General features: G+C 73.5%; 54 protein-coding genes (2 of these 54 running past the window's edge). 26 read left to right on the top strand and 28 right to left on the bottom strand.

What is annotated here, in order from left to right; all coding sequences use genetic code 11:
* Together BLR33_RS18180 and BLR33_RS18175 are read left to right on the top strand one after the other, a co-directional pair.
* Positions 1 to 505, top strand: the 3' portion of a protein-coding gene (locus BLR33_RS18180; protein WP_093785529.1) for a TIGR03086 family metal-binding protein. Its footprint begins 98 nt before the window's first position; 505 of the gene's 603 nt are visible here — the last part of the coding sequence; the start codon falls outside the window, past its left edge; the stop codon is at positions 503 to 505.
* A 126-nt stretch (positions 506 to 631) separates the two neighbouring features.
* Positions 632 to 1,387 (top strand): ScbR family autoregulator-binding transcription factor, encoded by a 756-nt coding sequence (locus BLR33_RS18175; RefSeq protein WP_176930303.1) that lies wholly within the window; start codon positions 632 to 634, stop codon positions 1,385 to 1,387.
* Here the strand turns inward: BLR33_RS18175 and BLR33_RS18170 are convergent.
* A complete protein-coding gene (locus tag BLR33_RS18170; protein WP_176930302.1) occupies positions 1,333 to 2,028 on the bottom strand; it encodes a response regulator transcription factor in 696 nt (231 codons plus the stop codon). The two genes, BLR33_RS18175 and BLR33_RS18170, sit on opposite strands and share 55 nt — an antisense overlap.
* 67 nt (positions 2,029 to 2,095) lie before the next feature.
* The gene (locus BLR33_RS18165) at positions 2,096 to 2,791 is read right to left on the bottom strand and encodes an antibiotic biosynthesis monooxygenase family protein (RefSeq protein WP_093785526.1); all 696 of its coding nucleotides are present in this window, start codon (positions 2,789 to 2,791) and stop codon (positions 2,096 to 2,098) included.
* 206 nt (positions 2,792 to 2,997) lie between these two features.
* Here BLR33_RS18165 and BLR33_RS18160 point away from each other — a divergent pair, with 206 nt between their 5' ends.
* The 7 genes from BLR33_RS18160 to BLR33_RS18130 all read left to right on the top strand — a co-directional run bounded on the left by BLR33_RS18160 (position 2,998) and on the right by BLR33_RS18130 (position 11,335).
* Positions 2,998 to 3,435, top strand: a complete 438-nt coding sequence (locus BLR33_RS18160; RefSeq protein WP_093785525.1) for a nuclear transport factor 2 family protein — start codon at positions 2,998 to 3,000, stop codon at positions 3,433 to 3,435.
* 35 nt (positions 3,436 to 3,470) lie between these two features.
* A complete protein-coding gene (locus tag BLR33_RS18155; RefSeq protein WP_245771477.1) occupies positions 3,471 to 4,763 on the top strand; it encodes a cation:proton antiporter domain-containing protein in 1,293 nt (430 codons plus the stop codon).
* A gap of 42 nt (positions 4,764 to 4,805) precedes the next feature.
* Positions 4,806 to 5,408, top strand: coding sequence for a flavin reductase family protein (locus BLR33_RS18150; protein WP_322987169.1), 603 nt, complete (start codon positions 4,806 to 4,808; stop codon positions 5,406 to 5,408).
* An 88-nt stretch (positions 5,409 to 5,496) separates the two neighbouring features.
* Positions 5,497 to 6,969 carry an FAD-dependent monooxygenase gene (locus tag BLR33_RS18145; protein ID WP_093785581.1) on the top strand — a complete coding sequence of 491 codons (1,473 nt, stop codon included), beginning with the start codon at positions 5,497 to 5,499 and terminating at the stop codon, positions 6,967 to 6,969.
* 82 nt (positions 6,970 to 7,051) lie between these two features.
* A complete protein-coding gene (locus tag BLR33_RS18140) occupies positions 7,052 to 8,701 on the top strand; it encodes an NAD(P)/FAD-dependent oxidoreductase (RefSeq protein WP_093785580.1) in 1,650 nt (549 codons plus the stop codon).
* Between the two features lie 147 nt (positions 8,702 to 8,848).
* A complete protein-coding gene (locus BLR33_RS18135) occupies positions 8,849 to 10,342 on the top strand; it encodes an FAD-binding oxidoreductase (RefSeq protein ID WP_093785524.1) in 1,494 nt (497 codons plus the stop codon).
* A 135-nt stretch (positions 10,343 to 10,477) separates the two neighbouring features.
* On the top strand, positions 10,478 to 11,335 hold the full coding sequence (locus BLR33_RS18130; RefSeq protein ID WP_093785523.1) for an SDR family oxidoreductase: 858 nt from the start codon (positions 10,478 to 10,480) through the stop codon (positions 11,333 to 11,335).
* 10 nt (positions 11,336 to 11,345) lie between these two features.
* On the opposite strand, the gene BLR33_RS18125 is transcribed toward BLR33_RS18130, so the two are convergent.
* Positions 11,346 to 11,696, bottom strand: coding sequence for a transposase (locus tag BLR33_RS18125; RefSeq protein WP_176930301.1), 351 nt, complete (start codon positions 11,694 to 11,696; stop codon positions 11,346 to 11,348).
* A 231-nt stretch (positions 11,697 to 11,927) separates the two neighbouring features.
* On the opposite strand from BLR33_RS18125, the gene BLR33_RS18120 reads away from it, so the two are divergent.
* Entirely contained in the window at positions 11,928 to 12,797 is an 870-nt protein-coding gene (locus tag BLR33_RS18120; RefSeq protein WP_093785521.1) for an LLM class F420-dependent oxidoreductase, read from the top strand.
* Positions 12,798 to 12,960: 163 nt separating this feature from the next.
* Here BLR33_RS18120 and BLR33_RS18115 read toward each other — a convergent pair whose 3' ends face one another.
* Complete coding sequence (locus BLR33_RS18115; protein WP_093785520.1) at positions 12,961 to 13,359, bottom strand: VOC family protein; 399 nt, start codon at positions 13,357 to 13,359, stop codon at positions 12,961 to 12,963.
* 94 nt (positions 13,360 to 13,453) lie between these two features.
* Here BLR33_RS18115 and BLR33_RS18110 point away from each other — a divergent pair, with 94 nt between their 5' ends.
* Positions 13,454 to 14,443: a helix-turn-helix transcriptional regulator gene (locus BLR33_RS18110; protein ID WP_093785519.1), complete on the top strand. Its 990-nt coding sequence runs from the start codon at positions 13,454 to 13,456 to the stop codon at positions 14,441 to 14,443.
* A 104-nt stretch (positions 14,444 to 14,547) separates the two neighbouring features.
* On the opposite strand, the gene BLR33_RS18105 is transcribed toward BLR33_RS18110, so the two are convergent.
* A complete protein-coding gene (locus tag BLR33_RS18105) occupies positions 14,548 to 15,339 on the bottom strand; it encodes a SanA/YdcF family protein (protein WP_093785518.1) in 792 nt (263 codons plus the stop codon).
* 88 nt (positions 15,340 to 15,427) lie between these two features.
* Positions 15,428 to 15,631, bottom strand: a complete 204-nt coding sequence (locus tag BLR33_RS18100) for a hypothetical protein (RefSeq protein ID WP_093785517.1) — start codon at positions 15,629 to 15,631, stop codon at positions 15,428 to 15,430.
* A 222-nt stretch (positions 15,632 to 15,853) separates the two neighbouring features.
* Here BLR33_RS18100 and BLR33_RS18095 point away from each other — a divergent pair, with 222 nt between their 5' ends.
* Positions 15,854 to 16,915 carry a LacI family DNA-binding transcriptional regulator gene (locus BLR33_RS18095; RefSeq protein WP_093785516.1) on the top strand — a complete coding sequence of 354 codons (1,062 nt, stop codon included), beginning with the start codon at positions 15,854 to 15,856 and terminating at the stop codon, positions 16,913 to 16,915.
* 284 nt (positions 16,916 to 17,199) lie between these two features.
* Positions 17,200 to 18,294: a DUF6807 family protein gene (locus BLR33_RS18090; RefSeq protein ID WP_176930300.1), complete on the top strand. Its 1,095-nt coding sequence runs from the start codon at positions 17,200 to 17,202 to the stop codon at positions 18,292 to 18,294.
* 38 nt (positions 18,295 to 18,332) lie between these two features.
* Here BLR33_RS18090 and nirD read toward each other — a convergent pair whose 3' ends face one another.
* The gene (nirD, locus tag BLR33_RS18085) at positions 18,333 to 18,680 is read right to left on the bottom strand and encodes a nitrite reductase small subunit NirD (protein WP_093785514.1); all 348 of its coding nucleotides are present in this window, start codon (positions 18,678 to 18,680) and stop codon (positions 18,333 to 18,335) included.
* Positions 18,677 to 21,265, bottom strand: a complete 2,589-nt coding sequence (gene nirB / locus BLR33_RS18080; RefSeq protein ID WP_176930305.1) for a nitrite reductase large subunit NirB — start codon at positions 21,263 to 21,265, stop codon at positions 18,677 to 18,679. The genes nirD and nirB overlap by 4 nt, the downstream gene beginning before the upstream one ends.
* 201 nt (positions 21,266 to 21,466) lie before the next feature.
* Here nirB and BLR33_RS18075 point away from each other — a divergent pair, with 201 nt between their 5' ends.
* Positions 21,467 to 22,138, top strand: a complete 672-nt coding sequence (locus tag BLR33_RS18075; protein WP_093785512.1) for an isochorismatase family protein — start codon at positions 21,467 to 21,469, stop codon at positions 22,136 to 22,138.
* Complete coding sequence (locus BLR33_RS18070) at positions 22,135 to 23,055, top strand: GlxA family transcriptional regulator (protein WP_093785511.1); 921 nt, start codon at positions 22,135 to 22,137, stop codon at positions 23,053 to 23,055. Before BLR33_RS18075 ends, BLR33_RS18070 begins: the two co-directional genes overlap by 4 nt.
* Positions 23,056 to 23,092: 37 nt before the next feature.
* On the opposite strand, the gene BLR33_RS18065 is transcribed toward BLR33_RS18070, so the two are convergent.
* Complete coding sequence (locus BLR33_RS18065; RefSeq protein WP_093785510.1) at positions 23,093 to 23,587, bottom strand: OsmC family protein; 495 nt, start codon at positions 23,585 to 23,587, stop codon at positions 23,093 to 23,095.
* Between the two features lie 172 nt (positions 23,588 to 23,759).
* Positions 23,760 to 24,188 (bottom strand): MarR family winged helix-turn-helix transcriptional regulator, encoded by a 429-nt coding sequence (locus BLR33_RS18060; RefSeq protein ID WP_093785509.1) that lies wholly within the window; start codon positions 24,186 to 24,188, stop codon positions 23,760 to 23,762.
* Positions 24,189 to 24,265: 77 nt separating this feature from the next.
* On the opposite strand from BLR33_RS18060, the gene BLR33_RS18055 reads away from it, so the two are divergent.
* Positions 24,266 to 24,919, top strand: a complete 654-nt coding sequence (locus BLR33_RS18055) for an MBL fold metallo-hydrolase (RefSeq protein ID WP_093785508.1) — start codon at positions 24,266 to 24,268, stop codon at positions 24,917 to 24,919.
* Between the two features lie 164 nt (positions 24,920 to 25,083).
* Here the strand turns inward: BLR33_RS18055 and BLR33_RS18050 are convergent, their stop codons facing one another.
* Entirely contained in the window at positions 25,084 to 25,533 is a 450-nt protein-coding gene (locus BLR33_RS18050; protein ID WP_093785507.1) for a MarR family winged helix-turn-helix transcriptional regulator, read from the bottom strand.
* Positions 25,530 to 26,951: an MFS transporter gene (locus BLR33_RS18045; RefSeq protein ID WP_093785506.1), complete on the bottom strand. Its 1,422-nt coding sequence runs from the start codon at positions 26,949 to 26,951 to the stop codon at positions 25,530 to 25,532. The genes BLR33_RS18050 and BLR33_RS18045 overlap by 4 nt, the downstream gene beginning before the upstream one ends.
* Before the next feature lie 99 nt (positions 26,952 to 27,050).
* Here BLR33_RS18045 and dusB point away from each other — a divergent pair, with 99 nt between their 5' ends.
* A complete protein-coding gene (dusB, locus tag BLR33_RS18040; protein ID WP_093785579.1) occupies positions 27,051 to 28,208 on the top strand; it encodes a tRNA dihydrouridine synthase DusB in 1,158 nt (385 codons plus the stop codon).
* A gap of 513 nt (positions 28,209 to 28,721) precedes the next feature.
* Positions 28,722 to 31,484, top strand: a complete 2,763-nt coding sequence (gene ppdK, locus BLR33_RS18035; RefSeq protein ID WP_093785505.1) for a pyruvate, phosphate dikinase — start codon at positions 28,722 to 28,724, stop codon at positions 31,482 to 31,484.
* Between the two features lie 202 nt (positions 31,485 to 31,686).
* Here the strand turns inward: ppdK and BLR33_RS18030 are convergent, their stop codons facing one another.
* The 4 genes from BLR33_RS18030 to BLR33_RS18015 all read right to left on the bottom strand — a co-directional run bounded on the left by BLR33_RS18030 (position 31,687) and on the right by BLR33_RS18015 (position 35,280).
* The gene (locus tag BLR33_RS18030) at positions 31,687 to 32,070 is read right to left on the bottom strand and encodes a Fur family transcriptional regulator (RefSeq protein ID WP_245771493.1); all 384 of its coding nucleotides are present in this window, start codon (positions 32,068 to 32,070) and stop codon (positions 31,687 to 31,689) included.
* Between the two features lie 107 nt (positions 32,071 to 32,177).
* A complete protein-coding gene (locus tag BLR33_RS18025) occupies positions 32,178 to 33,125 on the bottom strand; it encodes a metal ABC transporter permease (RefSeq protein WP_176930299.1) in 948 nt (315 codons plus the stop codon).
* Positions 33,122 to 33,922: a metal ABC transporter ATP-binding protein gene (locus BLR33_RS18020; protein WP_245771492.1), complete on the bottom strand. Its 801-nt coding sequence runs from the start codon at positions 33,920 to 33,922 to the stop codon at positions 33,122 to 33,124. The genes BLR33_RS18025 and BLR33_RS18020 overlap by 4 nt, the downstream gene beginning before the upstream one ends.
* Positions 33,923 to 34,302: 380 nt before the next feature.
* Positions 34,303 to 35,280 (bottom strand): metal ABC transporter substrate-binding protein, encoded by a 978-nt coding sequence (locus tag BLR33_RS18015; RefSeq protein ID WP_093785502.1) that lies wholly within the window; start codon positions 35,278 to 35,280, stop codon positions 34,303 to 34,305.
* Between the two features lie 140 nt (positions 35,281 to 35,420).
* Here BLR33_RS18015 and BLR33_RS18010 point away from each other — a divergent pair, with 140 nt between their 5' ends.
* Entirely contained in the window at positions 35,421 to 36,803 is a 1,383-nt protein-coding gene (locus BLR33_RS18010; protein ID WP_093785501.1) for a glycine--tRNA ligase, read from the top strand.
* A 105-nt stretch (positions 36,804 to 36,908) separates the two neighbouring features.
* Here the strand turns inward: BLR33_RS18010 and BLR33_RS18005 are convergent, their stop codons facing one another.
* The 4 genes from BLR33_RS18005 to leuA form a co-directional block, all read right to left on the bottom strand.
* Positions 36,909 to 37,706, bottom strand: coding sequence for an isoprenyl transferase (locus BLR33_RS18005; RefSeq protein ID WP_093785500.1), 798 nt, complete (start codon positions 37,704 to 37,706; stop codon positions 36,909 to 36,911).
* A 138-nt stretch (positions 37,707 to 37,844) separates the two neighbouring features.
* A complete protein-coding gene (gene recO, locus BLR33_RS18000) occupies positions 37,845 to 38,591 on the bottom strand; it encodes a DNA repair protein RecO (protein WP_093785577.1) in 747 nt (248 codons plus the stop codon).
* Between the two features lie 72 nt (positions 38,592 to 38,663).
* Entirely contained in the window at positions 38,664 to 39,365 is a 702-nt protein-coding gene (locus BLR33_RS17995; RefSeq protein ID WP_093785499.1) for a TerB family tellurite resistance protein, read from the bottom strand.
* 366 nt (positions 39,366 to 39,731) lie between these two features.
* Entirely contained in the window at positions 39,732 to 41,495 is a 1,764-nt protein-coding gene (leuA, locus tag BLR33_RS17990) for a 2-isopropylmalate synthase (RefSeq protein WP_093785498.1), read from the bottom strand.
* Positions 41,496 to 41,805: 310 nt separating this feature from the next.
* Between leuA and BLR33_RS17985 the strand changes: the two genes are divergently transcribed.
* Together BLR33_RS17985 and BLR33_RS17980 are read left to right on the top strand one after the other, a co-directional pair.
* Positions 41,806 to 42,912: a M4 family metallopeptidase gene (locus BLR33_RS17985; RefSeq protein WP_093785497.1), complete on the top strand. Its 1,107-nt coding sequence runs from the start codon at positions 41,806 to 41,808 to the stop codon at positions 42,910 to 42,912.
* Between the two features lie 6 nt (positions 42,913 to 42,918).
* Positions 42,919 to 43,185, top strand: a complete 267-nt coding sequence (locus tag BLR33_RS17980) for a protealysin inhibitor emfourin (protein WP_093785496.1) — start codon at positions 42,919 to 42,921, stop codon at positions 43,183 to 43,185.
* A 440-nt stretch (positions 43,186 to 43,625) separates the two neighbouring features.
* Here the strand turns inward: BLR33_RS17980 and BLR33_RS17975 are convergent, their stop codons facing one another.
* Positions 43,626 to 45,056, bottom strand: coding sequence for an MFS transporter (locus tag BLR33_RS17975; protein ID WP_093785495.1), 1,431 nt, complete (start codon positions 45,054 to 45,056; stop codon positions 43,626 to 43,628).
* A gap of 232 nt (positions 45,057 to 45,288) precedes the next feature.
* On the opposite strand from BLR33_RS17975, the gene BLR33_RS17970 reads away from it, so the two are divergent.
* A complete protein-coding gene (locus BLR33_RS17970; protein WP_093785494.1) occupies positions 45,289 to 46,362 on the top strand; it encodes an Lrp/AsnC family transcriptional regulator in 1,074 nt (357 codons plus the stop codon).
* A 58-nt stretch (positions 46,363 to 46,420) separates the two neighbouring features.
* Here the strand turns inward: BLR33_RS17970 and era are convergent, their stop codons facing one another.
* Positions 46,421 to 47,350 (bottom strand): GTPase Era, encoded by a 930-nt coding sequence (gene era / locus BLR33_RS17965; protein WP_093785493.1) that lies wholly within the window; start codon positions 47,348 to 47,350, stop codon positions 46,421 to 46,423.
* Positions 47,351 to 47,655: 305 nt separating this feature from the next.
* Here era and BLR33_RS17960 point away from each other — a divergent pair, with 305 nt between their 5' ends.
* Both BLR33_RS17960 and BLR33_RS17955 read left to right on the top strand, forming a co-directional pair.
* Positions 47,656 to 48,990, top strand: coding sequence for an ammonium transporter (locus BLR33_RS17960; protein ID WP_407639694.1), 1,335 nt, complete (start codon positions 47,656 to 47,658; stop codon positions 48,988 to 48,990).
* Positions 48,987 to 49,325: a P-II family nitrogen regulator gene (locus BLR33_RS17955; protein WP_093785491.1), complete on the top strand. Its 339-nt coding sequence runs from the start codon at positions 48,987 to 48,989 to the stop codon at positions 49,323 to 49,325. The genes BLR33_RS17960 and BLR33_RS17955 overlap by 4 nt, the downstream gene beginning before the upstream one ends.
* Positions 49,326 to 49,591: 266 nt before the next feature.
* Here the strand turns inward: BLR33_RS17955 and BLR33_RS17950 are convergent, their stop codons facing one another.
* Complete coding sequence (locus tag BLR33_RS17950; protein ID WP_176930298.1) at positions 49,592 to 49,972, bottom strand: cytidine/deoxycytidylate deaminase family protein; 381 nt, start codon at positions 49,970 to 49,972, stop codon at positions 49,592 to 49,594.
* A 114-nt stretch (positions 49,973 to 50,086) separates the two neighbouring features.
* Here BLR33_RS17950 and BLR33_RS17945 point away from each other — a divergent pair, with 114 nt between their 5' ends.
* A complete protein-coding gene (locus tag BLR33_RS17945; RefSeq protein WP_093785489.1) occupies positions 50,087 to 50,281 on the top strand; it encodes a hypothetical protein in 195 nt (64 codons plus the stop codon).
* Positions 50,282 to 50,318: 37 nt separating this feature from the next.
* Here BLR33_RS17945 and BLR33_RS17940 read toward each other — a convergent pair whose 3' ends face one another.
* A complete protein-coding gene (locus BLR33_RS17940; RefSeq protein WP_093785488.1) occupies positions 50,319 to 50,675 on the bottom strand; it encodes a YybH family protein in 357 nt (118 codons plus the stop codon).
* A 127-nt stretch (positions 50,676 to 50,802) separates the two neighbouring features.
* On the opposite strand from BLR33_RS17940, the gene BLR33_RS17935 reads away from it, so the two are divergent.
* On the top strand, positions 50,803 to 51,705 hold the full coding sequence (locus BLR33_RS17935) for a LysR family transcriptional regulator (protein ID WP_093785487.1): 903 nt from the start codon (positions 50,803 to 50,805) through the stop codon (positions 51,703 to 51,705).
* Between the two features lie 65 nt (positions 51,706 to 51,770).
* Here BLR33_RS17935 and BLR33_RS17930 read toward each other — a convergent pair whose 3' ends face one another.
* The 4 genes from BLR33_RS17930 to BLR33_RS17915 all read right to left on the bottom strand — a co-directional run.
* A complete protein-coding gene (locus tag BLR33_RS17930) occupies positions 51,771 to 53,069 on the bottom strand; it encodes a hemolysin family protein (protein ID WP_093785486.1) in 1,299 nt (432 codons plus the stop codon).
* Between the two features lie 15 nt (positions 53,070 to 53,084).
* Positions 53,085 to 53,579, bottom strand: coding sequence for an rRNA maturation RNase YbeY (gene ybeY, locus BLR33_RS17925; protein WP_093785485.1), 495 nt, complete (start codon positions 53,577 to 53,579; stop codon positions 53,085 to 53,087).
* Positions 53,580 to 53,592: 13 nt separating this feature from the next.
* Positions 53,593 to 54,663 carry a PhoH family protein gene (locus BLR33_RS17920; protein ID WP_093785484.1) on the bottom strand — a complete coding sequence of 357 codons (1,071 nt, stop codon included), beginning with the start codon at positions 54,661 to 54,663 and terminating at the stop codon, positions 53,593 to 53,595.
* 129 nt (positions 54,664 to 54,792) lie between these two features.
* Positions 54,793 to 55,066: the end of a PfkB family carbohydrate kinase gene (locus BLR33_RS17915; RefSeq protein ID WP_093785483.1), read on the bottom strand. It continues 836 nt past the right edge of the window; the window shows 274 of its 1,110 coding nt (coding positions 837-1,110); its start codon lies off the right edge, out of view — the gene reads right to left on this strand; it ends in the stop codon at positions 54,793 to 54,795.

Here is a 55,066-nt window from a genome sequence, read left to right as displayed (position 1 = left end):
GCGGCCGGACCAGTACGGCGCGGCCAGCCCCTGTCCCGAGTACGACGCCGAGAAACTGGTCCGGCACCTGATCGCCGTGGTGCGCCGGATGACGGTCGCCGCCAGCGGCGGCAACCCGTTCACGGTGGAGCTCTTCGCGGACGAGGTGCCGGCCGCCGACTGGGGCACGGCGTGGAAGGACGGCGTCCGCGACGCCGAGGCGGCCTGGTCGAAGCCGGGCATGCTGGGAACGATGTGCCAGCTCGGCTTCACGACCCTCCCGGGCGTGGCCGCCGCCGTCGCGTACACCACCGAAGTCACCATCCACACCTGGGACCTGGCCAAGGCCACCGGGCAGCAGCCGGCGTGGGACCCCGCGGTCCTGGCGCCGTCGCTCGGGGCGATGCGGTTCGCGGTGCCGGCCACGCCGCGGACCGCGCCGGTGCCCTTCGGCCCGGTCGTCGAGGTCCCCGCCGACGCGCCCCCGATCGACCAGCTCGTGGCCTGGTACGGCCGGCGCCCCTGACCGACCCGCACGACCAGCAGGGCGGACCGGCACCGTACCGCGGTGCCGGTCCGCCCTTCGCGTGGCCGAGGTGCCGTGCCGGCAGGTCCGGTCCGCCGACCGTCCCACGACACAGGAGGACCGCTCGTGGCAGAGGAACGACAGGCACGCGCCGTCCGCACCCGCCGCACACTGCTGTACGCGGCGGCACGGCTCTTCGACCGGTACGGCTACACGCGCACCAGAATCGGCGACATCAGCGCCGCCGCGGGCGTCAGCTCGGGAGCGCTGCACTTCCACTTCGAGAACAAGGCGGCGCTCGCCGCGGCCGTCGAGGAAGCCGGCGCGGACATCCTGTGGTCCGCCGGGTGGATCGCCTACCAGGCCAACGCGGACGCGCTCCAGGCACTGACCGACATGTCGCAGGCGTTCGCCCGCCTGCTGCAGTGGGACGTACTGGCCAGGGCGGGCTTCCGGCTGGGCGCCGACGGCGCGCTGCGCGGCAGCCGGGGCCTGGACCGGGAGTGGCAGGGCTGCGTGGAACGCCTGCTGCTGGAGGCCGCCCGCAACGACGAACTCTCCGCCCACGTGCAGCTCCACGAGATCACCTGCGCCGTGCTCACCGCGACCACCGGGGTGGGGCTGCTGATCAGGGGCGACTCGGAGCGGCAGATGCAGGCGGCGCTCACCGGCTTCTGGCAGGTCTTCCTGCCGGGCCTGGCCCGGCCCGAGGTGGCGCGGCGCCTGGAGCCGGCCGGACGGCTCTCCGTGGTCACCGACGCGGTGGCCGTGTCCGGGCGCGCACGGGCGCGGGCGGCAGCCGACCGCCCGGGGCGGGCCGCGCACCCTCAGTCCCCGCCGTCCTCCGGGGCCTCGGGGTGGGCGCCGGTGCCCAGCCGGTAGCCGATCCCGCGCACGGTGACGATCCAGTCGCCGGGGCCGAGTTTGCCGCGCAGCGAGCTGACGTGGGTGTCCACGGTACGGCTGGAGACAGACCATTCGTCCGCCCAGACCTTGGCCATCAGGTCCCGGCGGGAGACCACGGTCTGCGGGAGCGAGGCCAGCAGGTACAGGAGGTCGAACTCCTTGCGGGTGAGCGCGACCGAACGGTCGCCCACCCGCACCTGCCGGCCCCGCGGGTCGATCCGCAGCGCCCCGTGGCTGAGCACCGCGGTGGTCCTCGGCGCGGCCGTCCTGCGCAGGACGGCGCGCATCCGGGCCACCAGTTCCCGGTACCCGTAGGGCTTGATCAGGCAGTCGTCCGCGCCGGCCTGGAGGCTGAGCACCCGGTCCAGCTCGGTGTCCCCGGACGTCAGGGTGATCACCGGGGTGGCGCCGCGGCCGCGGATCTGCGCGCACACCTCCAGGCCGTCCACGTCGGGCAGGCCGAGGTCCAGGACCACCAGGTCGGCGTCCTCCCAGGAGGTCAGGGCGGCCCGGCCGGTGGCCGCCAGGCCGACCTCGTAGCCGCTGCGGGCCAGTCGGTCGGCCAGGTCGGCGGCGGCCCGCTCGTCCGGGTCGACCACGAGAACGCGCGTCTTCACCCTTCGCCCCCTGTCGGTCTGCCGCGAACGGCCCTGCGGACGGCCTGCGTGTGCTGTCGCCGAGGAGTTACTCGGCAGCCGAGCGGGTGTGCACGACGCGGTAGGTGTTCAGGTCCCGCTCGGTGGCCAGCGCGGCGACGCGCGCCTCGCTCTTGGTGCGGGCGGCCGTCCGCTCGGCCTCCGGCTGGGCGCGGAAGGCGTCGTAGGACTCCTTGTCGGCCCACTGGGAGTAGGAGACGACGAACGAGCCGTCCAGGCCGCGGGCGCGCAGGCCGCGCAGCACGGTGTGGCTGCGGAAGCCGGGCACCTCGGCCAGCCACTCCTGGGACGGGCCGAGCGCGTCGACCAGCTCCGCCTGGTCCTCCTCGGCGACCTTCAGCACCTCGATGACGGTGTAGTCGTCGCGGGTGGGCGAGATCTCGACGGTCCCGCCGAGCTCCGGCGCCTGCAGGGTGTGGACGACCTCGTTCTGCAGCAGCCGGATCGACGTGGTGATCTCGCCGAACAGCGGCAGGGTGCGGTGCTTGAACTCCTCCCCCTCGTAGCGCTTCTCCAGGTCCTCGCTGCTGCGCCACTGGATGAAGTTGGCGGTGCCGAACTTCTCCTGCCCGCTGTGCACGGTGCTGGAGATCCAGCCGGGGTACGCGGCCGCGTCGACGATCTCACGCATGGCCCCCAGCAGGCTCTCCTGCTTTTCCGCGGCGTCGGTCGAGAAGAGGTTGAGAACGGTCAGGTACTCACCGTCGGCTGCGATCTTCGGCATGGTGTCAGGTGCCTTCCATTCCGGGAACGGTGGATCGGGTCGCGACCAGCATCTGCGTGCCGGGGCCGGTGAGGAAAGCGGCTACGATTCAGGACTCCACGCAGGTTCGTCAATTCCGCACAACCACCGTCAGGTCTTGTACGGCTTCGTCAGATCGGTGACAAACGGCCTTGGCGCGCGGGCGCGGCGGCGCCCATTCTCGAACAATGCATACCGACCCACCGGCCGCCGGTGCGGCCCAATTGCTCGATCGCTACCTCATCAGCCTCGACGACGACAAGCTCGACGACGCCTGGGCGCGCGACCTGTTCACCGAGGACGCCGTGGTCGAATTCCCCATGAGCCGGCACGCCGGCCGCGCGGGTATGGCGGACTGGCACCGCGAGTCCCTGGCCGCCTTCGCCGGCACCCAGCACCTGGGCAGCCCCGCGGTGGTGGACCCCCTCGGCCCCGACCGGGTCGGGCTGCGGGCGAACCTGGTCTCCACCCACGTGCACCACCCGGGGGCGGCGCGCGAACCGCTCTTCGCCACCGGCACGTTCGTCACCGGCGAGGCCCGGCGCACCCCCGCCGGCTGGCGGCTGTCCGCGCTGGCCTTCCGGGTGGTGTGGATGACGGGCAGCCCGCCCGGTGGACCGGCGTGACGCGCCCTGTCCCCGGGCCGCCGCCGGGACCCTGGGTGCATCTGGCCGCGACCGCCCCCGACATGCTCACCGCGGTGATGCTGGTGGACATCGCGGTCGTCCTGATCGTGGGGGTGCTGCTGGGCCGGCTGGCCCGGCGGCTGCGGCAGCCGGCCGTGATCGGCGAGATCGCCGCCGGCATCCTGCTCGGTCCCAGCCTGCTGGGCCTGCTCCCCGGTGACCTGCCGCACAGGGTCTTCCCGAGCGACGTACGGCCGCTGCTCAACGCGGTCGCGCAGGTCGGCCTGGTGCTCTTCATGTTCCTGGTGGGCTGGGAGTTCGAGAAGCGCCTCGTACGCCCGCACGCCGGTCTCGCGGCCGGCGTCTCGCTCTCCTCCATCGCGCTCGCCTTCGGCCTCGGCGTCGCTCTGGCCACGCTGCTGTACCCGGACCACGCGACGGTGGCCGGCCACCACATCTCCTTCGCCGCCTTCGCGGTGTTCCTCGGCACGGCGATGTCGGTGACCGCGTTCCCGGTGCTGGCCCGTGTGCTGGCCGACAACGACCTTTCGGACACCAGAGTCGGCTCCCTCGCCCTGGCCAGCGCCGCCGTCGACGACGTCCTGGCCTGGTGCCTGCTGGCGTACGTCTCGGCGATGGTCAGCGCCGACGGCGACTACGCGCGGCTCGGCCGGATCGCCGGGTTCGCCCTGCTGTACGCGGCCGGCATGCTGCTGGTCGTGCGGCCGCTGCTGGCGGCGCTGGTGTGGCGGTGGGCCGCGGCCGAGCGCTGGTCCGCGCTGCTGGTGGTCCTCAGCGCCGGGGCCATGACCTCGGCGTGGCTGACCTCCTGGATCGGCGTGCACGCGATCTTCGGGGCGTTCCTGTTCGGCTTCGTCACCCCGCGCGAGCCCGCCCGGCTGCTCGCCCGCAACGTGCGCAAGCCGCTGGACGACATGAGCCTGGTGCTGCTTCCGGTGTTCTTCGTCGTCACCGGGCTGGACGTCGATCTGACGGCCCTGACCGCGGGCGACACGGTGGTGTTGCTGCTGATCGTCCTGGTGGCGTGCGCGGGCAAGCTGCTCGGGGCGATCCTCCCGGCGCGGCTGGCCGGGCTGCCGTGGCGGGAGTCCAAAGACCTCGGTCTGCTGATGAACACCCGGGGCCTGACCGAACTGATCATCCTCAACGCGGCGGTGACACTCGGCGTCCTCGACGTGCGGATGTTCACCATGATGGTCGTGATGGCCCTGGTCACCACGGCGATGGCGGCACCGCTGCTGTCCGGCCGGGACGCCCTGCGGGCGACCACCCCGGCGGAACCGTCCGCCGACCTCGTCGGCCACTGATCCACCTGCCTCGTCCCCGCATCCAAGGACGAAAGGTCTCCCGTGACTTCCGCACCCCTGTCCTCCTCCGCCCTGCCCTCGGCCCGGCGCGTGCCGCACCCGCGGCCGGCCGTCGACGGCAAGGCGCTGCGCGACGCGTGCAGCGCCTTCGCCACCGGGGTCACCGTCATCACCGCGGCGACCGGCGTGCCGGGCCATGCCGAGGGCACGACGGTGAACTCCTTCACCTCCGTCTCGCTCGACCCGCCGCTGGTGCTGTTCTGCCTGCACCGGCAGTCCCGGCTCGGCCCCGTGCTGCGCCGGTCCGGCGGCTTCGTCGTCAACTTCCTTGCGCACCACCAGCAGGAGCTGGCCTGGGCCTTCGCCGGCCGCGACTCGGCACGGGTCGAAGAGGTCCCGCACCGCCGCACCGCCGAGGGGCTGCCCCTGCTCGCCGGCGCCCTGGGCCACCTGGTCTGCCGGCTCGACGCCGAGTACGACGGCGGGGACCACCTCATCGTGGTCGGCGAGGTGGTCGAACTCGGCGTGCCCGAGCCGGAGTCGGCGCCCGGTGCGGCCCCGCTGGTCTTCTACCGCGGAGCGATGCACGCCCTTCCCGGCACCGGCTCCCCCGAGAATCCGGAGCAGAACCAAAGGGATTTCTGACGAACTTGTCGGAGTTCTGTACTCGGCGCCGTTCAGCTCCGCGCACTCCACCGGAATACTGGAGAAAACCCCGGCCGAAAGAGGGATGATGAACACGTTCGACACCGATGTGCTGATTGTGGGAGCCGGCCCCTCGGGACTCATGCTGGCCGGTGAACTCCGGCTCGCCGGAATACCGGTCGTCGTGCTGGACCGGCTGCCCGAACCGATGCGGCAGTCCCGCGCTCTCGGCTTTTCCGCCCGTACGCTCGAGGAGTTCGCCCAGCGCGGCCTGCTGACGAAATTCGGCGAACTCGAAACCATTCCGATCGGGCATTTCGGCGGCCTTCCGCTGGACTACCGGATCATCGAGGGCGGCAACTTCGGCGTCCGCGGCGTGCCGCAGTCCTTCACCGAGAAGGTGCTCGCCGAATGGGCCCTGGGTCTCGGCGCGGACCTTCGCCGCGCGCACGAGGTCGTCGGCCTGGAGCAGGACGAGGACGGCGTCACCGTCGAGGCGGCCACCGAGGCCGGCCCGGTCCGGCTGCGCGCCCGCTATGTGGTCGGCTGCGACGGCGCGCGCAGCGCGGTGCGCAAGCTGTCCGGCATCGACTTCGTCGGCACGGACGCCACGATGGAGATGAAGATGGCCGACTTCACCGGGGTGCGGGTGCCCATCCGCCCCACCGGCCAGGTCGGCGAGGCCGGCATGGTGGTCGTGCTGCCGCTGGGCCCGGAGGCGATCCGGGTGGTGGTCTTCGAGCGCGGCGCCGGTGTCCGCCCCACCCAGGAGCCGCCCACCTTCGAGGAGGTCGCCGACGCCTTCCAGCGGGTGACCGGCGAGGACATCCACGCCGCACGGCCGCTGTGGACCAGCTACTTCACCGACGCGAGCCGGCACGCCGCCGACTACCGCAAGGGCCGGGTCTTCCTGGCCGGCGACGCCGCCCACATCCACCTGCCGATCGGGGCCCAGGGCATCAGCGCCGGCGTCGGCGACGTGGTCAACCTCGGCTGGAAGCTCGCCGCCGCGCTGAAGGGGTACGCCCCGGCCGGCCTGCTGGACACCTACGGCTCCGAGCGGCAGCCGGTCGGCGCCGGCATCGTGGCCAACACCCTGGTGCAGCGCTCGCTCTACCTCGGTGGTCCCGAGATGCAGGCCCTGCGCGACGTCTTCGCCGACCTGATCACGCTGGAGCAGGTGCAGCGCCGGCTCGTCGGCGCCGTCACCGGCCTCGACATCGTCTACGACGCCGGCGAGGGCCACCCGCTGCTCGGCCGCCGGCTGCCCGAGCAGGACCTGGTGGTCGCCGACGCCAAGACCACCACCTTCGAACTGCTCACCCCAGGCCGCCCGATCCTGCTCGACCTGCACGACAACGCGCAGTTGCGGGCGACCGCCGCCGCCTGGTCGGACCGGGTGGACACCGTCACCGCGACCCGCCCGGACCCGGACGCCCCCGCCGCGAGCCTGCTGGTCCGCCCGGACGGCTACCTCGCCTGGGTCTCGCCCGACGGTTCGCCCGACGGGCTCTCCGAGGCGCTCACCCGCTGGTTCGGCGCCCCGCTCACCGCGGCCTGACGGCCACCAGAAGAAGAGGAGTGCGGACGTGACCACGAAGGCCGAGGCGGCGCAGCCGTCCCCCGGGACCGGCGAGCAGACGATGTGCGACGTGGTGATCCTCGGGTCCGGCCTGGCCGGCTCGATCACGGGTGCCATCCTGGCCCGCCAGGGCGCCGACGTCGTGCTCGTCGACGCCGGCCACCACCCGCGGTTCGCCGTCGGCGAGTCGCAGAACCCCCAGCTCGTCGAGTGGCTGCACATCCTCGCGGTGCGCTACGACGTGCCCGAGCTGAAGCACCTGCTGGACATCAAGGCGGTGACGGAGAACATCGGCCCGCACCATGGCAGGAAGCAGAGCTTCGGCTTCGTCACCCACCGGCCGAACCGCGAGCCGGACCCCCGCGAGGCGACGATGTTCGTCATCCCGAAGATGCTCACCGAAGCCACCCACATGTACCGGCAGGACACCGACTCCTACTACGTCAACGTCGCCGCCAAGTACGGCTGCACCATCCGGCAGGACTGGCGGGCCACCGGCCTCGACTTCGACGACGACGGGGTGACCGTCACCGGCCACACCGGCGAGGTGTTCCGGGCGAAGTACCTCATCGACGCCTCCGGTTTCCGCTCCCCGCTGGCACAGAAGTTCGACCTGCGCGAGCAGCCCAGCCGGCTCAAGCACCACGCCCGCTCGATGTTCACCCACTACGTGGGCATCAAGCCGTACGACGACGTGTGCAACTACCCCGAGGACCTCAAGGCCCCGGCGGAATCCCCCTTCCACGGCGGGACGCTGCACCACCTGATCGAGCGCGGCTGGTTCTGGATCATCCCGTTCGACAACATCGCCGAGTCCCGCAACCCGGTGTGCAGTGTCGGCCTCACCATGGACGAGCGGCTGTACCCCAAGCCCGACGACATCACCCCCGACGAGGAGTTCGCCCGGTTCCTCGACATGTACCCGGCCGTCAAGCGGCAGTTCGAGGGTGCCCGGCGGGTGCGCGAGTGGGTGTCCGCCGACCGCATCCAGTACAGCTCCAAGCAGACGGTGGGCCACCGCTGGTGCCTGATGTCGCACGCCGCCGGCTTCGTCGACCCGCTGTACTCGCGGGGCCTGTCCAACACCTTCGAGGTCGTGGACGCACTCGCCTGGCGGGTGCTGGAGTCCCTGCGGGACGACGACTTCTCGGTGGAGCGCTTCGAATACGTCGAGCGGCTGGAGCAGGGCCTGCTCGACTACAACGACAAGATCGTCAACAGCTCCTACATCTCCTTCTCGCACTTCCGCCTGTGGAACGCGGTGTTCCGGGTCTGGGCGTGCTTCACCACACCCGCCACCATCCGGCTGCTGCAGGCGCGGCAGGACTACCTGCTGAGCGGCAAGGACGACACGGTCTTCAAGGAGATGGAGAAGTCCGCCTACCCGGGCCTGTGGTGGCCCGACAGCCACTCCTTCAAGTACCTGCTCGACGTCACCGCCGAGACCTGCGAGAAGTACGAGGCCGGCGAGATCGACGGCGACAAGGCGGCCGACATCGTCTTCGACGCGATCCGCGCCTGCGACTCGGTGAACACCCCGTTCGGCTGGAAGGACGGCGAGGACCACCGCTTCTACCGCGCGACCACCCCCACCATGCTCCGGTTCATGTGGTGGGCCAACACCCAGGCGCCCACCGAGATCCGCGACCTGGGCCGGGCGATGGTCAGCGGCGTCGTCAAGTCCGCGCTGCGCGGCCGCAAGGTCACGTAGGGCCCCGGCTCCACCCTCCGGTCCGGCACCGCGGACCCGCCCGCGCCGCCCCGTCCGGCGCGGCCGGGCCGGCGGTACCGGACCGGAGCGCTGCCCGCTCCTTCCCCCCGCACCGGCCCGTACCGACCACAGCCCCGGGAGTACCCGTTGACCAGTCCCCGCACCCCGCTCGGCGCGCGGGCCGAGGCGCCCGCCGTGCCCGCCGGCGGCACCCGCGTGCCCTGGGCCCGGCTGGCCCGCCACCTCCAGGGCCGGCTCGTCCGGCCCGGCGACTCCTCCTACGCCCTGGCCGCCCAGCTCGAACTCGGCAACTTCGACCATGTGCGCCCGCAGGCCGTCGCCTACTGCACCAGTGCCCAGGACGTCTCCCTCGCCCTGCGGTTCGCCCAGGACCACGCGCTGGCGCCCGCCGTACGCAGCGGAGGCCACAGCTACGGGGGCTACTCCACCGGCGGCGGACTCCTCGTCGACGTCTCCGGGCTGGATTCCGTGACCGTGGGCGAGGGCGCCGTGGACCTCGGACCCGGCGCGATGAACGTCGACATCCTCACCGCTCTCGCCCCGCACGGGCTCGTGGTCAGCGAGGGCGGCTGCGCGACCGTGGCCGCCGGCGGCTTCCTGCAGGGCGGCGGCTTCGGCTTCCTCACCAGGCCCACCGGTATGGCCTGCGACGCGCTCACCTCGGCGGAGGTGGTGCTCGCCGACGGGCGGACCGTCACCGCCTCGCCCACCGCCCACAGCGACCTGTTCTGGGCGATCCGCGGCGGGGGCGGCGGCAACTTCGGGGTCGTCACCCGCTTCACGGTCACCCCGCAGCAGGGCGACGGGATGCTGATGGCCAACCTCGTCTTCGATTACGACGCGGCTCCACGGGTGCTCCACGGCGTCGCCGGCTGGCTGGTGGACGCCCCGCGCAGCATCGGCGGCGGCGCGTACGTGGTGCACGAGGACGCCGCGCCCGGCACCGTGCCCGCCGTCAACGTCATGCTCGCCTCCCGCGGCACCCCCGAGGAGTTCGCCGCGCAGACCGAGCGGCTGCTCGCCCTGACCGGCGCGCCCCTCGCGCGCCAGGGCGGCGCCATGACATACCGTCAGCTGATGATGCTGGTCTTCGCGGGCGGCACGCTGACCGCCGAGGAGTGCCGGCGCGCGGGCAAATCGCCGACGGGGCGGCTGCCCAGGCCCGCCTTCGCCCTGGAGCGGTCCCGGTTCGCGTCCGCGCCCTTCGGCGAGGCCGACTGGGCGGACGTGATGACCGCCTTCGACGCCGGCCGGCGCGCCGGCCAGGCCCGCTACCTCGACCTGCACTTCTTCGGCGGGGCGGCGAACGACCCGGCCCGTACCGACACCGCCTACGTGCACCGCGACGCGCTCTTCGCGGTCAACTACCGGGTCTTCGTCAACGACCCGGCCGAGGTCACCGCGGAGGGCACCGAGGCCGCGCGGCGCTGGGCCGACGGCGGCTTCGCCACGATCGACCCGCTCTCCAGCAAGGAGAGCTACCAGAACTGGATGGACCCGGACCTGGCGGACTGGCGGGAGTCCTACTACGCGGAGAACCTGCCGCGCCTGGCCGCCGTCAAGGCCGCGTACGACCCGCACGGCCTGTTCGCCTTCCGGCAGGGGATCACGGCGGCCTGACGGCACGGGCGGTCCGCGACGGCACGCGCCGCCGGGCGCGGACCGGGTGCTTTCCTCTAGGTGACCAGGGAGTACCCGGTGCTACGTTGGCGGAAAGTCCAGGAACCGCCCGCATTCCACCCCTGGGGAACTGCCATGATCGTGGTCACCGGCGCCACCGGTAACGTCGGACAGCCGCTCGTCGCGGCCCTCGCCGGGGCCGGCGCGCAGGTGCGCGCGGTCTCCCGCCGACCGCCGGCCGCCGGGTGGATCGAGGCTCTGCCGCAAGGGGTCCACCACCGGTCCGCCGACCTCGCCGACACCGACCGCCTGCCCGCCGTGCTCGACGGCGCAGAAGCCCTCTTCCTGCTGGTGGCCGGCGACCTGCTGGGCGGGGCGGGCGATCCGGCGCGGCTGATGGAGGTGGCCAAGGCCGCCGGGGTACGGCGGGTCGTCCTGCTCTCCTCGCAGATCTGCGGCACGCGTCCGGACGTCCTCTCGCACGCCGGCCTGCGCGCCTACGAGGACGCGGTCCGCGAGTCCGCGCCCGAGTGGACCCTGCTGCGCCCGAGCGGCTTCGCCAGCAACGCCTTCGCCTGGGCCGGCGAGGTCCGCGCACGCCGGACCGTCGAGGCCCCGTTCGCCGACGTGGCCCTCCCCGTGGTGGACCCGCTGGACCTCGCCGAGGTGGCGGCCGCCGCGCTGCTCTCGCCGGCGCACGCCGGCCGCACCTACGTCCTGACCGGGCCGGCCGCGGTCAGCCCGCGCGAGCAGGCCGACGCGATCGGGGCGGCGCTCGGCGAGCCGGTGCGGCTGGCCGAACTCACCCGCGAGCAGGCGCGCGAGCGCTTCTCGCAGTTCATGCCGGGGCCCGTGGTGGAGGGCACCTTGTCGATCCTGGGCGAGCCGCTGCTCGCCGAGCAGGCCGTCAGCGCGCATGTCGAGGAGGTGCTGGGCCGCCCGGCGCACGGCTTCGCGCACTGGGCCGAGCGCAATGCGGAGGCCTTCAGATGATGCAAGCGGCTCAGGAGACGACGGCGGCACGGGTGCGCAGGGCGCCGATGGCGCAGCGCGACCACATCACGTCGCCCTGCCGGTGCGGGTCCTCCAGCGTCAGGTGCTGCAGCTGACCCCACACCTCGGCCTGGCTCCACTCGGTGAAACGGCGGTGCGCCGTCGTCCCCGAAACCCCGAAGCTCGGCGGCAGGTCCCGCCAGACGCACTCGGTCATCACCACGTAGACGATCGCGGCCAGGACCTCCCGGTCCCCGTGGCGGCGCCGGCCTCCGCCCTGTGCCCGTACCGGGCGCTCCGGCACGACCTGGAGGAAGAGCTCCCAGAAGACGTCAGGAACCAGCCGTTCAACTACCGTCACACTCAGGAGACTACCAACGCCCCCTGGGCGACACTTGTTGCGCTTCCGCGCCGCCGAACTGGCACAGCGTCACATCAGTTGTGCAGGCGAGGACTTCGAGCCGCGGTGACCGGGTGCTGATCGGCCCCGCACCGTCGCCGCGGAGGGGGCCGTTCGGGTGGAACGTGCTGCCGATCGGGTGGATGCCGGGGGAAACGGAATAGGTACGCGGGCGGCGTCCGTTGGCGGGGTATGACACTTCAGACACCTGACGGTATCGGCCGGGTCGGCGTGTGGAGCGGGCTGCTCAGCCGCTCCGACACGCAGTTCCAGGACGAGCAGAAGGACGCCGCCGCCGAGCTGGACGAGCTGGGGTACGGGGCGATCTGGCTCGGCCGCTCCCCCGGCGTGGCGCGGGCCGTGCCGCTGCTCGCGGCCACCCGGCGGATCACGGTGGCCACCGGAATCCTCAGCGTGTGGGAGCACGAGGCGGCCGATGTCGCCGCGCAGGTCGCCGAGTTGGGCGAGGACGCCGCGCGCTTCGTCCTCGGCCTCGGGGTCAGCCACGGCCCGATGACGCCCGGGTACGCGCGGCCGCTGCAGAAGATGGCCGCGTTCCTCGACGAGTTGGACGCCGCGCCCGTGCCCGTGCCGCGCGAGCGGCGGGTGCTGGCCGCGCTCGGGCCGAAGATGCTGGCGCTGGCCGCCGAGCGCAGCGCGGGCTCGCATCCGTACCTGGTGACGCCCGAGCACGTCGCCCGGACGCGCGACGCACTGGGGCCCGGCAAGCTGCTCACCCCCGAACTGGGCGTCGTCCTCGACTCGGACCGCATGCGCGCCCGCGAGACCGCCCGCAAGTTCCTCGCGGTCTACCTCGGGCTGCCCAACTACACCAACAACTGGCTGCGGCTGGGCTTCACGGAGGACGACCTCGCGGACGGCGGCAGCAACCGCCTGCTCGACGGGCTCCTCGTGCTCGGCGACGCCGTCGACGTCCGTACCCGGGTCGCCGCCTTCCACGAGGCCGGGGCCGACCACGTGGCGATCCAGGTCATCCGCCCGGACGACACGCTGCCGCGGGAGGAGTGGCGGACGCTGGCGGCGGCGCTGCCGCTGGCCTGACGGGTCCCCCTGTCCCCGTATCCCCGTCGTAACCCCCGTACCCCTCGCGCCCAGGGCGCCCTTTGCACGAACGGCACGGTGTGCCCTCGTGCGAAGGGCGCCGCTTCGGGTCGCGGCCCGGGCGGCACGTGGCGCCGTGGGCGCGCTCGGCCGCACGGGGCGGTCAGCGGGCGAACTTCCCGGCGGCCTCCGGGGTGACCGGGGTGAAGAAGTTGACGAGGTTGCCGTCGGGGTCGCGGAAGAGCAGCGAGCGGTTGCCCCAGGGCATCGTGGTGGGGCCGTTGACGAACTCGGTGACGAAGCCGGTCAGGTTCTGATGGACGCGGTCCACGTCGTCGACGAGGAACTCGATGATCACGCTGTGGTTGTCCGCCGGGCGGGCCGAGCCCGGGGCGAACAGCGGAACCGTGCGGGTGCTGCCGATCGCGAGGGTGGCGCCCGGGGTCCTGAGTTCGGCGAAGTCCTCGGTGGCCCACGTCGCCCGTACCCCGGTGGCCTGCTCGTAGAACGCGACGAGGCGCGCCACGTCGCCGGTGATGATGCGGGTCGAGACGAACTCCATGGGGGATCTCCTTGGCCGTGCGAATGCGTACACCTCGCAGGCTAGGAGCAATAGTGGACAGAATCGGTCCTCTATCGCCGGTAATGTGGTGCGCATGCCTCGCCCCACCGGCCGCGTGCTGACCCTCCTGGAGTTGCTGCAGTCGGGCGGCACCCGCACGGTGGCCGAACTCGCCGACCGGCTCGGCGTCGAAGGCCGCACCGTGCGCCGGTACGTGGAGCAGCTGATCGACCTGGACGTGCCCGTGGAATCGGTGCGCGGCCGCTACGGCGGGTACCGCCTGTCCCCCGGGTACCGCCTGCCGCCGCTCATGCTCAGCGACGACGAGGCCCTTGCCGTGCTGCTCGGCCTGGTCGCCGGCCGCCGGGCGGGGCTGACGACCGCGCAGGGCACGGCGACCGAGACCGCGTCGGCCAAGATCCGGCGGGTGCTGCCCCGGCATGTCGCCCACCGGCTCGACACGCTCCTGGAATCCCTCGCCTTCACCCAGCAGCCCCGGGAGTCCGACCCTCCGGACGCCGGGGTCCTGCTCGCCCTCGCCGACGCGGTGCGCCACCGCCGGCCGGTCGCGATCCGCTACACCGACCGCGAGGGGCGGCGCAGCGACCGCATCCTGCACGCGTACGGCATCGTCAGCCATGCGGGCCGCTGGTACGTCACGGGCACGGACGTACAAAGCGGCGAGGACCGCACCTTCCGGCTCGACCGCATCGCGGACGCCCGGACCCTGCCCGGCTCGTTCGAAGCGCCGGAGGGTCCCGGTCCGGCGGAGCGGGTGCTGTCGGGGTTCGCCACGGCCGATTACCGGCACGAGGTGACCTTGCGGGTCCACGGCACCGTCGAGCAGGTCCGCGCCCGCCTTCCGGCAAGCGTCGCACGCCTGGAGGAGCACGAGCTCGCGGCCGGCGCCGAGGCGGGCGCCGCGCGCTGGCTGCGCGTCGAGGTCCGGGCGGAACGGCTCGACTGGCTGCCCCCGGTGCTCGCCGCACTCGACCGGCCGTTCGTCATCGAGCGCCCCGACGAACTGCGCGTCCTGGTCGCCGAGTTCGCCGACCGCCTCGCGTCCTGCGCCCGCCGGACCTGACAGCCGGGGCGGGTACGCGCCCTCACCGCCGGAGCCGAGAGCCGGTGACCGATTCGCGCGGGGCCGCCGGCGACCGGCTTCTTCGGCCCGGCGCCCCGATCCGGTCAGCCCTGGGCGCGCGGAGCACTCCCGCCCGGGCCGGCCAGGGCCTTGGCGAGGCCGTTCTCGTGGGGGCCGAGGAAGTGGGGGTCGGGGCGGAGCAGGACGTCCAGGGCGGCCTTGTCCGAGGCGAGCAGCTCGCGTGCGCCGCCGGCCAGCCAGGTCACGTCGTGCGGCTCGTCCACGGCCACGCCGTAGGCGTCGATCCCCGCGGCCGAGCACAGCGCGAGCGCCCGCCGGATGTGGAAGTCCTGGCTGACGAGGACGGCGCGGGTCACCCCGAAGACCCGGCGGGCCCGGTCGCAGGAGTCCCAGGTGTCGAAGCCGGCGTAGTCGGGCACGACCTTCGCCCGCGGCACGCCGTGGGCGACCAGGTACGTCCGCATGGCGTCCGGCTCGTCGTACGAGGCGCGGCTGTTGTCCCCCGTCACCAGCAGCGCGTCCACCGTGCCCGCCCGGTACAGCCGCGCGGCGGCGTCCAGCCGGTGCGCCAGGTACGGCGAGGGCTTCCCGTCCCACAGCCCGGCCCCGAAGACCACCGCGACAGGCTCGTGCGGCACGTCCGCCTCCGACCGCACCCGACCGCCCTCGGCCAGCCGCAACCAGGTCGCGGGCACCAGGGCCAGCACGCACACGGCGACGCTCCCGACCACGAGCCGCCGCCACCCCGCCCGCGTCCTGGGCAGCCGCACTCGGGGGACGGCGAGCCGGAACCGCCGCGTGGAACCGTCCGCCGCGCCCTCACCCCCGCCCGCAGCCGCCCGCCCGCGCCCCGCCCGTCCCTGCCACCCGCGCATGTGACCCCCACCTCGTCGCCCTACGGCAAAGACCGACGCTCCAGCACCCCGCCCGGTTGCACCGGCACCCGGCCCGGAAGCCGCCGCGTCACGACCAGGTGTCGGGGCCCGCGCCGCGCCAGTCGATCAGGTCGGGGCGCCGGAGGTCGGCGACGTCGAGGTCTTCGAGGCCCGCGCGGCGGAGGAACTCGACGACGTCGGCCGGGCCCGTCGCGATGCCGGCGTGCTCACCGCGGATGGTCACCCGGCGGCCGCCGGGGCCGGGTGCGTGCACGATCACCGGAGCATCCATGTCCCCAGGGTGCCCCGGCGACGGCCGAGGCGCACCCTGTCGGCCGATCCGGGAGGGTCCGGACAAGCCGCCCGCGCCGCTCACGGCAGAGCCCAGAGGCCACCGGGGCCCGCGCGCGAATATTTCGGCACAGTAAACGAATGTTGCGACCATCGAGCGGACAGCCACCCGCCGCCCTCCAGGCATCGAACCGAGCCCCGTCCCGGGGCTACGATCGCAGGCATGAGTGCCACCAGCGTTCACCATCCTCAGGATGACCAGCCCGGAGCCCCGACCGGCGGCACGGCCACCCTCGCCGAGATCGCCCGCGCCGCCGGCGTGTCGGCTCCGACTGTTTCGAAGGTCCTCAACGGCCGCGGCGACGTCGCCCCCGCCACCCGCAGCCGGGTGGAGGAGCTGCTGCGCCGGCACGGCTACCAGCGGCGGCGCGGCAGCGTGCAGCCCGCCCCGCTCATCGACCTGGTCTTCCACGAGCTGGAGAGCTCCTGGGCGATGGAGGTGATCCGCGGGGTGGAGAACGTCGCCCGCCAGGAGAGCCTGAACGTGGTCCTCTCGGAGTCCGCGGGCCGGCTCAGCCCCGGGCAGACCTGGGTGGACGGCGTGCTCGCCCGCCGGCCCACGGGCGTCATCCTCGTCCTGTCCGGGCTCGCCCCGGCCCAGCGCGCCCAGCTCACCAGCCGCGACATCCCGTTCGTGGTCATGGACCCGGCCGGCGACCCCGGCGACGACGTGCCCGCGATCGGCGCCACCAACTGGCAGGGCGGGCTGGCCGCCACCCGGCACCTGATCGAGCTGGGCCACCGCCGGATCGGCGTCATCGGCGGCCCCGGCGGCATGATGTGCAGCCGCGCCCGGATCGACGGCTACCGGGCCGCGCTGGAGACCGCGGGCATCGCCTTCGACCCCCGGCTGGTGCGCAACGGCAACTTCCACCACGTGGCCGGCTACACCGAGGCGCTGGAGATGCTGCGGCTGCCCGACCGCCCCACCGCCGTCTTCACCGGCAACGACCTGCAGGCGCTGGGGCTCTACGAGGCCGCGCGCGAACTCGGGCTGGCGATCCCCGGCGACGTGAGCGTCGTCGGCTTCGACGACCTGCCGCTGGCCCGCTGGATCAGCCCGCCGCTGACCACCGTGCGCCAGCCGCTCACGGAGATGGCCGAGGCCGCCGCCCGCCTGGTGATCGACCTCAGCCGCGGCAACGAGCCGAGCACCCTGCGGGTGGACCTGGCCACGCGCCTGATCGAGCGGGCGAGCAGCGCGCCCCCGCGCGAGGCGGCCTGATCCGGCACATCCGGCGGCCGGCCACCGCGTGACGGACGGGGCGTACGGGATGCGTGAGGCGCGACGCCGTCGCCGCCGGGGCGGGCTCGGGCGGCGGCATGGACGGACGTTCGGGTCGGCGGGAGCCGGAAAGCGCGCCGGGCCGGAGCGGGGAGCGAGCCGGATGGGAGCGCTCCCGCATGCCTGAACTGCGGCGATCGCGCGAGGTGTTGACCCCGGGAAAGGGCGGCCGTAAGGTCGCCGCACGTATCGGAATATTCGCCGAAACATTCGAGGCGCCCGTGATGCCGCTTCCCCCCACCGCCGCGGTCCACTCCGGCATCCCGCCCGCGGACCGGACGTCCCGTCCCCCGGTCCCCCTGATCGCCGCCCTCGTGCACGGGCGGGGCGACACGTTGAGCGTGCTCGCGGGGGGTGTCGAGCTGCTGCGGCACCACTACCGGGCCGAGCTGCACCCGCACGCCTGTCCGGGGCCCTTCGCACAGCCGCTGCGGACCCTGTCCGGAGTGGCGGTCACCGGACCCCGCCCGTACGACCGGCGGCTCGGCAGGGCCACCGGACCGGCGGCCGCGCAGCTCTCCGGCGCCGTCTCCTGGGGCCGCGGCACCCAACTGCCGCGCGACACGGGGCGGTTGGAGCGGACCGGCTTCACCGCCGTGGCCGCGGGCGGCCGCACCGCCATCACCGAGGACGTCGAGTGGACCACCGCGGACGGGCGGCGCTGGATCGCCGAGGAGCGCACCTGGGAGGTGCGCGACCTGGACCCCGAAGGCGGCAGCTGGACGCTGAAGTTCACAGCGGTGCTGCGCAACGTGCTGGGTGAGCCGGTACGGTTCGGCGGCCCGGGTCCCCTCGGGCGCCAACTCGCGGGTTACTGCGGTCTGTTCTGGCAGGGCCCGCGCGATGTCGAGGGCACGGTGACCGTTCCCGGCGGGGCCGGTCCGGGCGGTGCAGGTTGGGACGCCCACGGCACCCGGGCGCCCTGGCTCGCCTTCACCGCGGACTTCGCCGCGGCTTCAGGGCCGGACGCCGGCTCCGGCGCGGCTCCCACCGAACCCGCCGGGCCGGGCCCGGCCCGGGGAACGCCATGGGAAGGCGGCAGTCCCGGGAGTGCCGGCGGTACGAAGGGGGCCGCCCCGGCCGGCCGTGCCACCCTCGTCTTCGCCGCCCGGCCTGAGCCCTCCGGCGCCGGCTCCGCGTGGCCCGACTGGCTGGTCCGCCAGGGCACCCACCCCGCCGTGAACCCCGTGCTCGCCCTGTCCGGCCGGGCCCCCCTCGCGCCCGGCGAGGCCCTGCGCCCCTCCTTCCGGCTGGTCGTCGCCGAGGGCGTCTGGAGCAGCGAGCGCATCGCCGATCACCTCGCCGCCCACCCCTGGTGAGCCGGACACGGGCGAACGGCCCGCACGTGCCTGCGAGTTCAGCCCACCACCCGGGCCGGATACGCCGGCACCGAGGCGGCCTCGTCGTCCAGGCACCTGCCCGTCGCCAGGTCGAAGCGCTGCTTGAGCAGCGGCGAGGCGACGTAGGGGCGGCCCGCGGCGGAGCCGAGCAGGCCGTGGGAGAGCACGGCGGCCCCGGTGAAGGGGTCGATGTTGCCGATGGCGTGCACGGCGCCCGCACTGTCGAGGAAGAGCGCGGCCTGCGCGTCCTCGGGGAGCAGCACCGCGACCCCGCGCCCCGGTTCGAGGGCGCCGACCGGGCAGGCGGTGAACCAGCCGCCGGGGAGCAGCAGTTGCACGGAGCCGGGGGCGGCGGGAGCGGTCATGAGATCACCGTCAGGGGCAGCAGGGGCTTGATCTGGCCGCGTTCGGGGACGAAGCGGACCGTCGGGTCGGGCGTGTCGGGCGCGTTGACGAAGGAGACGAACCGGCGCAGCCGCTCGGGGTCGTCCAGGGTGTCGGCCCACTCGTCGCGGTAGCCGGCCACGTGGTCGGCCATCAGCTGCTCCAACTCGGCGCAGATGCCCAGCGAGTCGTGCACCACGACGTCCCGCACGTGGTCCAGGCCGATGCGCTCCAGCCAGACACTGGTGCGCTCCAGGCGCTCGGCGGTGCGGATGTAGAACATCAGGAACCGGTCGATCAGCCGCACCAGTTCGGCGTCGGAGAGGTCCTTGGCGAGCAGGTCGGCGTGGCGCGGGGTGGCGCCGCCGTTGCCGCCGACGTAGAGGTTCCAGCCGGCGGCGGTGGCGATCACCCCGAAGTCCTTGGACTGCGCCTCCGCGCACTCCCGGGCGCAGCCGGAGACGGCCGACTTCAGCTTGTGCGGCGAGCGCAGACCGCGGTAGCGCAGTTCCAGGTCGATCGCCATCCGCACGCTGTCCTGCACCCCGTAGCGGCACCAGGCGCTGCCCACACAGGACTTCACGGTCCGCAGCGCCTTGCCGTAGGCGTGGCCGGACTCGAATCCGGCGGCCACCAGCCGGGCCCAGATCCGCGGCAGTTGCTCGACGCGGGCGCCGAACAGGTCGATCCGCTGGCCGCCGGTGATCTTCGTGTAGAGGCCGAAGTCGCGGGCCACCTCGCCGATGACGATGAGCTTCTCCGGGGTGATCTCGCCGCCGGGGATGCGCGGCACCACCGAATAGGAGCCGTTCTTCTGCATGTTGGCCAGGAAGTGGTCGTTGGTGTCCTGCAGCGCGGCCTGTCCGGCGTCCAGGACGTGGCCGCTCAGGCCGATCGTCGGGGCGAGCGAGGCGAGGATCGAGGCGACCGTGGGTTTGCACACCTCGCAGCCCTCGCCGCCGCGCGCCTCGGGGCGGCCGTGGCGGTCGAGCAGTTCGCGGTAGGAGGTGATCCGCAGCGCGAGCACCGTCTCGTACAATTCGGCCCGCGTCTGCGCGAAGCAGCGGCACAGGCCCTTGTCGACGGCGATGCCCGCGGCTGCCAACTCGGTGTCCACCAGCTGCCCGAGGACCTTCGCGCACGAGCCGCAGCCGGTGCCGGCCCGGGTGCAGCGGCCCACCTCGGCGGCGGTGGTGCAGCCCTGCTCGGCGACGGCGGCCCGGATCGCGCCCTTGGCGACGTTGTGGCAGCTGCAGATCACCGCGGCGTCCGGCAGCGCGGCCGGGCCGAACGCCACCGGCGCGCCCGCGCCGGCCGGCAGCACCAGGTGCTCGGGGGCGACGGGCGGCACCGTGCCGGTCAGCGGCCGCAGCACCCCGTAGGACTCCACGTCGCCGACGAGCACACCGCCGAGCAGTGTGCCGTCCGGCGCGACGACCAGCTTGCGGTAGATCCCGGCCCGCGGGTCGGAGTAGAGCACGTCGAGGCAGCCCTCGGCGGCGCCGTGCGCGTCGCCGAAGCTCGCCACGTCCACGCCGAGCAGCTTCAGCTTCGTGGACAGGTCGGCGCCGGTGAAGGACGCCTCGGCGCCCGCGATGCCGGCGGCGGCCGCCTCGGCCATCTCGTAGCCGGGCGCGACCAGCCCGTAGACCCGCCCGTCGGCGGCGAGCGCGCACTCGCCGATGGCGTAGACGGCGGGGTCGGCGGTGCGGCAGGCGGCGTCCACGACGATGCCGCCGCGCTCGCCGACCGGCAGGCCGCAGGCGCGCGCCAGCTCGTCGCGCGGCCGCACCCCGGCGGAGAACACCACGAGGTCCGTGGGGAGTTCGGAGCCGTCGGACAGCGCCATGGCGGCGACCTTGCCGTCGGGCCCCGCGGTGATCTCCTGGGTGCCGACGCCGGTGTGGACCTGCACGCCCAGCGCTTCGACGGTCCGCCGCAGCGCCTTGCCGCCGCCCTCGTCCACCTGCACCGGCATCAGCCGCGGCGCGAACTCCACCACGTGCGTCCGCAGGCCGAGGCCCTTCAGGGCGCCCGCCGCCTCCAGGCCGAGCAACCCGCCGCCGACCACGGTGCCGGTGCGGGCGCCGGCCGCGTACGCCTCGATGGCCAGCAGGTCCTCGATCGTGCGGTACACGAAGCAGCCCTCGGCGTCTCGGCCCGGCACGGGCGGCACGAAGGGGTAGGAGCCGGTGGCCAGCACCAGGGTGTCGTAGCGGACGACCAGGCCCGAACGGGCCGTCACCGTACGGGCGGCGCGGTCCACCGCGACCGCCGGGTCGCCCAGGTGCAGCTCGATGCCGTACCGGGCCATGAAGCCCTCCGGCACCAGGGCGAGGTCGTCCGGGCGCGCCCCCGCGGAGAAGTACGAGGTCAGGTGGACGCGGTCGTAGGCCGGGCGGGGCTCCTCGCAGAGCACCACGACCCGGGCGCGCCCGGCGACCCCGCGGTCGGCGAGCGCCTCCAGGAAGCGCTGCCCGACCATCCCGTGGCCGACCAGCACGATCGTCGGCGCGGGGGCGGGCTGCGGGGCGGGCCGGGCCGCGCCGGGGGTGGGGTTGTCCATGCCGTCCATGCCCCACAGCGTGTGCGCGCGCTGTTACCCCGGCACATCCCCGCCGTTTCCCGAGGGCAACGGTGCGCTCATCGCCGGGCGGCGGGCAGTGTGAGCCGCGCTCACCGCCCCGGGGCCGCGTGACCGGATCGGTCCGCCGCCGAACCCGATCGTGCCTGGTCCCGCGGGGCGGCCACGGGTCACGATCAGGTCATGACCTCTTCCTCCCCGGCTTCCGCCCAGGTTCCTTCCGCGGCCCCTCTTGACGCCCCCGCTGCGGCCCCGGTTGAGACCCCTGCCACCGGCACCGCTCTCCTCGTCATCGACGTGCAGGAGTCCTTCCGGCAGCGCGAGAGCTGGCAGGCCGCCTCCGACCCCGACGTGGCCGCCAAGGTCGCCCGGCTCGTGGCCCACGCGCGCGGCCGCGGCGACCTCGTGGTGTGGGTGCTGCACGCCGAGCCGGGCACCGGCACCGTCTTCGACCCCGCGCTGGGCCATGTCCGGCTGATCGAGCCGCTGGCCGCGGCCGAGGGCGAGCCGGTGCTCACCAAGACCGCGCACAACGCGTTCACCACCACCAACCTCCAGCAGCTCCTCACGGAGCGCGGCGTGCGCAAGCTGCTGACCTGCGGCGTCCGCACCGAGCAGTGCGTGGAGACCACCACCCGGCTCGCCTCCGACCTCGGCTACGACGTCACCTTCGTCATCGACGCCACCGCCACCGAGCCGATCCCGCACCCCGGCGCCCCCGCCGAACGCCCCTTCGCACAGGTGCTCGCCGACCCCCGCACGCTCCAGCCGGCCGCCGTCCTGGAGCGCACGCGGTACGCTCTGGCCGGGCGCTTCGCCACCGTCGCCACCGTCGAGGAGCTGACCGGATCGTGACCCGGGTGGTCTTCCTGCTCGTCCCGCGGGTGCACCTGCTCGACCTCGCGGGACCGGCGCAGGTCTTCTCCACCGCCGCCGACCACGGCCTCGGCTACGCGCTGGACTACGTCGCCGAGCAGCCCGAGGTCCCCACCGCCCAGGGCCTGCGGCTGCACGCCTCCCCGCACTGGCCGCGCCTGGGCCCCGACGACATGGTCCTCGTGCCCGGCTGGCGCGCGCCGGTCCTGCACGGCAGCGCGCCCATCGCCGCCGCCACCCTGCGGGCCCTGCGGGCGCACCACGACGCGGGCGGCACCGTCGCCAGCGTGTGCGCGGGCGCCGACGCGCTCGGCCGGGCCGGGCTGCTCGACGGCCGCCGCTGCACCACCCACCACGACGTGCAGGACGAACTCGCCGCCCGCTACCCGCGCGCCACCGTCGTCCGCGACGTCCTCTACGTGGTCGACGGGCGGGTGATCACCTCGGCCGGTATCGCCAGCGGCATCGACCTCGCCCTGCACCTGGTCGCCGTGCGGCACGGCCCCGGCGCCGCCGCCCGCGTGGCCCGCGAGATGGTCGTCTACGCCCGCCGCAACGGCGACGAGCAGCAGACCAGCGCGATGCTGCGGCACCGCGCACACCTCAGCGACAGCGTGCACCGCGTGCAGGACCTCATCGACACCCGGTTCGGCGAGCGGCTCGCCCTCGCCGACCTCGCGGCCGCCGCGGGCCTGAGCGAACGCACCCTCACCCGGCGCTTCACCGCCGCCACCGGCCTCACCCCGCTGCGCTACCAGCAGGAGCTGCGGGTGGAGCGGGCCGAACACCTCATCGGTCAGGGCAGCACGGTGGAGTCCGCGGCGCGCGCGGTCGGTTTCCAGGACGCGCGGATGCTGCGGCGGCTGCGCAACCGCCCGGTGCCGGTGGAAGGTTGACCGCGGCGGCTCGCCGCGGGGCGGCGGGGGCCGGCTCTCAGACGCGATTCTCCTGACCGAGCGCGACCACTGTCGGCTCGTGCCGGACGGGGAAGTTCACCGAGGCGGCGATGAAGCACAGCCGGTGGGCCTGCTCGTGGAGTGCGATCGCCTTCTCGGCCATCGCCGGTTCGGCCACGGTCACCGCGGGCCGCAGCACCGCCTCGATGAAGTGCCCGCCGCCGTCGCGGGTGACCTCCAGGACCCCGCTCGCCCGGTCGGTGTAGGCGGTGACGACCACCCCGCCGACCGCGCACGCGTGCAGGTAGCTCAGCAGGTGGCATTGGGAGAGCGCGGCGAGCAGCAGTTGCTCGGGGTTCCAGCGGTCGGCGTCGCCGTGGAAGTGCGGGTCGGAGGAGCCCTCGATGGTCGGCAGCCCGGGCACGGACACCTCGTGCGTGCGCTTGTAGGACTTGTACGAGTCCGTACCGGTGCCGAGGTTTCCGGTCCAGGTCAGCTCGGTGGAGTACGTGTGCAGGGGGCCGGCCACCATGCCGTGTTCCTCTCCGAGGGGCCGGGCCTCGCGCCCTGCCGTGTCCTCCCAGCGTATGGGGTGGGCGGCCGGTACGGATTGCCGCCTGACCGGCGGCCTGCCCGGGCCTGCCCTGCGATTGGGCACGTGCGGGAGGGTTCGGCCCGCCGGAGGTCGCAGTGACGTGCGGGGGTCAGGCGCGGATCCGGGCGCCGAGGCGTACCAGCAGTTCGACACCGCGCCGTAGTTCGTCGCGTTCCCGGGCGGTCAGCGTCCTGTCGATCGCATCCGCCAGCACGTCGGCGCGCGCCTGTCGTTCCCGCTCCAGAGCCGTCCGGCCGGCCGGGGTGATATGGACCAGGAGCTTGCGGCCGTCGGTGGGATGGGGCCGGGTGGCGACAAAGCCGGTCAGGGCCAGCTCCTTGACCGTTCTGGCCGCCGATTGGTGCCGCACTCCGCGGGTTTGAGCGAGTTCGGCGATGGTCCGCGGGCCGTCGCGGTCGAGAAGGCCCAGGACGGCGGCTTCCGCGTCGGGCATCGTTCCCAGGTTCTGCTTCGTGCTTCGTACCAGCTGACCTACGGCTGCGCGCAGGTCCTCGGCCAGCCGGCGGCTCTCTTCCATTGAGAGAGTCTACGTTATACAGCAGTGCTGTACAGTTAGGCTGTAGATAGTTCCTTCGGCGAACCGGCGAGGTCTTCATGCAGCTCACCAAATACGGACACGCCTGCGTCCGACTGGACCAGGACGACCGCCGTCTCGTCATCGACCCCGGTGGCCTCACCGACCCGGCGGCCCTGAACGGGGCCTCCGCCGTCCTGGTCACGCACGAGCACTTCGACCACTTCTCCGAGTCCGCGCTGCGCGCCGCCGCAGCAGCCGACCCAGCCCTGGAGATCTGGACGAACACCGCGGTGGCCGCCCGGCTCGAGGGCCTCGGCAACCGGGTGCACCGCGTCGGGGAAGGTGATGCCTTCACTGCCGCGGGCTTCGAGATCCAGGTGTACGGCGCCTGGCACGCGGTGATCCACCCCGACATCCCGCGCATCGCCAACATCGGCTTCCTGGTCGACGGCCGCGTGTTCCACCCCGGCGACGCACTGACCGTTCCGGACCGGCCGGGCCTGCCGGGCCTGGAGGCCCTGCTGCTCCCGGTGCATGCCCCCTGGTCCACCATCGGCCACCTGGTCGACTACGTCCGGGAGATCGCCCCCCATCACGCCTACGCCATCCACGACGGCGCCCTGAACGACACCGGCACAGCCATGGTCGGCGGACTGCTCGGCGAGCACGGCCCGGGCATCGGCGCCCCCTACACCCGCTTGACCACCGGTGCCACCGTCGCTGTGGGCTGAACGCCCGGTGGTCTGTCGATGCCCACCCGCACCCGCGCAGGGCTCCTTCGGTGCCGGCCGTTTCGCTCGAAGGGCAAGCCCGTCACGGGCACGCCCAACCCGGGGCGGGCCGCAGGCGGCAGCGGCGGGGAGCCCTACAGCGGGAATCCGCGCCGCGGGAAGCGCTACGCGAGGAGCTGGGAGACGATGCGGTCCAGGACCGCCAGGTCCTCCGCGGGCAACTCCCGCAGGGCCGGCGGCGGGGTGCCCAGGATCTCGTTCGCCCGGGCGGCCACTTCGTGGCCGGCGGGGGTGGCCGAGACGATCTTGCAGCGGCGGTCCGCGGGATGCTGGTGCCGCTCCACCAGCCCCCGGCTCTCCAGATCGTCCACGACAAGCGTGAGGTAGGGCCGGTCGCAGGCCAGCTCCGCGGCGAGTTCGGACATCTTCGAGGGGTGCGCGGCGATCCTCCGCAGCGCCTTGACCCGGAAGAAGCTCATCCCGAGTGCCTCGGCCGTCTCCTTGCGCCGCTCGTTCTGCTCCAGGACGAGCGCGCGCAGGTTGTTCCAGACCCGCTCGGCCGGCCCGTCCATCGCGGCCACCGGGGCCGCCTGCGTACCCGAGGTCGTACTCATGACGCTCTCACCGCCACCTTGTCCTGCTCCGGCTCGGGCGCCATCAGCGCCGAGGCCGTCCGTTCCGCCGTTGCGCGGGCCCACCGTCCCGTGGTGAGCACTCCGAGGCCGAGGACGCCGACCCCGCATCCGGTAATGATCCACCAAGCGCCCTGGTGCAGTCCCGCGGCGAGGGCCGCGCCGAGCACCGCGACACCCAGCGACTGGCCCACCTGCCGGCTGGTGGAGGCCACCGCGGCGGCCACGCCGGCCTGCTCGCGCGGCATCCCCGAGACGGCGGTGTTGGTGATCGGCGCGTTGACAAGGCCGAAACCGATGCCGAAGAGGACGTACGAGGTGAACAGCAGCGTGTTGGAGGACTGCGCGTCGAAGGCCGCGAAGAGCACCCCGCTCGCGGTCAGCCCCACCCCGGCGAGCACCAGCGGCAGCCGCGGCCCGCGCGTGCCCACCAGCCGTCCCGAGATCGGCGCGAAGATCAGGCACATCGCCGCCATCGGCAGCATGTAGAGGCCGGCGTCCAGCGCCGACAGGCCCCGTTCGTTCTGCAGGTAGAGCGTGTTGAGGAAGAGGAAGCCGCCGAGCGAGGCGAGCCCGGCCACCGCGATGAGCGTGGCGCCGCTGAACGGGACGCTGCGGAAGAAACGCACGTCGATCAGCGGGTCGACGCGGCGCCGCTCGTAGGTCGCCAGCGCCACCACCGCGGCCACCGCCACCGTGAAGCAGCCCACGATCAGCGGCGAGCCCCAGCCCGCGCCCGAGCCCTCGATGATCCCGTACGTCAGCGCGCCCAGCAGCACGATCACCAGGACCTGGCCGAGCGGGTCCACCCGGCGGGCCCGCGGTGCCCGCGACTCGGGCACGAAGCGGGCGGTGAGCACGAGCGCGGCCAGGCCCACCGGTACGTTGATCCAGAAGATCGACCGCCAGCCCACCGACTGCACCAGCGCCCCGCCGACGATCGGCCCGGCCGCCATGCTGATGCCGACCACCCCGCCCCACGCGCCGATCGCGCGGGCCCGCTCGCGCGGGTCGGAGAAGGTGTTGGTGATGATCGACATCGCCACCGGGTTGAGCATCGAGCCGCCCACGGCCTGCACCATCCGGAAGGCGATCAGCCAGCCGAGGCCGGGCGCGAGGCTGCACAGCAACGAGCCCGCGGTGAAGATCACCAGCCCGGTCTGGAAGACCCGGCGCCGCCCGATCCGGTCGGCGGTGGAGCCGGCGAGGAGCAGCAGCGAGGCGAGCACCACCAGGTAGGCGTCGATCGTCCACTGCAGACCCGCCAGGCCGGAGTGGAAGTCCTTCTGCATCGACGGCAGCGCCACGTTGAGGATCGTGTTGTCGAGGCTGACGATCAGCAGGCTCGAACAGCAGATGGCCAGGACGAGCATGCGTCGGCGGTAGGACAACTCTGGCATAGGGCGGGGCTCCTGGGATGTCTCTTCTGTCCGTGTAATCGTTAATACTGTACAACCAAATGTCCCGGCGTCTTCCGGCGGTGGGCGACAATGGGCCCCATGACCGCTGACGCCACCCTGGCCCCGCCCGCGCCCGGAGCGCTCCGGATCGGCCCGCACACCGTGTGGCCGCCGGTGGTGCTCGCCCCCATGGCGGGCATCACCAACGCGCCCTTCCGCACGCTGTGCCGCGAGTTCTCCGGCGGCAAGGGACTCTTCGTCAGCGAGATGATCACCACGCGGGCGCTGGTGGAGCGCAACGAGAAGACGATGCAGCTCATCCACTTCGACGCGAGCGAGACCCCGCGCTCGATCCAGCTGTACGGCGTCGACCCCGCGACCGTCGGCAAGGCGGTGCGGATGATCGTGGACGAGGACCTGGCCGACCACATCGACCTCAACTTCGGCTGCCCGGTGCCGAAGGTGACCCGCAAGGGCGGCGGCTCCGCGCTGCCCTACAAGCGGCCGCTGCTGCGGGCGCTGCTCCGCGAGGCGGTGGCCGCGGCCGGCGACCTGCCGGTCACCATCAAGATGCGCAAGGGCATCGACGACGACCACCTCACCTACCTGGACGCCGGCCGGATCGCCGTGGAGGAGGGCGTCAGCGCCGTCGCCCTGCACGGCCGCACCGCCGCCCAGCACTACGGCGGCACCGCCGACTGGGAGGCCATCGCGCGGCTGAAGGAGCACGTCCCGGAGATCCCGGTGCTCGGCAACGGCGACATCTGGTCCGCGGCCGACGCCGAGCGGATGATGCGCGAGACGGGGTGCGACGGGGTCGTGGTCGGCCGCGGCTGCCTCGGGCGGCCCTGGCTCTTCCGCGACCTGGCCGCGCTCGGCTCGGGCGAGGCGCCCTACGCGCCCGCCTTCGGCGAGGTGGCCGCGGTGATGCGCCGCCACGCCGAGCTGCTCGGGCGCTGGCTCGGCGACGAGGCGCGCGGCGTGATCGACTTCCGCAAGCACGTCTCCTGGTACACCAAGGGCTTCGCCGTGGGCTCCGAACTGCGGCGCGCGCTCGCCACCGCGTCCTCGCTCGCCGAACTCGACGAGCAGCTGGCGCTGATCGACCCCGCGCAGCCGTGGCCGGCCCACGCCGACGGGCCGCGGGGGCGGACGGCCGCGGGCGGGCGGGTCGTCCTGCCGGACGGCTGGCTGGAGGACCCGTACGAGTGCGCCGCGCTGTCCGCGGATGCGGAGTCGGAGACGTCGGGCGGCTGAGCGGGGCCGGGCCCGTACGGGCCCGGCGGCGGGGCACGGCATGCCCGGCGGCGGTCGGGGCGGCCGGGGCGGTCGAGGCGGTCGAGGCGGTCGAGGCGGTCGGACATCGGCCGACCGGCACAGGGGGAAGCGACGTGCCCGCCGCATGACGGGCGCGTACCGGATGCGTAGGCGCCCTACGTCCAATGGATGAGACAGCGCGTGAGCCGTGCGGGTGATTCACGTCACGACTGATCACGTGTTTGCTCAAATGAGCGCACATACGAGCGCTGCACTACTCGAATGGACGGCACTGCGTGCCACCGCCTTGTCTCCACCTGACAGCGGAATCCATCACGCTCCGTAGACACCCAAACGGCCCTCCCTCGCGGAGCGGGGTCGTGGCTTCGACTCGTGAACGCGGGGTGAACACTCGGGGTCGAGCTATTCTGCTTGGACGCGGCTTGGATCTGACGGCAGTCGGGCGGTTACACCCGTGTGTCGTGCTGATGGACGCGCTACGGGACCTTCGAGATGGGTACGCTCCCCGCCGTCAGGGCAACCAGGACGCGAGGAGTCGAACCACCCGTGTCGACACGCGAGAAACACCCCAAGTACGTCTACGACTTCACCGAGGGCAACAAGGATCTGAAGGACCTGCTCGGCGGGAAGGGTGCGAACCTCGCCGAGATGACCAACCTCGGCCTGCCCGTCCCTCCGGGCTTCACCATCACGACCGAGGCGTGCCGCGTCTACCTGGACTCGGGGGCCGAACCGCCGGCGCTGCGCGACGAGGTGAGTGCGCACCTCGCCGAGCTGGAGCAGCGGATGGGCCGCAAGCTGGGCCAGAGCGACGACCCGCTGCTGGTCTCGGTCCGCTCCGGCGCGAAGTTCTCGATGCCGGGGATGATGGACACCGTCCTCAACATCGGCCTGTCCGACGACTCGGTGGCCGGCCTCGCCGCCCAGGCCGGCGGCGACGACCGGTTCGCCTGGGACTCCTACCGGCGGCTGGTCCAGATGTTCGGCAAGACCGTGCTCGGCGTGGACGGCGACCTGTTCGAGGAGGCGCTGGAGGCCGCCAAGCGGGCCAAGGGCGCCGACAGCGACCTCGGTCTGGACGCCGCCGACCTGCGCGGCCTGGTCGAGGAGTTCAAGGCGATCGTCGCCAAGGAGGCCGGGCGGGAGTTCCCGCAGGAGCCGCGCGAGCAGATGGACCTGGCGGTGCGGGCCGTCTTCGACTCCTGGAACACCGACCGTGCCCGGCTCTACCGGCGCCAGGAGCGCATCCCCGGCGACCTCGGCACCGCGGTGAACATCGTCGCCATGGTCTTCGGCAACCTCGGCCCGGACTCCGGCACCGGCGTCGCCTTCACCCGCGACCCGGCCACCGGCGCCCAGGGCGTCTACGGCGACTACCTGCAGAACGCACAGGGCGAGGACGTCGTGGCGGGCATCCGCAACACCGTGCCGCTGGCCGACCTGGAGCGGATCGACAAGACCTCCTACGACCGCCTGCTGGCGATCATGGAGACGCTGGAGACGCACTACAAGGACCTGTGCGACATCGAGTTCACCATCGAGCGCGGCCAGTTGTGGATGCTGCAGACACGGGTGGGCAAGCGCACGGCGGCCGCGGCCTTCCAGATCGCGACGCAGCTGGTGGACCAGGGCCTGATCGACGAGGCCGAGGCGCTGCGGCGGGTGACCGGCGCGCAGCTGGCCCAGCTGATGTTCCCGCGGTTCGACGACGCGGCCACCGCCCGCGGCTCGGTGCGGCGGATCGGCTGGGGCATCGCGGCCTCACCGGGCGCGGCCGTCGGCAAGGCGGTCTTCGACTCGTACACGGCCGTGAAGTGGTCGCGCTCGGGCGAGAAGGTCATCCTCATCCGGCGCGAGACCAACCCCGACGACCTCAGCGGCATGATCGCCGCCGAGGGCATCCTCACCTCGCGCGGCGGCAAGACCTCGCACGCGGCCGTGGTCGCCCGCGGCATGGGCAAGACGTGCGTGTGCGGGGCCGAGGAGCTGGAGGTCGACACCAAGCGGCGGTGCCTGACCGCACCGGGGGGCCTGGTGCTGGAGGAGGGCGACCTGATCTCCATCGACGGGTCCACCGGCAAGGTGTACCTCGGGGAGGTGCCGGTCGTGCCCTCGCCGGTGGTGGAGTACTTCGAGGGGCGGATGCACGCCGGCGCCGAGGAGGCCGGCGAGCTGGTACGGGCGGTGCACCGGATCATGGCGTACGCCGACCGGGTGCGCCGGCTGCGGGTGCGGGCCAACGCGGACAACGCCGAGGACGCGGCCCGGGCCCGGCGGTTCGGCGCCCAGGGCATCGGGCTGTGCCGCACCGAGCACATGTTCCTCGGCGAGCGGCGCGAACTGGTCGAGCGGCTGATCCTGGCCGACACCGACGGCGAGCGGGAGGACGCGCTCAAAGCGCTGCTGCCGCTGCAGCGCGCGGACTTCGTGGAGCTGTTCGAGGCGATGGACGGGCTGCCGGTGACGGTACGGCTGCTGGACCCGCCGCTGCACGAGTTCCTGCCCGACATCACCGAGCTGTCGGTGCGGGTGGCACTGGCCGAGGCCCGCAAGGACGCCAACGAGAACGACCTGCGGCTGCTGCAGGCCGTGCACAAGCTGCACGAGCAGAACCCGATGCTGGGGCTGCGCGGGGTGCGGCTCGGGCTGGTCGTCCCGGGGCTGTTCGCGATGCAGGTGCGGGCGATCGCGGAGGCGGCGGCGCAGCGGATCGCGGCAGGCGGCGACCCGCGGCCGGAGATCATGGTGCCGCTGGTGGGCACCGTGCAGGAGCTGGAGATCGTCCGGGACGAGGCCGACGCGATCGTGGCGGAGGTGCGTGAGGCGACCGGCGCGGACCTGGACCTGTCGATCGGCACGATGATCGAGCTGCCGCGGGCGGCGCTGACGGCGGGTCAGATCGCGGAGGCGGCGGAGTTCTTCTCCTTCGGCACCAACGACCTGACGCAGACCGTGTGGGGCTTCTCGCGCGACGACGTGGAGGCGTCCTTCTTCACCGCGTACCTGGAGAAGGGGATCTTCGGGGTCTCCCCGTTCGAGACGATCGACGCCGACGGGGTGGGCGCGCTGGTGCGCTCCGCGGCGGAGGCCGGCCGGGCCACGCGGCCCGACCTCAAGCTGGGCGTGTGCGGGGAGCACGGGGGCGACCCCGAGTCGGTCCACTTCTTCCACCGGGCGGGCCTGGACTACGTCTCCTGCTCGCCCTTCCGCATCCCGGTCGCCCGCCTCGAAGCCGCGCGGGCGGCCGCCCGATGACCCCCTGACCGGGCCGGCCCCGGACCCGCCGGCGGAGGCCCACGCCCTGGGGCCCAACCCTCACCGCCCGTCGGTTCCCCCCGGCCCCACCCCCGGGGGCGGCGCCCCGTGCAAGCGCCGCCCCCGGGACCCTTCCCACACCCGCGCGCGCCCGTCCTTCAGCGGCCGGACGAGGCCGGGCGGGCGCGTGCCCGGTGAAGGGCTACGCGCAGTCGGAGCAGGTGCCCACGATCTCCATGGTGTGCGCGACGTCCACGAAGCCGTTCTCCGCCGCCACCGCCTCGGCCCACTTCTCCACGGCCGGGCCCTCGACCTCCACCGCCTTGCCGCACGAGCGGCAGACCAGGTGGTGGTGGTGGCCGCCGCCGGAGCAGCGGCGGTAGACCGACTCGCCGTCCCCGGTGCGCAGGACGTCGATCTCGCCGGCGTCGGCGAGGGACTGCAGCGTGCGGTAGACGGTGGTCAGGCCGACCGAGTCCCCGCGGTGCTTGAGGATGTCGTGCAGGTCCTGAGCGCTGCGGAACTCGTCGACCTCGTCGAGAGCCGCGGCCACCGCGGCCCGCTGCCGGGTGGAGCGGCCTCGCACGGTCTGCTGATGTGTGCTCACCGGTTCCTCCTTCTCGGTCCAAGCTCCGGGGCCCCGCGAGGCCCGGTCGCCCATTGTGCCAGCCCGCCGGCGCCCGGCGGGGCTCCTCACCCGGGCACGCCCACTTCAAGGGTGCCCGATCCGCCCCCGTCCGGTACGTCGCCCGCGGTGCCGCCCGCCGCCCCGCCGGCAGCACCCGCACCGGCCTCCCCCGCCTCCGCCTCGGCCCGCTGCACCGCCCGCGCCCGCCGGGCCGCAAGGGGCGCCGCCACCACCGCCGTGCCCAGGAAGACCGCCATCGCGGCCAGCACGATGCTGGAGCCGGGCGGCACGTCCACGTAGTACGAGAACACCGTGCCCGACACCGCCGCCGACACCCCGATGGCGACCGCCACAGCCAGCGTCCAGGCGAAGCCGCGGGTGAGCTGCTGGGCGGCGGCCACCGGGATCACCATCAGCGCGCTGACCAGCAGCAGCCCGACCGCCCGCATGGCCACCGTCACCGTGACGGCGGCGGTCACCGCGAGCAGCAGGTTCAGCGCGCGCACCGGCAGCCGCATCACCCGGGCGAACTCCTCGTCCAGGCACACCGCGTACAGCGGCCGGCGCAGGCCCAGGACGACCAGCAGCACGAAGACCGCGAGCGCGGCCATCGGCGGGATGTCGCCGGGCGCCACCGTGCTGATGGAGCCGAAGAGGTAGGAGTCCAGGTTGGCGTTGGAGCCGCCGGGCGCCAGCGAGATGATCAGCACACCGCCGGCCATGCCGCCGTACAGCAGCATCGCCAGGGCGATGTCCCCGCGGGCCTTGGCCTGGGAGCGGATCAGCTCCATCAGGACGGCGCCCGCCGCGGAGACCAGGACGGCCATCCACACCGGGCTGACCCGCAGCAGGAAGCCCAGCGCGATGCCGGTCAGGGCCACGTGCCCGATGCCGTCGCCCATGACGGCCTGCCGCCGCTGCACCAGGAAGATGCCGACGGAGGGCGCGGTGACACCGACGAGGAAGGCCGCCAGCAGCGCGCGCTGCATGAAGGCGTAGTCGAGGAGGGTCACGAGGCCCGTCCTTCCTGCCGCGGCAGCTCCGGCTGCCCGGGGGCTGTGCCCGGCTCCGGTACGGGGCCGCGGACGACGGCCGGCCGCGGCCCGGCGTGCGGGTGGACGTGCTCGTGGCCGGGCAGGGCGTGCTGCCCCACGACCCGCGGCGGCGCCCCGTCGTGGACGACCCGCCCGGCGGCGAGCACCACCGCGCGGTCGATCAGCGGTTCCATGGGGCCGAGTTCGTGGAGCACCAGCAGCACCGAGGCGCCGGCGGCGACCTGGGCGCGCAGGATGCCGGCGAGGGCGTCCTGCCCGGCCAGGTCCACCCCGGCCATCGGCTCGTCCATGATCAGCAGGTCCGGCTCGGCGGCCAGGGCGCGGGCGATGAGCACCCGCTGGTGCTGGCCGCCGGAGAGGGCGCCCACCGAGTCGCGGGCCCGCCCGGCCATTCCGACCAGTTCCAGCGCCCGGTGCACGGCCTCGCGGTCGGCCCGGCGCAGCGGCCGCAGCCGGGTGCGCGACAGGCGGCCGGAGGAGGCCACCTCCCAGACCGTGGAGGGCACCGCCCCGGCCGCGGTGGTGCGCTGGGGCACGTAGCCGACCCGGTGCCACTGCCGGAAGCGGGCGCCGGGCGTGCCGAACAGCTCCCACTCCCCCGCGCTCAGCGGCACCTGCCCGACCACGGCCCGCACGGCGGTGGACTTGCCCGAGCCGTTCGCCCCGAGCAGCGCGACCACCTCGCCCCGCCCGACCGCCAGGTCCACCCCGCGCAGCACGGGCCGCCCCCCGAGCGCGGCCGTGGCCCCCCGCAGCCGTACGACGTCTCCCCCGGCGGCAGCGGTGGCCCCGCGGCCAGGCGCGGGCGCGACCCCGGTCCCGCCGCCCCGCGCCGACCCGGGTACGCCCTGCACGCCGACAACGCCGACAACGCCGACAACGCCGACAACGCCTACCGCGCCTACCGCCTCCGGCGCCCCCGCCCCCGCCCCCGCAGACGCGCCGCCCCGCGCCGACCCGGCTGCGCCCTGCACGCCGGCGACGCCGACCGCACCCGCCACCTCCCGCGCCCCCGCCCCCGCAGACGTGCCGGCCGGGTCGGCCTCGGACGTGCCGCTGCCCGGCCGCGGGGCACCGGCCGCGGCCGCCGCCCGCCCCAGCCCCGCCGTACCGGCGACAGCCGTACCCGTCGTGCTCACGTGCGTACCCCCAGTGCCTTCTGCAGCGCCCGCAGGTTCGCGTGCTGCACCTCGAAGTAGTCGGTTCCGCGGGAGGCCGCGGTGATGCCCTCGATCGGGTCGAGCACGTCGGTGCGCAGGTGCAGGTCGCCGGCGAAGGTCCTGGCGGTGCGGTCGCTGACCAGCGTCTCGAAGAAGACGGTGGTGACGTGCTCGCGCCGGGCGAGGTCCTGCAGGGCCCGCATCCGGGCGGCGCTCGGCTCGCTCTCGGCGTCGATGCCGTTGATCGCCTCCTCCACCAAGCCGTAGCGTTCGGCGAGGTAGCCGAAGGCGGCGTGGGTGGTGAGGAAGGTGTCGGTGGTGCGGCCGCGCAGACCCGCGGCGAACTCGGCGTCCAGTGCGTGCAGCCGTGCGGTCAGCCGGGCGGTGCCGGCGGCGTAGTAGGCGGCGTGCGCGGGATCGGCGGCCTCCAGCGCCCTGCCGACGCCGGCCGCCACGGCCGCGTAGCGCACCGGGTCGAGCCAGATGTGCGGGTCGGCGCCCGCGGTCTCGGGGCGGCCGCCGCTGCCGTTGTCGCCGGTGGTGCGGTCGCGGCCGTCCACCTCGGTGCCGTGGTCCTCCAGAGGGACCAGTGCGGCCGCGTCCACCGTTCGGCGCACGCCGGACTGGGCCACGGCGTCGTCCACCGCGGGCTGCATGCCGCGCAGGTAGACGATGACGTCGGAGTGGGTGAGCGCGGCGATCCGGCGCGGGGCGAGTTCGAGGTCGTGCGGCTCGGTGCCGGGCCTCGTCAGGTCCGAGACGTCGACATAGCGGCCGCCGATCCGGGTCGCCAGGTACTCCAGCGGGTAGAAGGCAGCTGTGACGTGCAGCTTCCCGTCGTCCTTGAAGTCGTCGACGGTGGCGGCGCAGCCGCTGAGCGCGGGCCAGGCCGCCAGCACCAGCACCGCCGCCGCGGCGAGGGACCGCAGGGGCGCGCGGCGGGAGCTGTGCATGAGAGTCATGTTCAACTAAACTGGAAACGATTGTCAATTCTCGGGGTCCGCCCACTGCTCGCGGAACCGATTTGTGATGTGCCCCGCAGCCGCCGGTAATCTGGGACAACTGACCCCCTCGTCGCACTGAAGAGAGCACCGTGGCCGCCGACAAGATCGACACCATCGTCAGCCTGAGCAAGCGCCGTGGCTTCGTTTTCCCGAGCAGTGAGATCTACGGCGGATCGCGCGCCGCCTGGGACTACGGGCCGCTGGGCGTGGAGCTCAAGGAGAACATCAAGCGCCAGTGGTGGCGCGCGATGGTCACCTCGCGCGACGACGTGGTGGGGCTCGACTCCTCGGTGATCCTCGCCCCCGAGGTGTGGGTCGCCTCCGGCCACGTGGCCACCTTCTCCGACCCGCTCACCGAGTGCACCTCCTGCCACAAGCGCTTCCGCGCCGACCACCTGGAGGAGGCGTACGAGGCCAAGCACGGCAACCCGCCGCCGAACGGCCTGGCGGACATCAACTGCCCGCACTGCGGCACCAAGGGCGCCTTCACCGAGCCCAAGCAGTTCTCCGGCATGCTGCAGACCCACCTCGGCCCGACCCAGGACGCCGGCTCGGTGGCGTACCTGCGCCCCGAGACCGCGCAGGGCATCTTCGTGAACTTCGCCCAGGTGCAGACCACGGCCCGCAAGAAGCCCCCGTTCGGCATCGCCCAGATGGGCAAGTCGTTCCGCAACGAGATCACGCCCGGCAACTTCATCTTCCGCACCCGCGAGTTCGAGCAGATGGAGATGGAGTTCTTCGTCAAGCCCGGCGAGGACGAGAAGTGGCACGAGTACTGGATGCAGGAGCGCTGGAACTGGTACCGCAACCTCGGTATCCGCGAGGAGAACATCCGGTGGTACGAGCACCCGAAGGAGAAGCTCTCCCACTACTCCAAGCGCACCGCCGACATCGAGTACCGCTTCAACTTCGGCGGCCAGGAGTTCAGTGAGCTGGAGGGCGTCGCCAACCGCACGGACTTCGACCTGTCCGCCCACGCCAAGGCGTCCGGCCAGGACCTGTCGTACTTCGACCAGGAGGCCGGCGAGCGCTGGTACCCCTACGTGATCGAGCCCGCCGCCGGTGTCAACCGGGCGATGCTCGCCTTCATGCTCGACGCCTACTCCGAGGACGAGGCGCCCAACGCCAAGGGCGTGCTGGAGAAGCGCACCGTGATGCGGCTGGACCCGCGGCTGGCCCCGGTGAAGGTCGCCGTGCTGCCGCTGTCCCGCAACCCGCAGCTGTCGCCGAAGGCCAAGGGCCTGGCCACCGCGCTGCGCGGCCACTGGAACATCGAGTTCGACGACGCGGGCGCGATCGGCCGCCGCTACCGCCGGCAGGACGAGATCGGCACCCCGTTCTGCGTGACCGTCGACTTCGACACCCTCGAGGACAACGCGGTCACCGTCCGCGAGCGCGACACCATGAAGCAGGAGCGGATCTCGCTGGACCAGGTCGAGGGCTACCTGGCCTCGCGCCTGATCGGCTGCTGACCGCCCCGGCCCGCCGCCGTCACACGTGAAGGGCGCGCCTCCCACTGCGGGAGGCGCGCCCTTCACGTTCAGGGGTCCGCCGGGTGAGAGCGGCAGCCGGCGCCCTCAGCCCTGGGCGCCGCCGAAGCGGCGGTCGCGGGAGGCGTACTCCAGGCAGGCCCGCCACAGGTCGCGGCGGTCGAAGTCCGGCCAGAGCACGTCCTGGAACACCATCTCGGCATAACTGGACTGCCAGATCAGGTAGTTGGAGGTGCGCTGCTCGCCGCTGGGCCGCAGGAAGAGGTCCACGTCGGGCATGTCGGGGTAGTACAGGTACTTCATGAAGGTCTTCTCGGTGACCTTCGAGGGGTCCAGCCGCCCCGCGGCCACCTCGCGGGCGATGGCCTGGGCGGCGTCGGCGATCTCGGCGCGGCCGCCGTAGTTGAGGCAGAAGTACAGGGTCATCGCGTCGTTGCCGACGGTCTGCTCCTGGGCGACCTGGAGCTCCTGGACCACGGACTTCCACATCTTGGGCATCCGGCCCACCCAGCGGATGCGGATGCCGAGTTCGTCCATCTCGTCACGGCGGCGGCGGATCACGTCCCGGTTGAAGTTCATCAGGAAGCGCACCTCCTCCGGCGAGCGCTTCCAGTTCTCGGTGGAGAAGGCGTAGAGCGAGAGGTTCTTCACCCCTATCTCCAGGCAGCCCTTGAGCACGTCGAGCACGACGCCCTCGCCGACCTTGTGGCCCTCGGTGCGGGGCAGGCCGCGGTCCTTGGCCCAGCGCCCGTTGCCGTCCATCACGATGGCGACGTGCTTGGGCACCAGCTCGCCGGGGATCTTCGGCGGGCGGGCGCCCGAGGGGTGCGGCTCGGGGGTGCGGTAAGTGGTCCGGTGACGGGTGAGGATCCCGCGTCGTGCCATGGTCGTACGTCTCCCGCCAGGTCTTCCGGGTGGTGCCGGGGTTTCGGGTCTGTCGCCGCCGCGTGCGAGGCGTCCGCGGCCGGTTGCGGTCGGTGTGCTCGGTGTCGTCGGTGTCTCGGTGTCGTCGGTGGTCGGGTGCTACTTGTCCACGAAGCGCAGCGACCGCAGGCCGCGTTCGAGGTGCCACTGGAGGTAGGCCGCGACCAGCCCGCTGCCCTCGCGGCAGTGGCGCGGGGCGCAGGCGTCCGCGGTCTCCCAGTCGCCGCCCAGCAGGGCGCCGAGCAGTTCCAGTGACTCCCTGGAGGGTACGACGCTTCCGGGGACGCGGCAGTCGCCGCAGACGACTCCTCCCGCGCCGACCGAAAAGAACCGGTTCGGCCCGGGCAGCCCGCACTTGGCGCAGTCGTCGAAGCTGGGGGCGTAGCCGTTGACGGCCAGGGAGCGCAGCAGGAAGGCGTCGAGCACCAGCCGCGGCTCGTGCTCGCCGGCCGCGAGGGTGCGCAGGGCGCCGACGAGCAGCAGGTACTGCTGGACGGCCGGCTCCCCCTCGTGGTCGGTGAACCGCTCGGCGGTCTCCAGCATCGCGGTGCCGGCGGTGTAGCGCTCGTAGTCGGTGACGATGGTGCCGCCGTAGGGCGCGATGGTCTCGCCTTGCGTGCACAGCGGCAGGCCGCGGCCGACGAGTTCGCCGCCGCGGGCGAAGAACTGCACGTCGACATGGCTGAAGGGCTCCAGCCGCGCGCCGAACTTCGACTTGGTCCGCCGCACCCCGCGGGCCACCGCGCGCACCCGCCCGTTCCGCCGGGTCAGCAGCGTGATGATGCGGTCCGCCTCGCCCAGCTTCTGGGTGCGCAGCACGATGCCGTCGTCGCGGAACAGGCTCATGCGGTCCATTCTCGCCCACCGCGCACCGGCCCCGTACCGGTGCCGCACATCCGGCGGTGGGCGCCTGCCGGGTCAGGCCGCGGTGGCGGCGGCCCTCAGCAGGCGGTCGATGTGGTCGGTGTGCAGGGACAGGCAGCGGCCGACGGCTTCCAGCACGTCGCGTTCGGCGGGCAGGTAGGGGCCGTCGGCCAGGGCGATGCGGGCGCCTTCGAGGAGCACGCGCTCGCGGCCCTGGGGGGCAAGGTGGTCGGCGAGGGGTTCCAGCGCCTCGTGCAACTCGATGGACAGCCAGCTGCCGCAGCCGTCGACGGCCTCGGCGAAGGAGTCGGGGCCGAGTTCGTCGGAGCGGCGGAAGCGGCCCTCGTCGGCGACGATCGCGGCGAGCAGGCCGAGCAACTGGTCCTCGGTGCAGTCGCTGAAGCCGGCCGCGCGCACCGCGCCGACCGCGGCCTCGCGGGTGCTGCGGGCGCCGGCGCCGCCGGCGGTGAGCACGGCGAGCGCGATGGTGTGCACGGCGTCGCGCAGCATCGCCGAGAAGCGGGTGGTGGTCGGGCAGAGCAGCACCTCGGGCCCGTACCGCCGGTGGCAGGCGGTGCACTCGACGACGGTGCCGGCGGTGCCGCGGGCGAGCAGCGGCACGTTGAGCACGGTCAGCCGGCGGGTGCCGGTCCTGCGGTGGTAGGCCCGGTCGCCGCCGCAGTCGGGGCAGTAGAACTCGCCGTCGTCCTCGGTGTGCCAGGACGTGCGCACTCCCCAGATCAGCCCCAGCTTCATCGCACCCTCCGGCCGTCGTCGTCCCGGTACGCACCCGCAGCGGCCCGTTGCCGCGCGACGGGCGCCACGTCCGGCCCCGGGGGGCCGGCGGGGACGCCGATGACACGGCCACGGTGCCGTACAGCGTGATGTTAGCCACAGCCGGGAGGCCCAGTCAGTACCGCGTACGGGGGCAATTCGCCTTCTCTTCACCGCTCGGGGGTACCGCGCGGGTGACAGCGGCGGCCGCGGCGGAGCGGCGGGCGGCCCGGGATCGGGGCCGGGGGCAAGGGAGTTGGGCCCTTCGCGGCACCGGGCCGGCGCAGGGCGGGGCGCGGTCGCGCGGGCGGGCGGGGTCGCCGCCGGCCCGCGCGGCCACGGGGGTCGTCAGCGCGCGGCGCGGTTGACCGCGGAGACGACGGCCTGCAGGGAGGCGCGGGTGGTGTTGGGGTCGATGCCGATGCCCCACATCACGCGCCCGTCGATGGCGCACTCGATGTACGAGGCGGCCTGCGCGGAGGCGCCCTCGCTCAGGGTGTGCTCGGAGTAGTCCAGCAGCCGGGCGTCCACGCCGATGCCGGCCAGGGCGTCGAAGAAGGCGGAGATGGGGCCGTTGCCGGTGCCGGTCAGGGTGGTGGCGACGCCGTCCACCTCGGCCTCGACGGTCAGCGCGTCGGTGCCGTCGGAGGAGGTGGAGGTCTGGGCCGAGCGCAGCACGATGCGGCCCCAGGCGTTGTCGGGCGTGGGCAGGTACTCGTCGCGGAAGACCGACCAGATCTGCGCGGGGGTGACCTCGCCGCCCTCGGTGTCGGTCTTGGCCTGGATGATCCGGGAGAACTCGATCTGCATCCGGCGCGGCAGGTCCAGCTTGTGCTCGTTCTTCAGCACGTAGGCGATGCCGCCCTTGCCGGACTGCGAGTTGACCCGGATCACGGCCTCGTAGGAGCGGCCGACGTCCTTGGGGTCGATCGGCAGGTAGGGCACCGCCCAGGGGATCTCGTCCACGGTCTTCCCGGCGGCCGCGGCGTCGGCGGCCATCGCCTCGAAGCCCTTCTTGATGGCGTCCTGGTGGGAGCCGGAGAAGGAGGTGTAGACCAGGTCGCCCGCGTACGGGTGGCGCGGGTGGACCTCCATCTGATTGCAGTACTCGGCAGTACGGCGGATCTCGTCGATCTCCGAGAAGTCGATCTGCGGGTCGATGCCCTGGCTGAACAGGTTCATCCCCAAGGTGACCAGGTCGACGTTGCCGGTGCGCTCGCCCTGGCCGAACAGGCAGCCCTCGATCCGGTCGGCGCCTGCCATCAGGGCCAGTTCGGCGGCGGCCACCGCGGTGCCGCGGTCGTTGTGCGGGTGCACGGACAGGCAGACGTACTCGCGGCGGGACAGGTGGCGCGACATCCACTCGAACCGGTCGGCGTGCGTGGAGGGCGTCGAACGCTCCACGGTGGCGGGCAGGTTGAGGATGATCTCGCGGCCCTCCTCGGGCTGCCAGACGTCCATCACGCCTTCGCAGACCTCCAGCGCGAAGTCCAGCTCGGTGTCGGTGAAGATCTCCGGGCTGTACTGGTAGCCGAAGATCGTCTCGTCGGTCAGCAGCTTGTCGGCGTACTCCATCACCAGCCGGGTGCCGTCGACCGCGATCTGCCGTACCTGCTCGCGGGTGCCGCGGAAGACCACCCGGCGGAAGACCGGGGCGGTGGCGTTGTAGAGGTGGACGGTGGCCCGGTGGGCGCCGCGCAGCGACTCCACGGTCCGCTCGATCAGCTCCTCGCGGGCCTGGGTCAGCACCGAGATGGTGACGTCCTCGGGGATCGCGTCCTGCTCGATGATGGAGCGCACGAAGTCGAAGTCGGTCTGGCCCGAGGAGGGGAAACCGACCTCGATCTCCTTGTAGCCCATGCGCACCAGCAGGTCGAACATCTCCCGCTTGCGGGCCGGCGACATCGGGTCGATCAGCGCCTGGTTGCCGTCGCGCAGGTCGGTGGACAGCCAGCGCGGCGCCTTGGTGATCCGGGCGTCCGGCCAGGTGCGGTCCGGGATGTCCACCTGCTCGTAGCGGCCGTACTTGTGGATCGGCATCGCGGTGGGGCGCTGGGCGACGGTCGCGGCGGTGACGGGCGTGGCGCGGCCCACACGGTTCGGGGTGGTCATGCGAGTGGTTTCTCCTCGGCTCCGCTGGTGGCGGCCGACAGCTGGGCAACGCCGAACTCCGCGGGGAGGGGGTCGGCCTACGACTACAGGCCCTCGCCGCGGCGGCTAAGGAGGAGCAGCCCGAAACGCATGGCCTCGACCATAGCCCACCGCGCGGCCGATCCCGCACCCGGAGCCGGCTTCCTCTCAGCATGCAAGACGACGGCCGCCGCCGGTGCGGGCGTCCACCGGCATCCGGCGGATTCGCTCCATCTCGTGGACCGGCCCGAAATCTGCTGACACAGCGTGCGCAAGCTGTCACAGTGCGTGCATGGGAGTTTTCTGCAGCATCGTGCCACCGCACGTCCTGGACCGACTCGCCCGCTCCTCCGACCCCTCGGTGTCCGCCGCGGCCCGGCGCACCCTGGAACACGACGCGCGCCAGCGCACCCGGCGCCGGCTGGCCACCGCCATCGGCCCGTCCGGGGCGACCGCGGTCTCGGCCCGGCCCGCCGACCAGCCGGACCGCACCGTGTACGACGCCCGCCACCAGGACACGCTGCCGGGCCGCCGGCTGCGCGCCGAGGGCACCCCACCCATCGCCGACACCAGCGCCAACCGGGCCTACGACGGCCTGGGCGCCACCTTCGAGACCTACCTGCGGGCCTACGGGCGGCACTCGGTGGACGGCCGCGGCCTGCCGCTGACCGCGAGCGTGCACTACCAGGAGGACTACAACAACGCCTTCTGGAACGGCGAGCAGATGGTCTTCGGCGACGGCGACGGCCGGGTCTTCCTGGACTTCACCATCCCGGTGGACGTGATCGGGCACGAACTGACGCACGGCGTCACGCAGTACACCGCCAACCTCGACTACCAGGGCCAGTCCGGCGCGCTCAACGAGTCGGTCTCCGACGTCTTCGGCAGCCTGGTCAAGCAGTACAGCCTGGGCCAGACCGCCGCCCAGGCCGACTGGCTGATCGGCGCGGGCCTGCTCGCCCCCGGCATCCACGGCAAGGCGCTGCGCTCGATGGCCGCCCCCGGCACCGCCTACGACGACCCGCACCTGGGCAAGGACCCGCAGCCGGCCACCATGGACGGCTACGTCTCGGGCAGCGCCGACGAGGGCGGGGTGCACATCAACTCCGGCATCCCCAACCACGCCTTCTACCTGGTCGCGACCGCGCTCGGCGGCCACGCGTGGGAGCAGGCCGGCCAGATCTGGTACGACGTGCTGACCGGCGGGTCGCTGCGCGCCGACGCCGACTTCGCCCACTTCGCCGCGGCCACCGAGGCCGCCGCCCGGGCGCGCTACGGTGAGGGCGCCCAGCTCCAGGCGGTCCGCGCGGCCTGGTCCACCGTGGGGGTCGCCCCCGCGGCGGCGCCGGCCTCGGGCCTGCCGCGGCAGAACCCGGGCGAGCAGACACAGGAGGCGTAGCGGCGCATGCGTATCGAGGTGGTCCGCAGCGGCGGCTTCACGGCCGTTCCCCGACAGGCGGCCGTGGAGACGGCGGACCACCCCGAGGGCGCCCGGCTCGCGGCCCTCGCCGAGGCCGCGCTCGCTTCCCCCGCGGCGCCCGACGCACCCGCGGCCCCCGACGGCTTCCGCTACACGGTGACCGCCGGGGGCCGTACCCTGCACTGCGCGGAGCCCCATCTCACCCCGCAGCAGCGGGAGTTGATCCACCGCGTACTGGGCGAGGGTGCCTAGTCCCCGACGGGGCCGCGGACTCCGGGCGGGGTTTCGGCGGCAGTTCCGGCAGGGCCGAGCAGGCTCCACGGGTCCGGGCAGCGCCTGCGCGAGGCTCCAGCGACCGTTCCGGCGGGGCTGCGGCAGGGGACCGACAGGGTCGGGCACGGCCCGCGCGAGGTCCCAGCGGCCGTTCCAGCAGGATCCCGGCGGGATCCCAGCAGGGGTCCGGCAGCAGTTCCGGCCGGGGCTGGCCGGGGCCGGCCGGGGTTCCAGCGCCTGGGCAGGGGCCGCGCGAGGTTCCAGCGGCGTTCCAGCGGGGCCGGGCCCCGCGACAGGGCACCGGGCAGATTGCAGCGGGGCTCCGGGCAAGGGTCCGGCTCGCCTGCCGGCTCGGCTTCGGCAGCGGGTACCGACAAGGGCCGCGGCGCGGGTCCGGCAGGGGCCTCGCCGGGGGCGGCTCAGCGGGCCGCCGGGTCCGGCTCCGGCGCGGGGGCCGGCCGGTCCTGCGGGGCGGGCTCGGCGGCCGGGCGCACGGTGAGGGCGACAAGGACGGCGCCCACCAGTCCGGCGACGGCCGCGGCGAGGAAGATCCGGTCCAGGCCCGCCGCGTAGGCCGCGCGGACGCTGCCGCCGTGGCCGGTGACCGACCGCATCCGCGCCGTGAACAGGTCGCCGAACAGCGCGATGCCGAGCGTCATGCCCAGCTGCCGCGAGGTGTTGACGGCGCCGCCGGCCATCCCGGCCCGCTGCGGCGGCACCGAGCCCACCGCGGCCGACACCAGCACCGGCGTGGCCAGGCCCACCCCGACGCCGATGACCGCCAGGCCCGCGAAGAGCGAGGCCGCGTGCGAGCCCGCCGACATCTGCTGCCACAGCAGCGCCGAGCCGGCCGCGATCAGCAGCACCCCGCCGGCGATCGGCGCCCGGGGGGCCACCTTGTGCATGTGCCGCCCGGCGGCCCCGGCGACCACGAAGGAGGCACCGGCCAGCGGCATCAGGTCCAGGCCGGCCCGGATCGGGCTGAGCCCGAGCACGTCCTGCAGCCACAGCGAGAGGTAGACCAGGCCGGAGAAGGCCGCGCCCTGGTAGAGCAGGGCGCCGCCGAGCAGGCCGGAGAAGGCGGGCCGGCGCAGCAGCGGCAGCTCGACCATCGGGTGCGGCGACCACGCCTCGGCGAGCACGAAGCCGACGGCGGCGGCCGCGGCCACGAAGAACGCGGTCAGCGTGAGCGGGCCGCTCCAGCCGTGCTCGCCGCCGCGGATCAGCGCGTACGTCAGCGCGGCCGCGGCCAGGGTGAACAGGGCGGCGCCGGGCAGGTCCAGCCGGCCCTGGCCGCGCCGCCCGGCGGGCAGCACCCGCAGGGTGAGCGCGACGGCGACGACCGCGACCGGCAGGTTGACCAGGAAGATCGCCTCCCAGCCGAAGCCCTGGGTGAGCAGGCCGCCGAGCACCGGGCCCGCCGCGGCGGCGGCGCCGTTGACCGCGCCCCACACGCCGAAGGCGGTACCGCGGTCGCGCCCGTGGTAGGTGCCGGCGACCAGGGCCGCGGAGGTGGCGAACATCGCGGCGCCGCCGACGCCCTGCACGGCACGGGCGGCGATCAGCGCGGAGGCGTTCGGGGAGAGGGCGGCCGACAGCGACGCCAGGGCGAAGACGACGAGCCCGGCCACGTAGAGCCGCCGGTGGCCGAAGAGGTCGGCCAGAGAGCCGGCCACCATCAGCAGGGCGGCGAGCGCGAGCGCGTAGATGTCCATCACCCATTGCAGGGAGCTGAAGGACGCGTGGAGGTCGGTCGCCATGCTCGGCAGGGCGACGTTCACGATCGTGACGTCGACCAGCAGGATGAAGGCGCCCAGGCTGATCGCCACGAGGGGCAGCCACTTGCGCACGTTGGGACTCCTTTTCCGAAGAGTGGGGGTGCCGTTGTCCGAGGGACAGGGGTGCCGTTGTCCGGCAGCGGGGTGCCGTCCCGGCGCCTGTCACCGGGAACGGCCCCGCTCCGCGGCCCGGCGGCGCGGCCCGCGGCCCCCACTCTCCGCAAGGGCGCGCCCCGATCTGTAGCCACAGCCGCCCCGGTCGGCGGAATCCGACATCCACTAGCCTGGAGAGGTGGGAAACGGCATGAGGAAGAGCGCCGCCGATGCCTGGAGCCCGCTCGCCACCCGGGACGACCTGGACCGCAGGGTGCTGCACGCCCTGCAGATCGACGGCCGGGCCTCCTTCGCCCGCATCGGCGAGGTGCTCGGCGTCTCGGACCAGACGGTGGCCCGCCGCTACGCGCGGCTCCGCCGCGAGGGCGTGGCCCGGGTGCTGGGCCTGACCGATCCGCTGCGGCTGGGCCTGACCCCCTGGCTGGTGCGGGTGCGCTGCACGCCGGACGCGGCGGCCTCGGTGGGCGAGGCGCTGGCCCGGCGCTCCGACACCCGCTGGGTGAGCCTGATCTCGGGCGGCACGGAGATCTCCTGCATGGTGGAGTCCCGCGCGGCCGACCAGAGCGAGGTGCTGCTGCTGCGCACCCTGCCGCGCACCCCGCGGGTGGTGGAGGTCGCCGCGCACGCCATCCTGCACGTCTTCTACGGGCGCGACCTCAGCCCCGTCAGCCGGCTCGGCCCGCTGAGCCCCGACGAGGCCGCCGCACTCGTCTCACCGGACGCCCCCGGCAGCCGCGCTGCCGAGCCCGGCGAGCCGGTGCCGCTGGAGAAGGGCGACCGCCGCATGCTCGACGCCCTCGCGGTGGACGGCCGCGCCTCCGCGGCCGAGCTGGCCGCGGCCACCGGCTGGTCGCAGACGACGGTACGGCGCCGCATGGCCCAGCTGCGCTCGGCCGGCGCGCTCTACTTCGACCTGGACCTCGACCTCGCCCAGCTGTCCCCCAGCCTGCGGGCGGGCCTGTGGCTGGAGGCCGAGCCGGCCCGGCTCGCCGAGGTGGGCGCGGCCCTCACGACACATGACGAGGTCGCCTACGCCGCGGCGGTGACCGGCACCGCCAACATCTACGCCTCGATCTCCTGCCAGGGCCCCGGCGCCTTCTACCGCTACCTGACCGGCCCGGTGGCCGCCCTGCCCGGGCTGCGCCGCACCGAGACGGCCCCGCTGCACCGCACCCTCAAGGGCGCCGGCCCACCCTTCACCCGGCTCGGCAGCCGGTCCTCGGCGCCCGCGGGCGCGGACTCCGCCGTGGGAAGCGGCACGTGAGCCGCCGGCGGGGCTTCCGGCGGGTGTCGGCGGCCGGCCGTGGCGACCGGCCGCGGGCTCAAAAACCCAGCCGGCGCAGCTGCTTGGGGTCGCGCTGCCAGTCCTTGGCCACCTTCACATGCAGGTCGAGGAAGACCGGCGTGCCGAGCAGCGCCTCGATCTGCTGGCGGGATTTGGTGCCGACGTCCCGCAGCCGCGCCCCCTTCGGGCCGATGACGATGCCCTTCTGGCTGGGCCGCTCGATGTAGAGGTTCGCGTGCACGTCCAGCAGCGGGCGGTCGGCGGGGCGGCCCTCGCGCGGGGTCATCTCCTCCACCACGACCGCGATCGAGTGCGGCAGTTCGTCGCGCACCCCCTCCAGCGCGGCCTCGCGGATCAGCTCCGCCACCATCACCTGCTCCGGCTCGTCGGTCAGGTCGCCCTCGGCGTAGAGCGCGGGGCCCTCGGGCAGCAGCTTCACCAGCAGGTCGGCGAGGAGGGAGACCTGCTCGCCGCTCACCGCGGAGACGGGAACGATCTCGGCCCACTCGAAGCCCAGGTCGCGGCCGAGCTTGTCCACCACGAGCAGTTGCGCGGCCAGTTCCTTCGGATCCACCAGGTCCGTCTTGGTGACCACGGCCACCTTCGGGGTCTTGCGGATGCCGGCCAGCTCGCGGGCGATGAAGGTGTCGCCGGGGCCGACCTTCTGGTCGGCGGGCAGGCAGAAGCCGATGACGTCGACCTCGGCCCAGGTGGTGCGCACCACGTCGTTGAGCCGCTCGCCCAGCAAGGTGCGCGGCTTGTGCAGGCCCGGGGTGTCCACCAGCACCAGCTGGGCGTCCGGGCGGTGCACGATGCCGCGGACGGTGTGCCGGGTGGTCTGCGGCCGGTTCGAGGTGATCGCGACCTTCTGCCCCACCAGAGCGTTCGTGAGGGTCGACTTGCCGGCGTTGGGGCGGCCGACGAAACAGGCGAAGCCGGACCGGTGTGCGGGGGGGTGCGCGCTCATGCGCCCATTCTCCCCGATCCGCACACCCGCTCGGGACATACGCGACCGGGTGCGGCCGGCCGGACCCCGGTGAGCCGCCGGAAACACCCCGGCAACACGAAACACCGGCGAAACACCTGCGTTCGCGTCCCGAAACGCGCGCATCCGAGGCTCGTGCCACCCGTGCCGACCCGGGCCCGGTCCGTGCCGCCCCGTACCGACCTGCGCTGACCCGTGCTGACCTGCGCCGATCTGCGCCGACCCGTGCTGGCCTGCGCCGCCCCGTACCGACCCGTGCCGATCGAAGGGACTCCCCCGTGCTGCTGCTGTCCGCCGGCCGCTCCGCCCTCGACGCCGGCGACACCGCGTGGCTGCTGACCGCCACCGCCCTGGTGCTGCTGATGACCCCGGGGCTCGCGCTCTTCTACGGCGGGATGGTCCGCAGCAAGAGCGTGCTCAACATGTTCATGATGAGCTTCGTGTCGATCGCGCTGGTCACGCTGGTGTGGCTCGTCGCCGGCTACACCCTCGCGTTCGGCCCCGACGCCGGCGGCCTCGGCCTGATCGGCAACCTCAGCCACCTGGGCATGCGCGGGATCGGCCCCACGAGCGTCACCGGCCACGTGCCCACCGTGCTCTTCGCCACCTTCGAGCTGACCTTCGCGATCATCACCGCGGCCCTGATCAGCGGCGCCGTGGCGGACCGGGCACGGTTCGGCGCCTGGGTGGCCTTCGTCGTGGTGTGGACGCTGGTCGTATACGTCCCCGTGGCGCACTGGGTGTTCGGCACCGGCGGCTGGGTGGTCGCCCGCCTGCACGCGCTGGACTTCGCCGGCGGGACCGTGGTCGAGATCTGCTCCGGCGCCTCCGGGCTGGCCCTGGCGATGGTGCTCGGGCCGCGGCTCGGCTTCCGCAAGGAGGCGATGCGCCCGCACAACCTGCCGCTGGTGCTGCTGGGCGCGGGCCTGCTGTGGTTCGGCTGGTTCGGCTTCAACGCCGGCTCCGCACTCGGCGCCGACGGCCTGGCCGCCTCCGCGTTCCTCAACACCCAGGCCGCCGGCTGCGCGGGCCTGCTCGGCTGGCTCGCGGTGGAGAAGCGCCGCGACGGCCACGCCACCACGCTGGGCGCCGCCTCCGGCTCGGTGGCCGGACTCGTCGCCATCACCCCGGCCTGCGGCAGCGTCGGCCTGCTGGGCGCGGCCGCGGTGGGCCTGGCCGCGGGCGTGCTCTGCTCGTACGCGGTGAGCTGGAAGTTCCGGTGGGGCGTGGACGACTCGCTGGACGTGGTGGGCGTGCACCTGGTGGGCGGCGTCGTCGGCACCCTGCTGATCGGCCTGCTCGCCACCTCCTCGATGACCGGCGGCCCGCGGGGACTCCTCTACGGCGGCGGGCTCGGCCAGTTGGGCCGCCAGGCCGTCGCGGTGGTGGCGGTGGGCGCCTACGCCTTCGCCGTGACGTACGGGATCGGCAAGGCGCTGGACCGGCTGATGGGGTTCCGGGCGAGCGAGGAGGAGGAGCGCACCGGGCTGGACCTGACCGTGCACGCCGAGACCGCCTACGATCACGGCGTACTCACGCACGGCACCGCGCCCGGCCTGCTGCGCCCGGCGGCCGCGCACCACCCCGCCCCGCCCGCCACGGACAGGAGCCCCACCGCATGAAGCTGGTCACCGCGGTCATCAAGCCGTTCAAGCTGGACGACGTGAAGCAGGCCCTGCAGGAGCTGGGCGTGCAGGGCCTGACCGTCACCGAGGCCAGCGGCTACGGCCGCCAGCGCGGCCACACCGAGGTGTACCGCGGCGCGGAGTACCGGGTGGACCTGGTGCCCAAGGCGCGCATCGAGGTGCTGGTGGCGGACGCCGAGGCCGACGCGGTGATCGACGCGCTGGTGGACGCGGCCAGGACCGGCCGGATCGGCGACGGCAAGGTGTGGGCGGTGCCGGTGGACACCGCGGTAAGGGTCCGCACCGGCGAACGCGGGCCCGACGCGCTCTGACCGACCCGCTCCGGCCGGGCGGCCGGGCCGACGCGCGTGCGCGCGGCGGCCCGGTGCGGGCACGCGGTTCCGGGCAGCCGAGACGCCACGGGAGCCGTTGTGCGGCCGCCCGGGAGCCGGTGGGCGGCCGCCGGCCCGACACGCGTACTCCCGCGGTGGCCTACGCCGGCTTGCGTTTTCGGGCCGCCGAGGCGCGGCGGAAGCCGGGCCGGCCGGAGCCGCGGCAGCCCACGGTTTCGGATGGCCGCCCTCGCGGCGGGGGCCGGTCAGCCCACGGTGGTGGCGAGCCGCACCGTGCCGTCGGGCCCCGCGAGCAGAAGCGTCGTCGAGGGGCCGCCGAGGTCGCGGACGGCGGCGCGGTCCTCGTCGGCGGGCGCGTCCGCCGTCGTCACCACGGCGGCCGCCTCCAGCGAGCGGGCGCCGCTGGCCACGGCCATGGCCACCGCGGTCTGCAGGGCGGTCAGCCGCAGCGAGGGCAGGCCGACGGAGCCGGCGACATAGGTGCGGCCCGTCTCGTCGCGCACGGCGGCGCCCTCGGCCACGCCGTTGCGGGCCCGGGCGGACCTGGCGAGGGTGAGGAGCTTGCGGTCCTCGGGGTCCTGCGGGGTGTCGGTGCCGGGCTGCGCGTCGTTCATACGCGCGATCATAGGCCGCCCGCCGCGGCCGCCGGGAGCCCGATCACCCTTCGTCACCGGACATGCGCGGGGCGCGAGATCCGCCTACGCTGGAGCGAGCAGTGTCCGCATTCGAGGTGATTTGCCATGCTTCTGCACATGCCCCTGGTCATCGCGCTCGCGGCTGCCACCTTCTTCCTCAGCCGCAAGGCCGAGCTGAAAGCCACCCACGCCCTCGCCTGCGGTGCTTTCGGCTTCTACCTGGCCGACACGAGCCTGGCCACGTCCATCCACTCCGCCAGCGCCAACCTGCTCGGCATGCTCGGCCAGTTCAGCTTCTGACGGGCCGGCGGCAGGTCGCCGGCCCGCCGCGGCCGGCTCAGGACTCCGGGCGGTCCAGGACCCGCAGCCACGTCCCATCACTTTGGCGGCGGGCCACCTGGACCCGGCCGCCTGTGCCGTCCTTGGGCCGGGTGGAGGTCAGCGCGAGGTCCCCGCTGATCAGCGTCGGCAGCGGCTCCTCGACCTCGAAGACCGGCTCGGCCGCGAGCAGTTTCGCGTACAGCTCGCGCAGCGCTGCCGTGCCCTGCGAGGGGCGGTCGATCGGGTAGGCCACGACCGCGTCGGGCTCGAAGAGTTCGAGGATGCCGTCGAGGTCGCGGGCGTTGACGCGCTCCACGAGGAGGCGGGCCAGGTCCTCGGGGTGGGCGGCGCGCTCACGGGTGGTGGCGGTCATGACGGTGCCCCTTTCTGCTGGTCTTCCCCTGCTCGGGTGGCGTCTGTTTCCTTCGCCATCTCCAGGGTGGCGCCGCAGCGTCCATACGTCCAAGAGCTGGATCTGCTGCGAGCTAGCATGATGGGTTATGGAACTGCGCCAGCTCGCCTACCTGGTCGCCGTCGCCGACGAAGGCGGCTTCACCCGGGCCGCCGACCGCCTGCACGTCGCCCAGCCCGGGGTGAGCGCGCAGATCAAGCAGTTGGAGAAGGAGCTGGGCCAGCCGCTCTTCGATCGGTCAGGGCGCAGGGTGCGGCTCACCGCCGCCGGGCAGGCTGTGCTCCCCTACGCCCGGGCCGCGCTGGCCGCCGTCGACGGGGCCCGCCTCGCCGTCCAGGAGCTCACCGGGCTGCTGCGGGGGCACGTCGCGATCGGCACCGTCACTTCGCTCGGCACCGATCTCGAAGTGCCGCGGCTGCTCGGCGAGTTCAGGGCCGCGCATCCCGGGGTGGACGTCACGCTCGCCGAGGACACCTCGGACCGGCTGCTGGCGGGGCTGCTCGACGGCCGCTACGACCTGGCGTTCGCCGGGCTCGCGGGCGACCCGCCCGAAGGCATCGCCGCACAGACGGTCGTCGACACCGCGCTCGTGGCCGCCGTCACGGCAGACGACCCGCTCGCCGCCGGCGGCAAGCGGTCGGTGCCGCTCGCCGCACTCCGCGGCCGCCCGCTGATCGCGCTGCCACGTGGCACGGGGATGCGGGCGGCTCTCGACGCAGGATGCGCCGCCGCGGGCTTCACCCCCCGGATCGCCTTCGAGGCGGGCAACCCCGAAGTCCTCGCCGACCTGGCCGAACGGGGCCTCGGTGTCGCCCTGCTCCCCGCGGGCCTCGCCGCTTCCCGCCCCGCCCTGCGGGCCCTCCCGCTCACCCGCCCGCCCCTGCGCTCCACCCTCGCCCTCGCCTGGCGCCCCAGCCCGCCCCCCACCCCGGCGGCGACCGCCTTCACCGCCCACGCGCGACGGTTCCTCGCGCACAAGGGGCGCGGGTGAGAACGCAGGGGCCCTACCAGCACACTTGAGGCATCATCACGTGCCCCGCGCGCTCCAGGGCGAGGTCACTCGGGGGCGGAGTCCTCCCCGCTCGGGCCGATCGGTTCGACCAGGACCGTGCCGATGCGGTTGCGGCGGCCCGCCTGGGTCTCCGCGGTGAGCCGCAGCGCGCTCACGCCGCCCGTCCCGTCCTCGGGCAGGGGGACCACCGCGACCGCGCCCGGGATCGGCACCCGGCCCAGGGACTTCGCGAGGAGACCGCCCACGGTCTCCACGTCGTCGTCGTCCAGCGGCACCCCGTACAACTCCCCGAGGTCGCCGATGTCCAGCCGCGCGGTCACCCGGTAGCGGCCCTCGCCCAGCTCCTCCACCGGCGGGGTCTCCCGGTCGTACTCGTCGGTGATCTCGCCGACGATCTCCTCCAGGATGTCCTCGATGGTGACGATCCCCGCTGTCCCCCCGTACTCGTCCACCACCACCGCGACGTGGTTGCGCTGCTGCTGCATCTCCCGCAGCAGATCGCCCGCGTTCTTGGTGTCGGGCACGAAGTAGGCCGGGCGGATCAGCGAGGAGATCGGGTCGGACTCGGCGTCCCGGTTGACGTGCACCCGGCGGGCCAGGTCCTTGAGGTAGACGAAGCCGACCACGTCGTCCTCGCTCTCCCCGGTCACCGGGATGCGTGAGAAGCCGCTGCGCAGCGCGAGCGTCATCGCCTGCCGCACCGTCTTGAACCGCTCGATCATCACCAGCTCGGTGCGCGGCACCATCACCTCGCGCACGATCGTGTCACCCAGCTCGAAGACCGAGTGCACCATCCGGCGCTCCTCGTCCTCGATCAGCGACTCCGACTCGGCGAGGTCGACCGCCGCCCGCAGCTCGGCCTCACTGGCGAACGGGCCGCGCTTGAAGCCCTTGCCCGGGGTGAGCGCGTTGCCCAGCAGGATCAGCAGCCCGGGCACCGGCCCGAGGAAGCGGGCCAGCGGCAGCAGCACATACGCCGCCGCGGTGGCGGTGTTCACCGGGTGCTGGCGGCCGATGGTGCGCGGCGAGACGCCGACGGCGACGTACGAGACGAGCACCATCACGCCGATGGCCACGCACAGCACCTGCCATGTGCTGTCGAAGTGCCGGTCGGCCACCACCGTGATGAGCACGGCCGCGGCCGTCTCGCAGCCCACCCGCACCAGCAGGGCCACGTTCAGATAGCGCGTCGGGTCGGACGCCACGGCCATCAACTTCGCGGCGCCGCGCCGGCCCGAGCGCTGCGCCTCCTCGGCCCGGAACCGGGAGATGCGGGCCAGGCCCGCCTCGGCGCAGGCGGCCAGCCAGGCCACGACGACCAGGAGTACGGCGGAGACGATCATCGCCTTGCCGCGCCGTCAGCGGGTGGTGGGCGCCGGCGAGGGGCCCTCGATGCCGTGCTCGGCCCGCCAGCCGTCCAGAATCGCCTTCTGCAGGCCGAACATCTCGGCCTTCTCGTCGGCTTCCTCGTGGTCGTACCCCAGCAGGTGCAGGACGCCGTGGACGGTGAGCAGCTGCAGCTCCTCGTCCATGGAGTGCTTGGTCGGCGCCTCCTCGCCCTGCTTGCGGGCCACCTCGGGGCAGAGCACGATGTCGCCGAGCAGGCCCTGGGCCGGCTCCTCGTCCTCCTTGCTCGGCCGCAGCTCGTCCATCGGGAAGGACATGACATCCGTGGGGCCCGGCAGGTCCATCCACTGCAGGTGGAGCTGCTCCATCGCGGCGGCGTCCACCGCGATCACCGACAGCTCGGAGAGCGGGTGGATGCGCATGCGGTGGAGGGCGTAGCGGGCGGCGTCGAGCACCGCCTGCTCGTCGAACTCCCAGCCGGACTCGTTGTTGACGTCGATCGCCATTGTGGTGAGGTGGTTACTTTCTCTTCGGCCGGCCGGTGGAGCCGCGGCCGCCCGGGGTCTCGTCCCGGGCGTCCTGGGCGCTGTCGTAGCGCTCGTAGGCGTCCACGATGCGCCCCACCAGCTTATGGCGCACCACGTCGGTGCTGGTGAGCCGGGAGAAGTGCACGTCGTCCACGTCCATGAGGATGTCCTGCACCTGCCGCAGCCCGCTCTTGGTGCCGCCCGGCAGGTCGATCTGCGTGATGTCGCCGGTGATGACGATCTTGGAGTCGAACCCGAGCCGGGTGAGGAACATCTTCATCTGCTCGGCGCTGGTGTTCTGCGCCTCGTCGAGGATGATGAACGCGTCATTGAGGGTGCGGCCGCGCATGTATGCGAGGGGGGCGACCTCGATGGTGCCGGCGGCCATCAGGCGCGGGATCGAGTCGGGGTCGATCATGTCGTGCAGGGCGTCGTAGAGCGGCCGCAGGTACGGGTCGATCTTCTCGTACAGGGTGCCCGGCAGGAAGCCGAGGCGTTCGCCGGCCTCGACCGCGGGGCGGGTCAGGATGATCCGGTTGACCTGCTTGGACTGCAGGGCCTGCACGGCCTTGGCCATCGCCAGGTAGGTCTTGCCGGTGCCGGCCGGGCCGATGCCGAAGACGATGGTGTGCTTGTCGATCGCGTCGACGTAGCGCTTCTGGTTCAGCGTCTTGGGGCGGATGGTGCGGCCGCGGTTGGACAGGATGTTCTGGGTGAGCACCTGGGCGGGGGTCTCGGCGTCCTCGCCGGTGCCCGCGCCGTTGGAGCGCAGCATCGCGATGGAGCGCTCGACGGCGTCCTCGGTCATGGGCTGCCCGGTGCGCAGCACCAGCATCATCTCGTCGAAGAGGCGCTGCACCAGAGCGACCTCCGCGGCGTCCCCGACCGCGCTGATCTCGTTGCCCCGCACATGGATGTCGACGGTCGGGAACGCGTTCTCGATCACGCGGAGCAGGGCGTCCCGCGAACCCAGGACGGTCACCATGGGGTGCTTGGCCGGTACGACAACGTGCGCGCGCGCCTGTGGCGGCTGCGACTGCTGCTGGGTCGGTGTCTGAGTCATGGGCCGGCGCTAGGGCCTGCTCATCCCGCTTTCTGCTGCTCGACGGGCCCGGTGGGCCTTGGTGCTCCAAGCCTACGACGCGGCCCGGCCGTGGCCGAGAGGATTTGCTCCGCCCGCGGGACGCGGGGGTCAGCGGGCCGGGCGGAAGCCGATGGTGGGGACGGCCCGGCGCAGCGGCCAGGGGCGGGTGGCGGTGGGGAGCAGCGCCTCCAGGAAGCCGTAGCGGCGCAGCGGCTCCAGGTCGCCGGGCGACTCCCCCGCGTACGCCTTCACCTGCTCCCACCAGCCGGCGATCTCGATCCAGCCGGGCGCGGACAGGGAGCCGCCGAACTCCTGGACCGACAGGGCCGCGCACAGGCCCGCGAAGGCGAGCCGGTCGGCCAGCGGCCACCGGGCGAGGGTG

It is taken from the genome of Actinacidiphila guanduensis (assembly GCF_900103985.1).
Lineage (GTDB): Bacteria > Actinomycetota > Actinomycetes > Streptomycetales > Streptomycetaceae > Actinacidiphila > Actinacidiphila guanduensis.
This window is presented reverse-complemented; position numbering and strand designations above follow the sequence as displayed.

Excerpts from the sequence above, each read along its gene's own strand:
- BLR33_RS18165 (WP_093785526.1), bottom strand. The coding sequence starts at position 2,791 with ATGCCGAAGATCGCAGCCGACGGTGAGTACCTGACCGTTCTCAACCTC.
- BLR33_RS18160 (WP_093785525.1), top strand. The coding sequence starts at position 2,998 with ATGCATACCGACCCACCGGCCGCCGGTGCGGCCCAATTGCTCGATCGC.
- BLR33_RS18145 (WP_093785581.1), top strand. The coding sequence starts at position 5,497 with ATGAACACGTTCGACACCGATGTGCTGATTGTGGGAGCCGGCCCCTCG.
- BLR33_RS18140 (WP_093785580.1), top strand. The coding sequence starts at position 7,052 with ATGTGCGACGTGGTGATCCTCGGGTCCGGCCTGGCCGGCTCGATCACG.
- BLR33_RS18130 (WP_093785523.1), top strand. The coding sequence starts at position 10,478 with ATGATCGTGGTCACCGGCGCCACCGGTAACGTCGGACAGCCGCTCGTC.
- BLR33_RS18120 (WP_093785521.1), top strand. The coding sequence starts at position 11,928 with ATGACACTTCAGACACCTGACGGTATCGGCCGGGTCGGCGTGTGGAGC.
- BLR33_RS18115 (WP_093785520.1), bottom strand. The coding sequence starts at position 13,359 with ATGGAGTTCGTCTCGACCCGCATCATCACCGGCGACGTGGCGCGCCTC.
- BLR33_RS18110 (WP_093785519.1), top strand. The coding sequence starts at position 13,454 with ATGCCTCGCCCCACCGGCCGCGTGCTGACCCTCCTGGAGTTGCTGCAG.
- BLR33_RS18105 (WP_093785518.1), bottom strand. The coding sequence starts at position 15,339 with ATGCGCGGGTGGCAGGGACGGGCGGGGCGCGGGCGGGCGGCTGCGGGC.
- BLR33_RS18100 (WP_093785517.1), bottom strand. The coding sequence starts at position 15,631 with ATGGATGCTCCGGTGATCGTGCACGCACCCGGCCCCGGCGGCCGCCGG.
- BLR33_RS18095 (WP_093785516.1), top strand. The coding sequence starts at position 15,854 with ATGAGTGCCACCAGCGTTCACCATCCTCAGGATGACCAGCCCGGAGCC.
- BLR33_RS18090 (WP_176930300.1), top strand. The coding sequence starts at position 17,200 with ATGCCGCTTCCCCCCACCGCCGCGGTCCACTCCGGCATCCCGCCCGCG.
- nirD (WP_093785514.1), bottom strand. The coding sequence starts at position 18,680 with ATGACCGCTCCCGCCGCCCCCGGCTCCGTGCAACTGCTGCTCCCCGGC.
- nirB (WP_176930305.1), bottom strand. The coding sequence starts at position 21,265 with ATGGACAACCCCACCCCCGGCGCGGCCCGGCCCGCCCCGCAGCCCGCC.
- BLR33_RS18075 (WP_093785512.1), top strand. The coding sequence starts at position 21,467 with ATGACCTCTTCCTCCCCGGCTTCCGCCCAGGTTCCTTCCGCGGCCCCT.
- BLR33_RS18065 (WP_093785510.1), bottom strand. The coding sequence starts at position 23,587 with ATGGTGGCCGGCCCCCTGCACACGTACTCCACCGAGCTGACCTGGACC.
- BLR33_RS18060 (WP_093785509.1), bottom strand. The coding sequence starts at position 24,188 with ATGGAAGAGAGCCGCCGGCTGGCCGAGGACCTGCGCGCAGCCGTAGGT.
- BLR33_RS18055 (WP_093785508.1), top strand. The coding sequence starts at position 24,266 with ATGCAGCTCACCAAATACGGACACGCCTGCGTCCGACTGGACCAGGAC.
- BLR33_RS18050 (WP_093785507.1), bottom strand. The coding sequence starts at position 25,533 with ATGAGTACGACCTCGGGTACGCAGGCGGCCCCGGTGGCCGCGATGGAC.
- BLR33_RS18045 (WP_093785506.1), bottom strand. The coding sequence starts at position 26,951 with ATGCCAGAGTTGTCCTACCGCCGACGCATGCTCGTCCTGGCCATCTGC.
- dusB (WP_093785579.1), top strand. The coding sequence starts at position 27,051 with ATGACCGCTGACGCCACCCTGGCCCCGCCCGCGCCCGGAGCGCTCCGG.
- ppdK (WP_093785505.1), top strand. The coding sequence starts at position 28,722 with ATGGGTACGCTCCCCGCCGTCAGGGCAACCAGGACGCGAGGAGTCGAA.
- BLR33_RS18015 (WP_093785502.1), bottom strand. The coding sequence starts at position 35,280 with ATGCACAGCTCCCGCCGCGCGCCCCTGCGGTCCCTCGCCGCGGCGGCG.
- BLR33_RS18005 (WP_093785500.1), bottom strand. The coding sequence starts at position 37,706 with ATGGCACGACGCGGGATCCTCACCCGTCACCGGACCACTTACCGCACC.
- recO (WP_093785577.1), bottom strand. The coding sequence starts at position 38,591 with ATGAGCCTGTTCCGCGACGACGGCATCGTGCTGCGCACCCAGAAGCTG.
- BLR33_RS17995 (WP_093785499.1), bottom strand. The coding sequence starts at position 39,365 with ATGAAGCTGGGGCTGATCTGGGGAGTGCGCACGTCCTGGCACACCGAG.
- leuA (WP_093785498.1), bottom strand. The coding sequence starts at position 41,495 with ATGACCACCCCGAACCGTGTGGGCCGCGCCACGCCCGTCACCGCCGCG.
- BLR33_RS17985 (WP_093785497.1), top strand. The coding sequence starts at position 41,806 with ATGGGAGTTTTCTGCAGCATCGTGCCACCGCACGTCCTGGACCGACTC.
- BLR33_RS17980 (WP_093785496.1), top strand. The coding sequence starts at position 42,919 with ATGCGTATCGAGGTGGTCCGCAGCGGCGGCTTCACGGCCGTTCCCCGA.
- BLR33_RS17970 (WP_093785494.1), top strand. The coding sequence starts at position 45,289 with ATGAGGAAGAGCGCCGCCGATGCCTGGAGCCCGCTCGCCACCCGGGAC.
- era (WP_093785493.1), bottom strand. The coding sequence starts at position 47,350 with ATGAGCGCGCACCCCCCCGCACACCGGTCCGGCTTCGCCTGTTTCGTC.
- BLR33_RS17955 (WP_093785491.1), top strand. The coding sequence starts at position 48,987 with ATGAAGCTGGTCACCGCGGTCATCAAGCCGTTCAAGCTGGACGACGTG.
- BLR33_RS17950 (WP_176930298.1), bottom strand. The coding sequence starts at position 49,972 with ATGATCGCGCGTATGAACGACGCGCAGCCCGGCACCGACACCCCGCAG.
- BLR33_RS17945 (WP_093785489.1), top strand. The coding sequence starts at position 50,087 with ATGCTTCTGCACATGCCCCTGGTCATCGCGCTCGCGGCTGCCACCTTC.
- BLR33_RS17940 (WP_093785488.1), bottom strand. The coding sequence starts at position 50,675 with ATGACCGCCACCACCCGTGAGCGCGCCGCCCACCCCGAGGACCTGGCC.
- BLR33_RS17935 (WP_093785487.1), top strand. The coding sequence starts at position 50,803 with ATGGAACTGCGCCAGCTCGCCTACCTGGTCGCCGTCGCCGACGAAGGC.
- BLR33_RS17930 (WP_093785486.1), bottom strand. The coding sequence starts at position 53,069 with ATGATCGTCTCCGCCGTACTCCTGGTCGTCGTGGCCTGGCTGGCCGCC.
- ybeY (WP_093785485.1), bottom strand. The coding sequence starts at position 53,579 with ATGGCGATCGACGTCAACAACGAGTCCGGCTGGGAGTTCGACGAGCAG.
- BLR33_RS17920 (WP_093785484.1), bottom strand. The coding sequence starts at position 54,663 with ATGACTCAGACACCGACCCAGCAGCAGTCGCAGCCGCCACAGGCGCGC.